Genomic DNA, 56,960 nt, shown 5'->3' with positions numbered 1-56,960 from the left:
GAGCGGAAGATGATCGGCATATTTGGAGACCAGCACATGAGCGATGGTGGCCTCCGTCGGCAGCCCAGCCTGGATCAACCGTGCCGGAGCTGGGGCTTGGACGACGCCGTCGGTGCAGGCCCGGCAGGCATACTTGGGGCGACGAGTGACGATCACGCGGAACTGGGCCGGGGCCACGTCCAGCCGCTCGGAGACATCCTCGCCAATGCAATGGAGGCAACCGCCACAGCCGCAGATCAGGCTTTCTGGCTCAATCACCTCCTCGATACGCGGGAGATGCTTCGGAAGGGACCCACGATTGGTCGCGCGTGGCTTGGCAATCCTGCTTCCTGCAGGAGCGTCCGCCTCGTCCTTAGCATGGATCACGGCCATGGCCGTTTCCAGGTCTTCCAGTGCCAGGTCGAATTGGTCAGGATCGGTCTTCTCGGATTTGCGTCCGAAGGCTGCCTGCTTGAATGCCGCGACCAGCGTCTCAAGCCTTTCGATCCGCTCATCTTTACGGGCGATATGCTCGTCTTTGCTGGCTATCTCGACGTCCTTGGCCGCCTCGCTGAGCCGCGCCGCGATCAGCATCGCCTTCAGGGCGGCAACATCATCGGGAAGGTCTGCGGCATCAAGCATGGCCGGAAGGTACCAAATCGAAAGCGGCTTTGCCTTCGGAATTTGCCGTGCTGAGTCATCGTGCCGCAGCTATTCGACGGTCTCCGGCGTCCTCGTCCGGACGGCATGAACCCGCCGCCAATCGAGGCCTGCAAACAGGGCTTCGAACTGGGCATGGGTGAGTGTCATCAGCCCATCCTTTATGGTGGGCCAAGTATACGTGTGCTCTTCCAGCCTTTTGTAGGCCATGACGATTCCGGAGCCATCCCAGTAAACCAGCTTCAACCGATCCGCCTTGCGGGACCGGAACACGAAGACCGTTCCAGTGAACGGGTCCTTGTGCAGCTCGTTCTTCACCAAGGCCGCCAATCCGTCATGACCCTTGCGGAAGTCGACGGGTTTGGTCGCCACCATGATCCGTACGCGGTTTGACGGAAAGATCATGTCTCCGCCATCAGTGCCCGAGTGATGGCCGCGATCCGGGCAGCAGATGCGTCTTCCTCAAGACGGATCGTGACCGGGCCCACGATGATCTCGGGGCGATCGAGCATTTTAGGCGGATGTTCAGAAACAGGCGGATCAACGATCACCGCTGCGAACTCTACCGCATCCTCCGGTGCTGGGAGCATCAGCTTGCCCTGCCGCGCCATCGTCCGCCAGGTGGAAAGACTGTTCGCTCGCAATCCATAGCGCTGCGCAACTTCATTGACTGTCGTGCCAGGTCTCAAACTTTCCGAGACAATCTTCGCCTTGACCTCGTCCGGCCAGTGTCGATGAACCTCACGTCCAGGCTTTCTGGTTGTGAGAAACTCCATTGTAGTCTCCATGGAGAAACTCCCGTTCTTCATCCACGGAAACCTCGATCACAGATCAGGCGGCAACGAGCAACGTGGGAGTGGGACAGCGGTTACGCTTAACTCAGGTATATTTCTACTGGCTAGAATTCACACGGACCCTGAAGTAAGAGACTAAACGCGCTCAATACACGACTGCCGTATTAATTTAATGTAGAGCGGAATTGCCGTCACCCGAGGTGGCGCCTCCAAATGCATCTTGCATCGGGCCTTCCCTCCGCTCGGAAATCAGCTGCGGCTTCATCGTGGCCGACGATGTGCCCACCGTCTCCTCGGCGCCGATCACGCCCCGCCTTGGATGCGCTTGGAAGCCTAGAGGGTTAGTCAGGTTTCGAATATGGCGAACAAGCAATTGCAGTGAAAAAACGCTCTCATCCGAAATCTACTGTATCATTACCCGCCAGCGTTGAATTAGTCTGATCCCTCAAGGAGGAAAAAATGGCTGACCGAAGGATCGGACGATACAGACTTACGCGTAAAATAATCTCGGGTGATCCGACGAAAGGAATCCCTGACCTTTGGCAAGCGGAAGATGCCGCTGATATCTATTATCTAAAAATTTGGACTAGACAGGCAGGAGATGGCGCCACAATCCAGGCTCTCTGGAATCGCGAAGTACGCGGATTGATGCGCTTGCAGGGTTATCCAGGCGCTTCGGAACTGTTTGTTCGCCTAAGAGATCTGGACGCGAATGATGCTCACTTCTATGCGGTTATGGATGGCGGGCGATCAATGCTGTTGTCCGATGTTTTGTCGCATCGGAACCGCCATCACTGGCTTCTAAATCTTTCAGAGGTCGGCCGGCGGCGGCCACTTTGGGAAGGGATCCTGCGGGTTGCGGAGGCACTCTCAATACTCCATGCAGAAGGCACCATTCACAGGTCGCTCTCTCCATCTTCCGTGTTCGTTGGTCCGGACGGACAAGGCGACTTCAGACTGAGTGGGTTTGAGTGGTCGCTGCGTGTCGCGGGATCAGAGGGCGTCGCAGCGAAAGTCGGTCGTAGCGCGAAATTCATTGCTCCCGAGCTGGAGAAGCCCGAGGGGGAATACTCCACCGCTACAGATTGGTACGACTTCGGATTGATGGTATCTGAGCTCTTCGGTGTACCCCTAAAATCGATAAAAAACCGCTCCGCTCTTCAGAAAGTCGTGGGCGATTTCAGCTCTCTCAGGGAAAGTGAGCGAGAACTCATAATACGCCTTCTGGAAGAGAAACAAGAACGGCGGCTGTGCGATGCGGAAGAGATAACTCAGAAAGTACGCGCAATCATCAGGGATTTATCAAGCGTCACGGCAAGCTACGGACGCGATCTCGTCTTAGCTCTACGCTTGCGTCCCGATCTTGAGATCGCAAAAATCATTGAGGCAGTTTCCGAGGGCAAAGCAAAAGCTTCTGATCCGATAGCTCAGAAAGAATGGGTGATGAACGACATCAGAGGAGATGTCCGCATCACAGCGAGAGCCTCCTCTCCCGCACCCTACTACATCATCAAGGGCGAACGGCTGGAATATGAGGTCCGCGCCTGGTCTTCGGATGGACTATCAACCTGGGATGTTGCGTTTTGCGAGTCGGTTCAGTCAACACCTCGAATCGGCGTCGATGATCAATTTTTCAGCCTCGGTTCCCGAAGAATCGATATCCAACTTTATGTGCACGCTCGTCGGAACTTGCGGACGATCCGTGACCGAAGCGCTGCTTGGGATCAGGTCTTCCAGTTCCGAAAGCAGAAGGCACAGCTGCCCTCCTTTTTGAGAAACATTCATGACTTTTTCCGTATTACACAGCAGCTCGATACCGTCGTCACCGCAGCCCAAATTTGTCCCGTTAGAATTCTGGTCACTGACAGGTCCGCGAACGACACGACGATTGAGGTCACTCCTTTTGATGAGCCCGAGCGTTCAGATCTCGCAAGGTATTTGAACTTGCCGTCTCCTGCCGAACAGCTCGGCGACTGGTTCAATCTGGGTGCTGAAGCGCTCACCGCTGATGACGACGAGGACCCGATCCGTGACCGATACTCGTTCCTCGAAAGACGGACTATCGGAAGCGAGATGACAACAGCGCAATGGCGATTCACGGGCGCAATTCCGCACCGCGAAGGGCCGCGCTACATTTTTCGCGCTCAAGGTCCAGTTCCTGTTAGAGAAGGCAAGGCGTATCTTGCCCGAAATCACGGGGGTACGATTACCCAACTTCGGCGAAGGCACAAGGCGATCGATGACCTTCGCCTGTATGAGACCTTGTTAAGAACGTTGAATTCGCCGATAGAAACAACCCACAAGAGCTCCGATCCTCTTCCCGACGCCAGGAAAAAGATCCCACTCGATCCATCGAAGTTGGACGCCCTGGAAGCTCTCTGGAAGACCCAGCCTTCCTTCGCCATTCAGGGTCCCCCCGGAACGGGTAAAACAACACTCATCACCGCTTTTGCCGATCGCCTCTTCCAGCAAGACCACAGCGCGCAAGTACTTTTAACCGCCCACTCGCACCATACGGTAGATGATGTCCGGAAAAAGCTGAATGAGCTGTTTAGCGAATATCCCCATGGGGAGCGCCCTATAATTTTGCGGCTGGGAGGAAAAGCACCGCAAGACGATGTACACGACGTGGCAAATGTCACGCGGGACCTCCTGACCCGACTGCGCAACAGTGAGTTGCATAAAAGATCGCCTGATTATCTGCAGGAGCGAGTCGATGAAGCGATGTCACAAAGTACTTCTGCCGACCTGACCGCCGGCACCGACATGAGGACAATGCAGGTCCTGGTTCAAGACGCGGCAAATTTGACCTTCTCGACTTCGAATTCATCTGAACTGGCTGAACTGGCCGATCGAGGACGTAAATTTGATTGGTCCATAATTGAGGAGGCGGGGAAAGCCCACGGTTTTGATATGGCTGTCGCTCTTCAAGAAAGTCACCGCCTTCTCCTGATCGGGGATCATCATCAGTTACCGCCCTTCAACGTGCGACTTTTCACAGATCTTCTAGGCGAACCGCTAAGGGTGAGGCGCGCTATACAAGTTGGCGCCCAGTTCGCTCCGGGGCTGGTCGACCCATCCATTGTTGATGAGGAGGAGGGGAGAGACGAATTCATCGAGCGGTGCGATCAGTGGCGCAGAATGGTGCGACTTTTTGAATCTATTTTCGAAAAAAGCCGATCAGCCGGCGCGTTAACAGGGCCGGCTGCCACGTTGACAGACCAACATCGAATGCATCCGGACATCGCTGAACTTGTTGGTAAAGTGTTTTACCCAGACGGCAACGGCGGAACAATCTTGAATTCTCCTGAGGAGACCCATCGTAAATTCGAGGGTGACCCCCCATTCCTGTCAAAGGCCGGTTCGTGGTTACCGCCTGAGCGAATTGTTTGGTGTGACGTTCCATGGGTTCAAAAGCAGCAGTTCGCGTACGGCGAGACCGACGGACTTTTCGTTTCAGACTCTGAGGTCCGCCTAGTTGTGAAGATTCTTGAAGAATTGAGGCCCCGATCCAACGAACCATGCGAAATTCAAATTCTTTCCCCTTACAATGATCAGATTGAGGCGATCAAAAATGCAATCGATCGCGAGTTCTCAAATGGCAAGCTTGCACATGTGTTTGAAAAACCGTTCGACCTTAAGTCTGGCAAGCGGATGGGCGCCACGGTCGACGAGTTCCAAGGATCTGAAGCCGATATCGTGATTGTCAGCCTCGTCCGAAACAATGCCCTCGTTCCTTGGAAAAGCGTGGGGTTCTTAAAGGAAAAAAATCGGATGAATGTTTTGCTCAGCCGAGCGAGGCAAAAGCTGATCATAGTTGGAAGCTGGGATTTCTTTGCAGGCCGATGTGACCAGTTTACCAACCCCGATGAGGAATACGCGTACTTAGGCCAAATGATGGATGTGATCGAGACGGCTCGGTTAAAGGGAAAATTGGCGCGATTGGAATTGTTTAAATGAAGTTCGTTTATTTGCCAGTCTATCGCCTCGCCGTGAACTATTTCGTAAACTTCGGCCGCAGGTGGAGTGTGCTGGAGCACATGCTCCTTGTGGAAACGACCGCATCACGCCGAACGGTAAAAGAACTGTCTGCACTTGCAGATCTACCTCAACGATTGATAATTGAAGCATTGATCAACCTGCTGCGGTCAAATTGGATTGAAGTACGCAGCAGTGAGCATGGCAGCTACTTTACCGCAACTCCGGCAGGCATACGGCGAGCGCTCGAAAAAGAGCTTCCTGAGACATTGCACAAGGATGTAAAGTGGGATTCTGTTTGTGTCGACCGTGTAACCGGGCACTGGATGCGTGCTGACGAATTGGATCTAGTCTACGAACGTGACTTACCGGACGAATTCGTTGCGCTCGAGCCTTTGCTCTACACGTTTGAACAAAATGATCCCGCTCTAAGGGACCTGTTCAGGCTAAACCTTAACGAAAGTCTCGAGCCTACGCCCCCGCAGTTTCGAACCCCGTCGAAACCCTTCGCACGGATTGGCGTCGCGTTTGACCAAGTTGAAATGGGCCTGCCGCCGAGCGCGCCTTTCACACTCAGGGATTCGATCGTCGCCCTTGCTAAAACTGTGCCGGAGACGGGCGAGCCATCGACCGCCCCAGGGGCACGCGGTCCGACGGCTATCGCATTAGACGACATCACACCGGACGACATAATAGTAGGAGGGCCGGAACATTGGGATCTCCTCGCGCATATTTTCGAGGTCGCGCACACCACTATCATAATCCACTCCTGTTTTTTGGGACCCGACACTCTGAGACGGTTAAAGCCCTTCTTCGAAAAGGCTGCTAGGCGGCAGGTAAAGGTTGAGCTGCTTTGGGGGCTGCATAACGATCCAGAAACGCGAAAGCCGAAAGCCAAGTTTGCGGATTGTGAAGTGGCATTGAAGGAAATGTCTGCCCTGGTGCGCGAACGGGTCCGGTTGTCCCCTACATCGTCCGGGTCGCACTCAAAGGTAATCTTGTACGACGATAAGGAGACCGGCCTTTGGACGAGCGTAGTGGGAAGCTGTAATTTTCTCTCGAGCGAATTTGATTGGATCGAAGCGTCAGTTCGCCTTCAGAGCCAAGCGTTTGCGTCAAAGTTGTTGAACAGGCTCCTTAGCTCTCAGCTTCCAGCAGTTGGGAACTGGTCCCCCGTGGCACGACGGCTTAATGGCATTTGGTCAAAAATTAAGCATCAGAGTTATCAACGCGGTGAACGAGGCAACGTCGCCCTTACTTTGATTACGGACAAGGAACATTACGCCTGTGTCACAAAGGCTAGGGACGAGGCAGCGTCTAGAATTAAGATTGGCTGCGACATTTTTGGGCTTGCCGCGGAAACCTCCGTCCTCGCTCCAATGGAAACCGCCGCAAAACTCGGTCGCCAAGTCGACTTGGAATATTCACGAGTTAGTGAGTTCTTAATCGAAGAAGGGCGTGTGCCTGATCCAAACTCGATCAGGGAGCGCCAAATTGCTTTGTCTCAAACCCACAATTTCCATGCGAAATATCTCCTGTGGGACAACGATAACATCGTAATCTCGAGCTTCAATTGGTTGTCGACAGTCGTCGCCGGCTTCCGCAGCAATGGTGCGGAGATCGGCGTCATGTTACAAGGGCCGAATATCGCGAACATTTTTGATGAGAAGCGCAGGTCAGTCCTGGCCGCGCGCGAAAGTTCTATTGTTGATCAAGCTTGAGTTGCTTCGACAACTGACGCCACTGGCTTGATACGCTCGGGTTGATCTTTTCGAAAATGGCACTTGAAAGTGCGATTTTCGCCTGCCCTTTTGCGCTCTCATACCTGATGCAGGCTTCCATCACTCTGGCGCGAGATTCTCTTGTGTTAATCGCCGGCGCAGACTGAATGGTGGAGTAAAGGCCGTCATGGATGTTTTCGACCTGACTCCTAAGCCATTCCATTCGCAACCAGCGGGCAATGACCTGTTCACTAAAAATTACTTGAGCGACCGCAGTTATAATTTGGAAATCGGTGGCCCGATTAAGCATCGCGATAAGCCAGACAATGGTATATGCGGCCACTTTTATTCGTTCCCAACGTAACATTTTTATAAGTATGGTTTTTGTGAAAAGCGTATTTTCCAAAACGTTTGCGGCCAATCTCACCACGGGATCGGTGGCGTTGTTATTGTAGTACCCCTTAGACGGCTCAGCGATTAGGGGTACCTGAAAGGCGTGGGATAAAAGATCCGCTATGCGTTTGTCTTGGGCACGTGATGACCAGTAAATTTGTATAGCAATTCCCGAAACAAACACGCCTAAGACAGCTAGACAAAAGGCTGTTTGACTGGCGGCGAATGCTTTTGGATTTTTCTGAGGTTCGACAAAAAGAACTATTAACGACAACAATGCAGATACCCAAAACATCGTGTCAGAAACTAACTCCGCTTTCTTGAGGGGGCTGTAATATTCCTGACCTACCGTGTCCTTTTTTTGCATGTCTGTCGCCCCAAACCTCTAACCATCTAATCCCGTTGAACGTAGTTGTCCGACCTCTGGGCGTTTTTCCCAGCCGCGGTTATGCGAGATCAAGTGCCGTTCCAGTTGTCGCAATTGATCCGAGACTCCCATCCATCATCTGACGAACCATTCTTGTATAGAGGGGCACCCGCACCAACCTTAGTAATAACTTCCCAGAAATCACAACCCCGACAACAGCACGCAGTCGCACCTCGGAAGGTAACAGAAATTTATGCGCTCCGCCGACGCAATCGTTGAATTTTTTTAAGCGCTCAAACTACCCCCCATGCTCGAAACCTCCCCCTCCCGGTCATCTCCCTCAGGCCGAGCTCCGCAACTATCCGCCGCGCCGCCTGCGGCGTCACCGAGAGCGTTTTCGCCGCCATCCCGGCCGATACCAACGGTTTTGCCATCACCAGTTCAACCAGCTTCGGCAATCTTGAGGAGGTTCGCCGCCCCTCCAATTTTCGATCCATCATCGTCTTGGCCAGCGTCAGCCGGTCATGCTCTTTCATGCCGATCTCGGCGGCCGCCAAAAAACCGTGAGCGATGGTGAGCAGCCGGGTTTCGCGATCGCGATGGCGGCGCCGATCCACGGGAAGGGTTTTGAGGCCGACATTGATGGCCGCGAGATGGGCGCCGGTGGTGATGCCGGCCTGGCGCAGGATCGAGGCGGCAAACAGTCGGCCGAGCCAGGGTGCGTGCTGAAGGACCGAAAGCTCGTTCCAGGCATCGAGGGCGATGATCGCCTGCAGCACCGTCGGCAAGTTTTCGGCTTGGCGCAGCACGCCGCGCCATTCGTCGAGTCGGGCATCCTCGTCCCAGTCGAGATCATAAACGAGCGGGTCTTTTTCGGCCGCAGCGCTGGCACGGCCGGGCCTTGTGGCGCTCTCGATCGCCGCCTCCGATCGGGCGAGCACTGCATCGATGGCCGCTAGGTCGACGCCAGGTAGGTCTTTGGCTTCGTCACCATCATCCCCCTCCCCTTCCGCGTCGACGGCGACCGCGGTCCTGATGACGCCGGCGGGCGCCACAGCTTCAGTGCCGATTGGATTGATGTCCGACGTTTGTCGTAAGTTTCGCATACCGTCTGCGGACAGAGCCCAGTCGGGCGACTGCCCAGATATCCGCCGGCGGGTGCGCAGCACGTCGCGAGCGATGGTGAGTTCGTGGGTTGGGGTGCGGGTATCGCGAAACGCGTCGTGAAGGACGAGGTCTTCGAGGTGAACAAGTTCGCCGTCGATCCACAGCGACGCGCAGGCATCGACGAAATTTTGCCGCTCAAGAAAACCGGCGCCGACCGAAGAACGGGCGATGCGCTCGTCGAGACGGGTGAGCGCGATGCCGGCGTCGAAAGCCGGCCGCATCAGGGCTGCCATGCTGATTTTCGAAAGATCGTAAGCCATTGATTTTATGGTAAACGATTTGCTAAGCGAACGCTATCTTAGATTTAATATCCATCACTGGGTGGCGTCTCCAACGCGACCAATCGCCCCCGATAAGTAACCCTTATCGATGGTTAGCCATCACCAGTCGTTTTCTTGCTATCTTGCGCGGAAGGCACTATGTTGAAGCTACCATTTGAAGAGGCACACCATGTCCGAACCCCAACTTTCCATCCGCAGCAGCAAGGCCCGTGATCTGGCCCATGCACTCTCCCGCCGGACCGGCCAGCCGATCAACCGCCTCGTTGAACTTGCGCTGGAGCGTTATGATGTCGAATTGAGGCAGCAGGATAAAAAGCACCCGTTGGATGCCGTATGGGAGCTTGCAGCAGAAGGCCGCCACAATGTTCCGGCTGGCACCACCTCTGCGCATGATGATCTTTATGATGAAAATGGTCTGCCTATATGATTGTGATCGATACCTCGGTTCTTGTCGCAATCGTCCTTGAGGAGCCGGAAGCAGAAGCATTCAAGTCGGTCCTACGGCAAGAAGAGATTGTGATCGGCTGGCCTACTCTGTTCGAAACCAGAACGGTTCTGACAGCTAAACGTTTTTCCAATGCAGCTGACATTGTTTCCCGGTTCGTTGACGCGCCAAATATCATGCCGATCGCCTTCAGCGAGAAGCACTATCGTGAGGCTGAATCCGCGCTAGACCGATACGGTAAAGGCCGCCATTCGGCTAACCTCAACATGGGCGATTGTTTCTCCTACGCAGTCGCCGCCGTGGCCAAAGCACCGCTGCTTTTCAAGGGCCGCGACTTTTCCCAAACCGACCTGAAACTGCACCCGGCATCTTCCATCACATGACGGAGGCTCACGACAGGGCTCTTGATCGCCGCGTCCAGCACCTCGACACAATCGCCGCTGTTCTGCCCATGGAACGTCGCGACGAACTTGCCGAGCTTCTGACCGATCAGGATGTCGAGACGCTGCGCCATCTGGTCAATGAGGGCATGGGTGCCAACACGCTGCGGGCGCTGACTTCCGATCTCGCCTATCTGCAGGCATGGTCGCTTGCTTCAACGGGGCTCTCTCTGCCGTGGCCTGCATCAGAAGCACTGCTTCTGAAGTTTGTCGCCCATCACCTATGGGATCCGGAAAAGCGTCTTCTAGATCCGGCCCACGGCATGCCGTCGGATGTCGAGGAAAAGCTGCGCATCCAGGGGTTCCTGCGAACAGTAGGCCCCCACGCATCCGATACCGTTCGCCGGCGACTGGCGACCTGGTCTACCCTGACCAAGTGGCGGGGGTTACAGGGTGCCTTCGCCTCCCCTGCCCTGAAGTCCGCAATCCGGCTCTCCGTGCGCGCGACGCCGCGACCGAGGAAGCGCAAAAGTGCAAAGGCCGTGACCGGAGACATTTTGTCAAAACTCATCGCGACCTGTCGCACCGACAGCCTGCGCGATGTGAGAGACAAGGCGATCCTGATGGTCGCTTTCGCCTCCGGCGGTCGTCGTCGCAGCGAAGTGGCGGGGCTGCGCAAGGAACAGCTCACTCCGGAAGATCCGATCCCTTTCGAAGGCTCATCTCCCCTGCCCTCGCTGTCCATCCATCTGGGACGCACCAAGACGAGTGGTGCCGACAGCGACGAGGTCGTCTACCTCACCGGTCGTCCCGTCGATGCGCTGAATGCCTGGCTAAAGGCTGGCAGGATAGACAAAGGCAGCGTGTTTCGAGCCATCGATCGCTGGGGCAATCTGTCCCGGCGCCCGCTCGATCCCAAGGCCGTCACCGACATCGTCAAGCAGCGCGCCGCCATGGCTGGTCTCGATCCACGAGAGTTCTCCGCCCATGGCCTTCGCTCCGGCTATCTCACCGAAGCCGCCAATCGCGGCATTCCCCTACCGGAAGCGATGGAGCAGTCGCGTCATCGCTCCGTCCAGCAGGCCTCGGAATATTACAACAGCGCAACCCGACGCAGTGGCAGGGCGTCGAGGATGCTCGATTGATCTGCCTTGTCTCGTGAGGGTGTTGCGGAAGCTATAGACAATGCGCAATTGAAGCGGTTGACCATCAGACTTTATAGATCGGCTGGTTGAAGGGTTAGGTGTCCCAAGCGATGTTCACACTGCGATGTAAAGTTCGCGATCGCTTCCGTCATTAAAGTAATGGACAGTGAGCAGTTTTCCATCTCGCCGCCAAACTCTCGCTACTCAAGCCAACAGGGGCAGCTCGCAAGGCTCACAGGACTGAGCCGCCTCTGCCCGATCTGTTTTGAAATGAGATCCGATCGGAGCCGAGTTCTAGCCCCTTAGCTGAGGACAATGCCGCCATCGACATTGAGCGTCTGGCCGGTGATGAAGGCCGCATCATCCGAGGCCAGAAAGGCAACCGCACCCACCACATCCTCGGGGTCACCAATACGCCGGAGCGCTGTCTTGTCCTGCCAGGATTTGCGGATTTCTGGATCATCAAGGTTTACACGGCCCATATCGGTCAGGATAATGCCGGGGCACACGCAGTTGGCAGTGATGCCATCCACGCCCACTTCCTGCGCCAGCACGCGGGTAAAGCCCATGACGGCTGCCTTGGAGGCGGAATAATGCGCCTGCTCCGGTGCCCCATGTTTTCCACCGATGGAGGCGATGTTGACGATGCGGCCATAGCCGCGCGCCTTCATGCCGGGGAGTGCCGCCTGAATGACAAGGAAAGTGCCCTTGGCGTTTACATCGAGAACGCTATCCCAATATTCTTCCTTCAGCCCCTCGACGCTGCCGGAAATCAGGATGCCCGCATTGTTGACAATGGCATCGATATGGCCGAGGGCGGCTTCGACCTTGGCGACCATGGCTTGTACCTCCGCCTTGCGGCTGACATCGGCCAGCGCGATGACGGCACGCTGGTCAAGCGCTTCGATCTCTCTGGCGACATCCCCTAGAGCTTCGGTTTGGCGCTCGATATCGTTCAGCGCAACGTCATAGCCGCGCTTGGCAAACCCAAGGGCGATGGCACGCCCGATGCCACGGCTTGCGCCTGTCACCAGAACGGTTCTGCTGGTTGCTGTCATCGTCGTGATCCTTTTCTAGAGTGCGGTATAGCCACCATCCACCGCCAACACAGTGCCGGTGATGAAGCTTGAAGCAGGTGAGCCAAGAAAAAGAACGGCATTGGCGATCTCGCGCGGCTCGCCCAGCCGCCCCATCGGCGTGCCCGCCATCCAGGCGGCGAACCATTCCGGATTGCTGCGGCCACGCAGGGTCAGCTCTGTCGCGGTATAACCGGGGGCCACGGCATTGACGCGCACGCCCGATTTTGCCCATTCCACCGCCAGCGATTTCGTCAGAAGGTTGGCACCCGCCTTCGCCGCATTGTAGGAAATCTGCGGCTGCGGCTGCACGACGATTTCGCCGCACATCGACGTGATGTTGATGATCGATCCTCTGCCTGCCTGAACCATGCGGCGGCCAAACACCTGCGCGCAATGGAACACGCCGGTGAGATCGATATCGATCACCTGCTGCCAATCCTCGACGCTCATGTCTGAGGCGGGCGCATTGCGAACGATGCCTGCATTGTTGACCAGAACATCAAGGGCAATGCCCTCACTTTCCAGCTGGCCTGCCACCGCCTCGACATTTGCGCGCCGTATAACATCGAGGGTCATGAAGCGGGCGGTAAAACCCAGTTCGCGAAGCTCGCCCGCTGCGCTTTCGCCTTCATGCTGATCCCTATCGGCCAGAATGACCGCAGCTCCCGCCTCGGCAAGTCGCCGGGCAATGGCAAGGCCGATGCCTCTCGCTGCGCCCGTTATCAGCGCCGTCTTGCCATCCAGCCGGAAATCTGCGTCGCTCATGCTTGAACCCCAGCGTTTGCGACGCTCTTCAGTGCGGGATAAAGTGCCAGATAGCGCTGGTAGATGTCGTTATAGAGCGCCATCTCGCGGGTACGTGGCTCGATGCGTTTTCCCGGACGAACCATCGCGGCAATACCATCATCGATGGAGCGGAAATGCCCCGCTCCATGGGCGGCAAGAACCGCCGCCCCGACGGAGGGCGCATCCCGCGAGGCGGGAACGCAGACGGGCAGACCCGCCGTATCCGCGTGGATTTGCAGCCAGAGATCCGATGCGCCTGCACCGCCGCCGACCGTGATTTCCGTGCCGCGATACCCGGCAGTTGCCATGGCATCCAGAATGGCGCGGGTGCCGAAGCCGATGCCCTCCATGATGGCACGAAAAATGTGGTGCGGCTCATGGGCAAGGGTGAGGCCGACAATCGCACCGCGTGACAGCGGATCGGTATAGGGTGTGCGATTGCCCTGAAAGTGATCCTGCACGATCAGGCCATCGCATCCCGGCTCCAGTTCGGCGGCCTTGCGGTTGAGTTCCGCCAGATCCATGGTGCCGTTCATCAAACGACCGAGCCAGGCAATGATTGAACCGGTCGAGGTCTGCCCACCCTCCACAATATAGCGGCCCGGATAGACGCAGTCGCGATAGGTGCCCCAGATGCCGGGCGCATGCACCGCCTGTTCGGTGACGCCGAACTGAAGATGAGACGAGCCGGTGATCAAGGCAAGCTGCCCCGGCTTTGCCACGCCAAGCCCGATCATGCCGATCAATGCATCGGCCCCGCCCTGCACCACTTTGACGGAGGGGGAAAGACCGAGTTCCTGCGCGGCCTTATGGCTCAAGGTAGCAATCACGCCGCCGGGCGGCACCACGCGCTGCGGCCATTTTTCCAGCAGCGCCGAAAGACCAAGGCTTTCCACCAGCGACTTCGCCCAGCCGCCGTGTTCAACCTGATAATGCCAGCGCAGCGTCACATTGTTCAGGCTGGCGGCCCGCTCTCCCGTCAGCCTGAGGGTCATGAAGTCCTGATACTCACAGATCGTATGAGCCTTTTCGAAGATTTTGGGCTCGTTTCGGGCGATCCACAACGCCTTGGGGATCATCCATTCCGCAGAAACGGGACCACGCCCGCCACCATTGAGGATCAGCGCCGGATCGCCGGTTGCCAGAACCGCATCGGCTTCGCGATTGGCGCGCACATCCATCCAGATGATCGCGGGGCGTAGCGCCTTTCCGTTTTCATCCAGCGCCACGACAGTGCAGCTGGTTGTCGCAAGCGTAATGGCCTCGATGTCGGAAGGCGAAACACGCGCTTGCGCAATCGCACCCTTGGATGCCTGCACGAAAGCCTTCCACCAGTCTTCCGGGTCCTGTTCGGCCCGGGCTCCCGCCGAAAAGCGCGTTTCATAGGGCACGGCGACGCTACCAAGGCAGCTGCCTGTCAAATCATAGACACGCGCCCGCAGGCTCTCGGTGCCGCCGTCAGCAGTCAGAAAGTAACCCATTATCTCCTCCCGCACCCTTGTTCCTCCCGGGTGCCAAGTCTCAAAATTTACTCTGCGCCTTGGCGCCTACCGCGTCACAATCCACCTCCCGCCCTTGTGGACGAAAGCAGGATGTCCTGAACGTCACGCGGCTGATCCCACTGTGGCATATGGCCTGAACGCGAGAGAAGATGGATGGCGACACGCGGCGGTAGCGCCTTGACCTGGCTCCACGGGATGATGCGATCCTCAAGGCCGAAAATGACTTTGACGGGTATCGAGGTCACCAGCTTTTGCAGCGCGGCGATGATATCCACACGCTGGCCGGAAGCGCCGTTGATAGCCTCTGCGAGAGCCTTGAGACGTCCTTGACCGAGTTGCTGGCTCAAGGTTTTCAAGGCAGCATCCGACAGCGCAACATCATTGACCGAGAGCCTGCGCAGAAGATGCGACAGCTCCCCCTTGGAAGAAACAGCCGCCATGCCCCGGATGAATTCGCTATCGATCTCACTGCCCAGACCCGCAGGCGCAATGAGGCTCAGGGAAGCAATGCTTTCCGGCCCTGACAGCGCCAGATCAACCGCAGCCACCGCCCCCAGAGAATGCGCAACAAGATGAAGCCGCTTGAGGTGTAGAGCCTGCATGAACTCAGGCAAATCGCGAGAAAGGTCTTCGCCAGACTTCGCCTCGATTTCCGTCAGGCCATGACCGGGCAAATCCACCGCAATCACGCGCTTGCCCGCCCGTTGCAATGCGGAAATGGTGGTCGCCAAGGTGGTTCTGTCGCCCGAAAAGCCGTGCAGCAGAAGATAGGTTTCGCCTCCACCGCCGCTATCGGAATAGGCAAGCCGCCCGGATTTCAGCGAAAGAAACTGCACGCCATCCCTGGCTGACGCTGCGATTGGGGTCACCTGCGCATTCCGCTCCAGCCCCAGCACATCCTCCTTTTCGATGCGCCCGCGCCTGCCCGTGCCGGTGATGCCGTGCAGATCAATGCCGTGCTGGCGGGCAAGACGACGCGCAAGCGGCGTTGCCCTGCGTTTCTCAGAGCCAGATGCGGTGCGCTGTGGGGCAGGTGTGGGTGTGGCGGCCTGCGACGAAGCAGCTTGCGGTGCGGGTTTGGCCTGCGCTGTTTCGCCCTGCGCATCCGCCTGGTGAACGAGAATGCGGGCAATGGGTTCGCCCACCGTCACCATCTCGTCTTCGTGGCGCAGAAGTGCCACCAGAACGCCATCGCTCAAGGCCGGAAATTCGGCAAGCGTCTTGTCCGTTTCGATTTCAACAATGGCCTCGCCACGCGTGAAGTGCTCTCCCGGCTGCTTCAACCATCTGGAAAGACGCCCCTCCTCCATGGTTTCGCCAAGGCGCGGCATGGGCAGATCCACTTCCACGCCAGCAGCTGCGGCAGGCTCGGGTGCGGGCTCTTCGCCCTCTTCGCGTGTCCAGTCCGGCCCCTCGCCCAGCTCTACGCGGGCAATCGGTGTTCCCACTTCGATGGTCTGATCCAGATCGACCAGAATTTCCGTCAGCTTTCCATTTCCCAATGCGGGAAATTCCGCCACGGTCTTGTCTGTCTCGATCTCGATGATCGGATCGCCACGGCTGAAACTGTCTCCCGGCTTGATCAACCAGCCGACGATCTTGCCCTCGTCCATGGTTTCCCCGAGACGCGGCATCTTGAGAAGTCGCTCGTTCATGACAGCATCTTCTCCGCAACCTCTGCAATCAGCGATGTGGAAGGCACGCTGCCGGATTCCAGCTCCTGCGAAACGGAAATCGGAATGTCCTCACCTGCCACCCGCACCACCGGCTGCTCCAGAAAATCGAAGCATTCTTCGGAAATGCGCGCCGCAAGCTCTGCCGCCACGCCTGAGGTCATGACCCCTTCACTGACCACCATGGCCTTTCCGACGCGTTCCACATGCTGGCGAACCGTATCGAAATCGAGCGGATTGAGCGTGCGAAGGTCGATAACGGTTGCTTCGATGCCCTTGGCCGCCAGCTTTTCTGCCGCCTCCAGCGCATAGATCACTTGCCGGGAATAGGTCACGATGACCAGATCCCCACCCTCGCGGCGCACGGCGGCCTTGCCCCAGGGCAGCGGTTCGGCAGTCAGATCCACCTCTTCCTTGCGGGTATAAAGCGCCTTGTGCTCGATAAAGACCACCGGGTCCGGCTTGGTCAGGCTCTGGCGCAGAAGGTGATAGGCGTCCTGCACGGTGGCCGGCATGGCAAGGCGAAGTCCCGGCGTGTGCATGACCCAGCCTTCAAGGCTTTGCGAATGCTGCGCACCGGCTGAGCGTCCGGTTCCACCTTGCGTCCTCAGCACCATGGGCACGCCAATCTGCCCGCCGAACATGTAGCGGATCTTGGCCGCCTGATTGGCCAGCTGGTCCATGGTCATGCCGAGAAAGTCGATATACATGAGTTCGGCAACCGGCCTCAAACCCGTCATGGCAGCACCCACCGCAGCGCCGATAATGGCCGGTTCGGAAATCGGCGTATCGATCAGCCGCTCCGGCCCGTGGGTTTTGATCAGGTCTTTGGTAACGCCATAGGCCCCGCCATAGCGGCCCACTTCCTCACCCATGACAACGATGCTCTGATCTTCGTTCATGGCGTCATCCAGCGCCTGACGCAGGGCGTCTCTGTAGGTCATCGCGGCCATTATATGTCTTCCCTGGCTAGAACGCGGTCAATACGGGTGCGAACGGGCTCCGGCTCCGGTTCCCCCACGGCATAGACATCGCGGAACATGGTGTTGAGCTGCGGTGCCTTGGACTCGACCGTGAAATCGATGGTCGCGTCCATTTCGGCAGCGATCGTACGGTCTGTCTCGTCCAGCGCCGGTTCCGTTTCCAGCCCCGTCTCGATCAGCTTGTTCCGTGCAAAGAGGACGGGGTCCTTCTTGCGGCCCTCGATCTCCTCCGCCTCATCGCGATAGGGGCTCTTGTCCATGCGTGCATGACCGAAGAAGCGATAGACTTCGACCGACAGGAAGCCGGGTTTGCCATTGCGCGCCTCATCCATCAGCCAGCGGGCGGCGGCCTGCACTTCCTCTACGTCCAGACCGTTGACGACGGTTCCGTTGAGGCCAAACGCCTTGGCACGTTGATCAAACGCGGTATTGCGCGTGGCCTGATCGATGCGCGTGCCCATGCCGTACTGGTTGTTGATGCAGACAAAGAGAACCGGCAGATCCCACAGCGCTGCCATATTCATGCTTTCATAGAGAATACCCTGCTGCATTGCGCCATCACCAAAGAAGGCGACGGACACGGAATCCTGCTTCAGACGCTTGCTCGATAGCCCCGCACCGACCACTGCCGGGATACCGCCCCCGACAATGGCATTGGCGCCCAGATGGCCAAGCGCCATATCGGCAATGTGCATGGAGCCGCCTTTGCCGTGGCAGTATCCGGTTTCCTTGCCGCCGATTTCCGCCATCATCCGCTTTGGGTCCGCACCACGTGCCAGGAAAATCCCGTGGCCTCGATGGTGCGTGGTAAAAGTATCCTGCGGCTTCATGACCGCGCAGACGCCCGCGGCACTTGATTCTTCGCCGATGGAAAGATGCAGCATGGAGCCAGCTGACTGGCCACGAACGAACAGTTCTCCCACACGCTCCTCAAAGGTGCGGATGCGCCGCATGGTGCGATAAAGACTGCTGAGATTGGTATTGGGTTTGAGGTTCATGGAGGTACTCCGAATTGAACTGGGCCGCGTCGCAATCACAGAAGCCGAAGCTTGGTGGTTCTGGAGACGATGGCGACAGCCACAAGGATGATCAGGCCCTTCACGATGCTCTGGATGTAGGTATCCATACCGATGAGGTTGAGGCCATTGTTGATGACACCGATGAACAGTGCGCCGAAGAAAGTGCCGATGACGGTAGCGGTTCCGGGCCGGATCATGGTCATACCGATGAAAACGGTGGCCAGGCCATCAAGCAGGTAGCGCTCGCCCGCATTTGGCTGGCCGGAGCCGAGGCGTGCTGCGAGCAGCATGCCTGCCACGGCGGCAAACAGGCTGCACACCACAAGCGCTGCCGAGCGATAAAAGCGCCCGTTGACCCCGGAAAGTTCAGCCGCCTTCAGGTTACCGCCGACCGCATATATGTAGCGACCAAAAATGGTGCGCTCCATCAGGAACCAGGCTAGGAACACGAAGAGCACCATGGCATAGGCAAGAACTGGAATACTGAGAAGCTGCCCCTGACCAAGCCAGAGATAGGTGTCCGGCAGACCGCCATAGATCGCACGGCCACCCGTTGTCATGAAGTTCAGGCCGTAAAGGATGGAGCCAGTGGCAAGCGTTGCGATAAGCGACGGAATGCCGATGAGCGTTACCAGCATTGAATTCACAGCGCCGACGGCGAAGCCAGCGGCAATGCCACCCAGAAGCGCCAGCGGCAGCGGCACACCGGAAATCAGCATCAGCGGTACCAGAATGCCGGTCAAACCCACGGTATAGCCGACCGAAAGATCCATCTCCTTCGCGCCGAAGCCGAAGGTCAAGCCCGCACCGACAATGGTCAGCATGGATATCTGCTGCACGATATTCAGCAGGTTGGAGGTGGTGAGGAACCGGTCTACCGTCAGGGAAAAGCCAAGGAACAGGATAACCAGAGCAATCAGCGTGCTGTATTTCAGCAGCCACTGGCTCTTGCCCTTATCTGTTGCGTGCGGACGAATTTCTGCCGCTGGGCGTGCCTGCGCGCTCATGATGTCACTCCTGCCATGGCTGCGATGAAACGGGTTTCGGAGAAGGCGGCTCTGTCGATTTCGGAGCCTGCCCTGCCGGAAACGAAAGGGATGACGCGATCGGAAATCTCGGCAATTTCCATGAGGTCCGAAGAAGCAACGATGATGGCCGCCCCTTCTGACGCCATTCGCTTCAGATGACGGTGGATTTCGCGCTTTGCGCCGATATCCACGCCTTCGGTTGGCTCGACGAAGATCATCAGGTTATAACGATCCGGCGTGCCGTATAGCCACTTGCCGATTGACACCTTCTGCTTATTGCCACCGCTCAGATCCTTGATCTTCTGGGCGGAGGAATGTGCCTTCACATTGAAGAGCGACATGGCATTGCGGGCATGCGTCTCTTCGCGGGCAGGAGACAGTATGCCGGTTTTAGCGAGCGCTCCGCGGGCCGGATGCACCATGGCAAGGTTTTCCCGCACATCCCAATCGCCGATCAGCGAGTTTTCCATCCGCTGGTCGGGAATGAAGGCCACGCCATTGGCCTTCATGATCCGTGCACTGAGATTGGAAACGGATTTGCCTCTAAAGAGCGTTGTACCGGAAATGAAACCTTCGCCCGTGTAGAGCGAGCGTGCAAACCCGAAATGCCCTGCCCCCGTCAGCCCAATCAGACCCAGGATTTCGCCTTCGCGGAGGCTTAAACCATCAACCTCGATACCACCAACTTTCCAGTTGGAAATCTGCAGGACCACAGGGCCGAAAGAGCGCTCTTCATCGGTGGCCTGCTGGCTCACCGTCTGGCCGCTTCGCTGCAGCATCAGGTCGACCAGCTGTGCCTCGGTCACCTCGGAGCCTGGAAGCGTGGTAATGTGCCGCCCGTCGCGCAGCACGGTAATGCGGTCGCTCAGCGCTTTGACTTCCGACAGGAAATGGCTGATCAGCACGACGCCGACGCCGCGCTTGGGTAGCGAGCGGATGATGCGCCAGAGGTTTTCCTTTTCGCGGGCCGGCAGTGTTGCCGTTGGCTCATCAAGGATCAAAAGCTTGATATCGCCGCGCAGCGCACGAACGATCTCGATCACCTTCTGATCGGCCATGGGCAGATACTCCACCGGCTCGGACAGATCGATGGATACGTCAGGAAACCAGTGGGCCATGAGGTCCGCCGCCCGCTTTTCCAGGCGGCGCTTGTCGATGATGCCGAGCCGGTTGCGAGGCTCGTCGCCCAGCAGAATATTCTGTGCACCGGAAAGGCTGGCGACGAGGCTGCCTTCCTGGGAAACATGCGCAATGCCCTTGCGAAGTGCATCGCCCGCGCTTGTCAGTTCGGCCTTCGCGTCGTTGATATAGAGCGCGCCTTCCGTCGGCTGCCTGCTGCCGCCGAGAATGCTGACAAGGGTGGTTTTACCCGCACCGTTTTCGCCGATCAGGCCGTGCACCTCATGAAAGGTGAAATCGGCATCCACATGATCCAGCGCCCGCGTACCGGGATATTGCATGGTAATTCCGGAGAGCCTGACCGACATCCCATCTTCTCCGTTTCAACGGTGCCACGCGGCATGAAGCACACGAGGCGAAAGGGGTGCGACCGGCCGGGCCAGCCGGTCGCCTGGTTACGACGTGAGAGTCACTTGGGCAGGAAGTCTTTGCAGTTCTGCTTGGTAACCAACGGCGCATCCAGATAAACAGTCTTGGACGGTATCACTTTGGCTGCGTCCTGCTTCTTGACGACGATATCCTCGATCCACTGACCGGCCTGTGCGCCCATCTTCTCGAAGGGCTGTGAAACGGTGGCAATCATCATGCCGTCCGGCTTGCAAACTTCGGCAACAGCATTTGGGTGTCCGTCGATACCGATGACCTTCACCTTGGTGAGGCCAGCGGCCTTGAGCGCATTGATCGAAGCCTGCGCAGGCTCATCCCATGGTGCCCACACGGCATCGATCTTGTCACCAAAGCGCGATGCATAGTCCTGCATGGTCGTCGTCGTATCTTCAAAGAAGGCAGTGTACTTGATGTTGTGCTCGGCCAGCACCTTCACATCGGGGTACTCTTTCAGGATCGTCGCCATCACATCACCGCGCTTGCGGGTGCCGTGGTGTTCGGCCATGCGCAGGAAGATGATGTTGCCCTTGCCGCCAAGTTCGTTCAGCAGATAGGGCGATACATCGGCGGACATGGCCCAGTTGTTGGTGGTGATGTCGGCCAGAACGCCCGTCACGTAACCGCTGTCGACGGTGATGATCGGGATCTTCGCCTTGACGGCCGCATCGATCGCCGCCCGCGAGGCGCGCAGATCCGCCATGGTGATGATGATGGCATCGACGCCGCGCGACGCTGCGTCCTGCAGGTTGGATGCTGTGCGCTCGCCAGAGCCGCCGCTATCCAGAACACTGACCTTCCAGTCCTTGGCGCTGGATTTGAGCCAGGCGTCAAAGCCAGCCTTTACCCGCTGTTCGGATTGGGCGGCAGCATTGGAATGAACCCAGGCGATGTTGGTGGCCTGAGCATTTACAAAACTCAACAGAAGGCCTGCGGCGGCGGCGAATGCCGTCCTCCGGAAAAACATAGACATTGCTGATCCTCCTCGCGGGTATGAGATTGACCCGCCCAATTTTTCGCGCTCCCTACGCGAATGGCATTAGTGATATTCACATCGTTACATTTGTCAACTACAATTACATTTGTCACAGGGAGGAAGGATTTTGAGCGAGAATGACGACGACCTGATGGTGCGCGTGGCCTGGTACTACTATGTCGGCGGCCTCAACCAGGAGATGACGGCCTCGCGGCTGGGGCTGACGCGCGCCCGTGTGAACAAGATGCTGTCCGAGGCGCGGGAGACGGGCTTGGTCAGCATCTCGATCGATCACCAGCGCGCAGGCACCATGCCGCTAGAGACAGAGCTGGAGCGACGCTTTGGCCTGGATTTCTGCATTACAACACCGGCTTTTGGTTTCACTGGATCAGACACTGGTTCCGAAGTTCGACAGCAGATCGCGTTCCGGGCCGTTGGCGTGGCTGCTGCCAATTATCTCAAGAAGCTGTTGATCGAGCAGGATCAGATAACCGTGGGAACAGGTTGGGGACGTACAATCGAACAGATGACGCTTCAACTTGCAGGTGTGAGAGCCCCGCACGCCCGTTTCATCTCCATGATGGGTTCACTGACGGCGAACAATGCCTACAACCCGTTCGAAGTGGTTCATAGCCTTGCACGGCGCACCGGCGGGGAAGGTTTTTTTCTACCCGTTCCCTTCATTGCAGACAGTATTGAAGACCGAAAGGTACTCATGTCGCAGCGCTCGGTGATGAAGGCTATGGAAATCGCTCATTCTGCTTCGGTCTGCTTCATCAGTGCTGGAGAGTTGACCGAACGGTCACTGCTGAGGCTGCAAGGCATGATCAGCAAGGCAGAGCTTGAGAGCCTGCGGGAGGCCGGAGCGATTGGAGATACCAACGGGATTTTCTTCGATGCGAATGGCCAGGAAGTCAGTCACAGGTTGAGTGAGCGAACGATTGCAGTCGGAATGGCCGAACTTAGAAAGATAAAAGTCGTGCTTCTTATAGCCGGTGAAGAAAAGGCAATCGCAGCTCGAGCCTTGTTACGCAGCGGGATAGTCAACGGCTTGATCATCGATGGAGATGCTGCGCAGGGGTTGGATACTATCGGAAAATGACTGTGTGTCCTACCGCGGCAAGTAGGTATGTGTTCAAGCACTGACAGTCTACCGTCTGTATTGCCCAGGCAGTCCTTGTGTCTGCTGTTCCACCGATTATACGCAAGAGCATTTGCTCTCGCGGGTCCACCAACCAACAGAATGGGTAGAAAGAATGGTTCTGTCGTGCTGAGGCAACACTACAGAACCCAACCTGTCACGTCCGGCAAGAGGCGGGACGCAATTCTGGACTGATGATGAAGACCGATGATCAGCGTTTGATGAAGGCACCGTCTTTCATAATCATCGGCATGTGCATGCCCTGACGTGTAAGAAGCGTCAGATCCTCTAGAGGATTGCCGTCGATCACGATCAGGTCGGCGAAAGCACCGGCGGTGATCGTGCCGATCTTGCCTTCCATCCTAAGCAGGCGCGCCGCGACGTAGGTTGCGGAAGCGATTACCTCCATGGCTGGTAGAACCCGGCCGCGGATAACGAATTCTTCCGACTGGTGCACATGCATGCCGCCCAAGAGGTCACTACCATACGCCATCTGCAGGCCGGCTTCTCGCATGATCGATAGCGATTCCATGCCCGCAAGGCGCACATCATCAACCTTGGCAACCGATGCGGCGGGCAGCCCCATGGCCTCCCCTTCGCTCGAAAGCTTGTCATAGGTGACCAGCGTTGGAACGGCGAAAGCTCCCCTCGCTGCGGCAAGCTTCGCGGTGTCGGGGCCGATCAGGTTGCAATGCTCGAGCGAATGCACACCGCATTCGACCGCGCGGCGAATGGCCTGGTCAGTGTAGAGATGCGCGGAGACATAGGTGCCGGCATTTTCCGCTTCCTCGACAACGGCCAGCAGTTCCTCTCGGGAAAAGCCGAGAAAATGGATCGGGTCGGTCGGCGAGGATACGCCGCCGTTCGCCATGATCTTGATAAAGTTGGCACCGCTTTTGATCTCCTCACGGGCGGCGCGGCGAACATCCGGAACACCATCGACGATACGGCCCAGAGCGCCGAGCGGGAAGTTGCGGAGCCGCACCGGATCGTCGTTGTAGGGACCGCGATAATCACAATGGCCGCCTGTCTGAGCCAAAGCCTTGCCGGAAATGTTGAGACGCGGCGTCGGCCAGGAGGCTTCCAGTGCAGCGGCAACCAGTCCGGAAGTTGCACCGCCGACATCGCGAACCGTGGTGAAGCCGCGATGGAGCATCTCCCCCATCAGCTTGAAGGCGCGCACCGTGACGAGCGGATCCGGAAGCTGGCCGTTGCGGCCAAGATCGGCCGTCGAGGCGACCACATGGACATGGGCGTCAATCAGGCCCGGCATCAGGATCTTGCCGGAGAGATCGATGCGCTCGGCGGAGACGCAGGAGAGCGAGGCGCCGACATCACGGATAGTGTTGCCCTCGATCAGCACGTTGACTGGATCACTCGGGCGATCGGCGGTGCCGTCAACGATACGGGCGTTCTCGAAGAGAATGTTTGTCATAAAATGTGTCCTGGGAATGTGTTCAGGCGCGGCGCGCCTCAAGATAGGCAGGGATGAGCAAAGGCGCGTAGGCGGCCGCCTTGGCAAGATGCACCTCGGTATAGGCGCCGCTTTTGTCGAGCAGGTTCATCGTGCCGATGGTCTCGCCATCATAGACGACGGGAATGTTGATGACGGCCCCGAGTCCGAGGCTGAAAATCAGCTCGTGATCGTAGAAGGCCCAGACAATGGCTGCCGGGTCCGGCCCGAGAAAGGCTTCCTGCCGGTCAATGACCCTCTCGCCCCACGGGGTCGGCCCCATTCGTTTACGGCCGAACACCGGGTAGGCGGTCTCGTTGCTGGAATAGACGCGGGCCACCTCATCCCCATCGCGATAAAGCAGGGTGAAGAGGCCAAAGCCAATGTCCTTCGACAGGGCCTGTTCGAGTGCCTTATAGAGCGTCGCGGGCTGGCCGGTCGCGCTCAGCGTCGACAGAAGTTCCTTCACACTGAGGTCTCCGGTTTCGGTGCGGGGGCGATACGTTCGGGCAGGATGCCCTGCGGGCGCAGATGCAGAACACAGAGCAGCGCGAGACCGACGAGAATTTCGCGGATTGCGGCCACCTGCCCCGGCTCGAGCACGGTGAAGAGCTCACCCAGAAAACGGGTCGCCTCCAGGAAGAACACGACGAGATAGGCACCGGCAAGTGCCCCGACGGGCCGGCCCACGCCGCCCGCGGTCACCGCGAGGAAGATATAGATGGTGATCAGCGGCTGGAAATGATCCGGCGAAATATACGTCTGGAAATGACCGTAAAGAGCGCCCGCCAGACCGGCAATCGCGGCCGACAGCGCAAAGGTCTGCATCTTGAAGCGGGTTACCGACTTGCCGGCGAAGGTGGCGAGCTCCTGGTCTTCGCGGATCGCCTTCAGCACGCGCCCGAATGGCGACAGATCGAGACGGCGCAACGTCAGGAACACGCCGAGGACTATGACGCTGACCAGCGCAAGGTAGAGCAGGTTGAAACCGTCCACGCCAAGCTCGGCACGAAAAGGCGCGGGTATCCCCGATACGCCATCCGAACCGCGGGTAAGCCATCGCTCATTGAGCGCCACCATGCGCACCACCTCGGCAAAGCCGAGGGTGACGATGGCGAGATAGTCACCGCGCAGGCGAATGGTCGCAAACGTGGCCAGGAGACCTGCAGCGGCACCGATCAGGCAGGCGAGCAGCATGGCAATCGGCAACGGAACGCCGGCCAGCGCCACCAGCGCCGAGGCATAGGCACCGACGGCAAAGAAACCGGCAAGGCCGAGATTGACCATTCCGACGCCGCCCCAGATCAGATTAAGGCTGAGCGCCAAGAGCGCGTAGATGCCCCCGAGTGTCAGGGTGAAGATAAGATAGGACAGCATCAGGTATTCCTTTCACCCAGAATGCCCGCGGGACGCAGTGACAGGATGAGGAGAATAGTGGCAAAACCAACCGCCGAGCGGTAGGTGGCCGGTAGAACCAGCACCGCCAGTTCCTCGCCGACGCCGATCATCACCGCGCCAAGCACGGCGCCGGGGATGGAACCGAGCCCACCCAGCACCGCTGCTGCAAAAATCGACAGCAACAGGCGTGAGCCGGTCATCGGGTCGATGGCGGTATCGAGTCCGAGCAGCACGCCGCCAACCCCCGCAAGACCCGCCCCGAGCACCACGGTGATCATCGCGATACGGGCCGGATCCATGCCGAAAAGCCTGCCGAGATCGGGATTGTCGGCAACGGCCCGCATGGCCTTGCCAAACCGGGTAAAGCGGAGGAACAGAAAGACCACCGCCATGATGACGATAGCAAGCGTTGCCGTCTGCAGTTGTTGCGGCCCGAACCGGAGGCCTGCAAACCGCCAGTCCCGGGCGATCGGCAAATCGAAACCCTGAAGATCATTCCCGAAGATAAACCGTATCACATTCTCGAGAATGAGATTCACGGCGATCGAGGCGATCGCGACGGCAAGCGCGCCGGATGGACGCAGACGGGCAAGCGCCGTCTGCTCCGCAATCAGCCCGACCACGCCGCCGGCAACAAACGCGACCAGCGCGGCCGGAAATACCCCAAGCCCGAACCTCGTATTGACATACCAGGCTGCGAAAGCGCCGACCGTGGCATAGGCCCCTATGGCAAAATTGACATAGCGCAGCACGGCGAAGATCGCCGTGAGGCCAAGGGCGGGAATGGCGATCAGCATTCCCGTCATGATTCCGTTCAGTATTGCCTGCGCCACGATCGTCATCAATGCCTCACGCGATCTTCAGGAGCTTGAGCTTGCCGCCGTTGACCTGTTCGTACCGGAACTGACTGTCGGAGATGTCGCCGGAGGCCGTGAAATCGCATGGACCGGACGCGCCCTGATAGTTGACCGGCTTGCCCGCGGCGATCAGCTTCAGACCCTCGACGGCATTGTCGACAACAGCACCGCCCTCGGCTTGAGAGACCGAACGGATCGCGTCGCGGATCGACTTGCCGTCGGCGGCACCGGCCTTGGCAATGGCCATGATCACAAGATTGACCTGATCGTAGACCTGTGTGGTGTAGGGGTCGGGGTTCTGGACGTCGATGAGCGAAACCAGGCGCTTGTAGGCGCTGGAGGATTCGGCGGGCGACGGCGCAATCGTGAAGATGCCTTCGACGATCTCCGCGGGAACGCTGTCGATGAGCTTCTGATTGACGGAATAGGCAAAGGCGATCTTTTTGCCTTCGTATCCTGAACGGAAGATATCCTTGAGCAGGACCGCGGTATCCGTCGCATAGCCGCCCAGCACGATGACATCCGGACCATAGGCGAGCATCTCATCGACTTCGCTGCGATAGGACGGCTTTTTGTCGTCGTAAATCAGCGATTTCGTTTCGCCGCCGGCAGCCTTCACCGCCTTCGTGATATTGGAGAACTGGCTTTCTGCAAACGGAGTCTGCGGCGAGAAGAAAAACAGCTTCTTGACGCCCTGCTCGACCGCGAATTCGCCGAACTTGCGGCCCTGAAGGATGGTCGTCGGCTGGGTCCGGATGATGTAGCCCTGATGCGGCAGCGCCGTGATGGCATCGGCACCGGAAACGGTGGCCAGCAGTGTCCCGGATTCCCAGCAGATCGGTGCGACCGCAGTCGTGACAGACGAGGCCCAGGTGCCGAGAATGGCGGATACGCGGTCGACATCAACCAGCTTGCGAGCGGCGCGGACGCCGGCTTCCGGGTTCGTCTGGTCGTCTTCAGAGATGATCTCGATCTGGCGTCCCAGAACACCGCCGGCCTTGTTGACCTCGCCGGCAACCGCTTTGATGGCCTTGACCATCACGGGCCCATAGGGGCCGCCAGAACCGGTCAGCGGCGTCAAGGCGCCGATCTTTATGGGGCTGTCCTGCGCCATGACGGTGTGCGGAACCAGACCAGTTGCGGCGAGGCCGGCCACGCCGCCCATGAAACCGCGGCGACTGAATGTGAAGCTGCTCATGCGTTGTTCCCTCTTCTTTGATTGATTGCTGACCTTATTCTCAACCACCCAGAAACAGGCGGCGAACCTCAGGGTCGGCGGCCAGTTCCTTGCCGCCGCCGGTGGCCGCGTTGCGACCGGTGACGATGACGTAGCCGCGGGTGGAAATTTCCAGCGCCTCGAGCGCGTGCTGTTCGACCATGAGGACAGGCAGACCCGACTGATTGAGTTCTATGATCGCCATGAAAAGCTCCTCGGCCGCCTTCGGCGACAGACCCGCCGTCGGCTCATCGAGCAGCAACAGCTTCGGTTCCGTCATCAGGCCCATCCCCATGGCGAGAAGTTGTCGCTGGCCGCCGGAGAGCGTGCGCGCCATCGCCTTGCGTTTCTCGGCCAGAACGGGGTAGCGGGCATAGATCGCCTCACGCCGGGCCGCCATGCCCGAAGAATTTCCGAAGCTGGCGATGTCGAGGTTTTCGGCCACCGACATCGTGCCGAACACGTTCTTTTCCTGCATGACGAAAGCCAGACCGGCCTTGGAACGGCCCAGCGCATCCTGGCGGGTTACATCGGCGCCATTCATTCTGACCGTTCCGCCCTTCAGCGGCACCAGACCGGCAATCGCCTTGAGGAGGGTCGATTTGCCTGCACCATTCGGGCCGATGATCGTGACGATCTCACCGGCTTCCACGTCGATCCAAGCGCCTTTCAGGATTTCCTCGGCGGCGCCATAACCGGCCACAAGACCTTCAGCCTTCAACATGATCAGTGCCTTCCTCCGAGATAGGCTTCCTGCACCCGTCCGTCGGCGACGACCTCGGCGAAGCTGCCTTGGGTGAGCTTGCGGCCCTCGGCCATGACGATGACCGGATCGCAGAGGCTGCCGATCAGTTTCATGTCGTGCTCGATCAGGCAGATCGTCACACCGTCTGCGTTGAGCGATTTCAGATGCTCGGCGATTTCCGCGGTCAGGGTCGGGTTGACACCGGCCATGGGTTCGTCGAGCAGGATCAGCCGCGGCTTGGCCATCAACGCACGGCCGATCTCGACAAGTTTCTTCTGGCCACCAGACAATGCGGTCACCGGATTGTCGATCACATAGGTGAGCCGCAACCGCCGAGCGATCGCCAGGGCCTCCTCTGCCAGCTGTTCCTCGTGGCGTCGTCCGGCCTCACTGCCGGTCAGGCTGGCCAACAGGCCCTCACCCGGATGGTTTTGGCCATACAGCATGAAATGCTGGAACACGGTCAGCTTGGGGAAGCCGCGCGCGAGCTGGAACGTCCGGACAAGACCGGCCGCGACGCGATCCTGCGTTCTGGCGCGGGTGACGTCGGCACCATCAAACATCACCGAACCGCTATCCGGCATGTAGAGCCCGGAAATGCAGTTGAACAAGGTCGACTTGCCGGCCCCGTTCGGACCGATAAGTCCCGTGATGGTACCGTCGACGACATCGAGGTCGACGCCGGTTAGAACCTTTACGCCGTAGAAGCTGCGCCGCAGGTCCCTTACCTGAAGGAGTGGCTTCATGACTGCGGCTCCGAATTCCTGGAAATTGTCGCGAAATAGGCCCTGACCTGCTGTTTCCAGAATGTCAGCAACGTTTCGTAGTAGGTCGAATCCGCCGGTCGCAGCACGGTCTGGGCAATCATTCCGCGGATCAGGCACATGGTCGCGTTCATCACGATACGCACGCTGACGGGATCGGCCTGCCGATGGTCGGCAAGCGCCGTCCAGATCGCATCGAGACGATCATGAAATTCGTGAACGACCGGGATCAATCCGTCACGGAAGCCCTTGTTGTGGCGCGCCTCGGGCAGGTATTCGAGGGTGACGTAGAACAGCCGGTCGAACATGATCTGCCAGAGATAGTCGACGATCTCGTCGGTCGAGCCACCCCGGCGACCGTAGGTATCGGCAAAGGCTGCAAGCTTGGTGTTGACCTGTGTCAGATGATCGGCAACGGCGCTGATCACCAGATCTTCCTTGGCGGCAAAGTGATGGGTCAGCGCGCCCCGGGAGACCCGGGCCTTGCGTGCAATTTCCGGCGTGGACGTCTTGTTGAAACCCTGCTCGTACAGGAGATTGATGGTCGCATCGAACAATGCCTGACGCGTTTCGCCTGAACGTTCACTTTGCGTGCGCTTGCGTTGCGTCCCGACGGGTCGCTTCTTGTCTGAATTCACGATATCCCCTCGGCTTTTGATGCCATTTTTTTAGTCAGCACCCCCCGATGCCGCTTTGATTGCCACAATGGTTTGCATGCACAAAACAAACAGTCAAGTTTGTTTTTATAAATTGCTATCGCGTAAAACTGCGCTTCTGGTAACGCAGATCCGATGGTGGTGGGTCTTTGGCCGGAGGAGACGGGATCTCCCGCTCTCAAGAGCGATTTAGGATTCCGTTTACAGTTAATATAAACTGCCTATGTAAGGTGCGTCATCTGATATAGCGGTAGCGTTTGAACGGGCTTGATGCCGGCCTCTTGTAAGGCTGAGACTACCCAGCACACGGTTGCATTGTCACGCTCTTCCGCAGCCACGGCATTGCTTCTAACCGGGCGATTGTTGGACGCGCGGCTTTGAAGGATTGGAATGCGCCTATTTTCGACAAATTCTTCTTGACTTGGAAATGGTCGCTCTCGATCCGTTGCTTCAGATGCTTGTTAACATAGTGAACCGGCTCCGGATGCAATTGCCCATCATCGACTGACATCATGACTACCGACGGAAAGGTGTTGGCGCCGTCTGTGGCGATCTTTACTGGTGCCAACAGGGGCTCGTCCTCGAGGATCTTTCGGAGAGAACGCTCTAAAGTATCGAGATCGCACTTTGCGATGAGCAGGAAGTAAATGGGGTTTCCGTGCTTACCCATGGCGCGGTACAGATATCGCCACTTGTCGCAAATTTTGACGTTGATCTCGTCAACCCTGGCTGAGCCACGACGGGTCTGCGAAACTGGCGCAACCTTTTCGCGATGACAGGCGCATGAGACAAGAAATCGGCTAAGCGTACTGTGGTCCACCTAGAGGCAAGGCTCGCCGAAATTTCCTCAAGGTCGCGACAGCTCAGTGGATAGCGCAGGTGCCAGGTCACCGCCTGTAGGATCAGTCATGGCTCGAGATGTCGCGCTTTGGAATCATCTTTCGGCTGGCGCTTCAGCTTTTCGGCACTTGTGATCAAAAACTTAGCTATCCTCAACTACGTCGGAAGCGGTATTCCCGAAGCCCTGTGAATATCCCGTTAAACCCAAAAAATTGCGACAGCCCCCCTTTTAACCGTTCCGACGAACCGAGCCAGCCCTGATCGATAAAAGGTAGCCATTGCAGGCGTCCGTGCCTTACGAACGTAAAACCGCATTTAAGTAGATTCTTTCCAAATCCGCTGGGAGTTAGAAATCATTCAATCGAATCAGGTCTTTGGCTGAATTTTCGAACCTGCGAATGCCAATCCCAAAGTCAGACCCTTGTATCAATACATATAATAGGCAATATATCCGATTGGTTTGGATTGGTAATTATAAATGCCTGCCTTGGCAGTAAAACAAGCTGAATTCACAAATGTATCTATTCGAAGCTCTATTCATGAATGCAACTTCGAATAGTTCCTCGTAAGCAGTAGATGTAACTGGAGTCGCGTAATTGGAAATTCTATCTTTCCTCTTCCTTGAGAAGCCGCTCTGGATGTGGCTCGTCTTCATGGGCCTGGTTGTGGCTCTCCTCGCATTTGATCTCGGTGTTCTGCATAAGGATGACCACGAGATCGGTGTTGCCGAGAGCCTGAAGCTTTCAGTCATGTACCTGTCTCTCGGTTTTTTGTTTGCCGGCTTCATCTACTGGCAGATGGATTCTGAAGCGACTGCTCAGTACCTGACCGCCTTCGTGGTGGAAAAGACGTTGGCGATGGATAACATCTTCCTCATCGCCATGATTTTCGCGTTCTTTTCCATTCCGCGCGAGTATCAGCACCGCGTCCTGTTCTGGGGCATCCTTGGCGTCATCATTCTTCGCGGCATCATGATCGGCCTAGGTGCAACGATCGTGGAGCAGTACAATTGGGTGCTCTACATCTTTGCAGTATTCCTGATCCTGACCGGCATCAAAATGTTGTTCATGGCCGACAAGGAACAAAAAATCGAAGAGAACGGTCTAATCCGTTTTCTGAAGCGCCACTTGAACGTCACGAATGAGCTTCACGGCAACCGGTTCGTGATCAGGAAACAGGATCCCTCAACCGGGAAATTGAGGCGCTACGCCACTCCGCTTCTGCTTGCATTGATCATGATCGAGATTGCTGATCTGGTCTTCGCTGTCGATTCGGTACCGGCGGTCTTCACCATCACGACCGACCCGTATATCGTCTATACCTCGAACATATTTGCCATTCTCGGCCTGCGAGCACTTTACTTTGCACTCGACGCAATTCTGCATCGTTTCGCCTATTTGAAATATGCTTTGTCCGTTCTTCTGGTGTTCATTGGCTCGAAGATTTTCATCGCCTGGGCCATGGGCTGGGAAAAGTTTCCGCCAGAGTGGTCGCTGAGTATTACCTTCGTCATTCTGGGAGCGGGCGTTGTCTATTCGCTCTGGAGAACTGGTTCGAAACAGCAGACCTGACCCCCGGTCGGCCTGTGTGTTTTCGTTTTGAGGAACGTCGATGACTGATGGGAGTATAGCAATGAAGGGATCGGACTATCTCCTGGAATTGCTTGAGACCGCAAAGCGCAACGACGGTCTGCATATAAGAACGATCTTGTTGCGGGAGGGACGTCTTGGCGTGGCGATTGCCTTGCTGATGCTTGCAATTCCCGCTGTTGTACCGATACCCAACCCATTAGGGCCGGTTTTTGGCACCTGTCTGGCTTTCGTCGCAGTGCAAATGCTGTTCGGTCGTCAGAACCTCTGGCTTCCCGAATTCGTCGGACGACGAATGTTGCCGATAAAGGTGGTCGCGGCGGCGGTCAACGGTACGAGACCGACGATCCTCAGAATCGAAGCCATGCTTCAGCCAGGAAGGCTCGCACGCTTGACGGGGCGAGGCGCGCGGGTTCTTCTGGCGATCCCCGTCCTGCTTCTCGCCTTGCTGATCGCACTGCCGATACCGTTTGGGAACACCCTCCCCGCAATCTCGATTGTCCTCATCGCCATTTCGCTGGCTGAACAGGACGGACTTATGATCCTGCTGGCGATGGTGGTCCTGGTGGCTGCCTGTTTTGCCTGCTACTATCTGGCAATCACGGCCGGATCACTCGTGTTTACGGCTCTTTTTTAGTCTAAGCATTGAAAGGCTGTAACGTCATTTAATTGAAGAGGCGCTGACCAAGTCCGGAGACCCTCAAATGGTTTCCTAAGGGTCTTGGGTCTTCTGAGCTGAGGATTAATTTCATCAGGCGGTATCAGAGAGCCGGCGGTCCCAAACTACATTAGATATTTTAGAAAATTGGCCCGAGTCATGTCGGGCCATTTCAATCAGCTCCTAGGCTTAATCCTCAGAACTCCTGCCAGTCATCGGCCTTATGTGCCACATTGCCTTGCGTTTGAGGGAGTGCGCGGGCGACGCGCGGCCGTGCTGGGGCGGACGCCGGCGCAGGCTGGGCCATTGTCTGTGCGACCTGTCGCAAGGCAGAGGAATGCGAAACCGCAGAGGCCTCCAGTTGGAACATGGAAACCAGTTCCCGCAGTTTGCCTGCTTCCTGCGAAAGTGAAGCGGCTGCAGCTGTTGATTGCTCGACCATTGCTGCGTTCTGCTGCGTCGTTTGATCCATCTGGTTGACCGCAACGTTGACCTCGGTCAGTCCTGTGGATTGTTCACGCGAAGAGGTCGCAATCGACTCCATGAAGCTGTTGATCCGGGTGATGTGATCACCGATCGTCTTGAGCGCTTCGCCAGTCTGACGGACAAGCTTTACGCCGCCTTCAACTTCGCCGGTCGAATTCTGGATGAGGCCCTTGATCTCCTTGGCGGCCTGAGCTGAGCGTTGGGCAAGTTCACGAACTTCCTGCGCGACAACCGCGAAACCTTTTCCGGCCTCCCCGGCGCGTGCTGCCTCGACACCTGCGTTGAGTGCCAGCAGGTTCGTCTGGAACGCAATCTCGTCAATGACCCCGATGATGTTGGAGATCTGCTGTGAGCTGCTTTCGATACGCTGCATCGCTTCTTCGGCATGAGCCACGACATTTGCTGACTGCGTGGCACTGTGCGTTGCAGCCTGGGCCACCGACCTTGCTTCCTCAGTCATTTTGGAGGAACTGGAAACGTTTGCCGTGATCTGATCGAGCGCAGCAGCTGTTTCCTCAAGGGCTGCTGCCTGCTGCTCAGTGCGTTTGGATAGATCATTCGCACCGGAGGCAATCTCGCGTGTCCCGGAATCCATGTTGCCAACCGCAGTAATAACCGCGCTGACCGTCTGGCTGAGTTGTTCGACAGTCGCATTGAAATCCTGGCGAAGAGGCTCGTATTCCGGCGCAAATTGCGTCTGGATCCGACAGGCAAGGTCGCCACCGGCAAGCCGCTTCAGACCCGCACCGAGTGCCGAGCTTGCAATACGCAGCTGCTCAGCCTCACGGGCAGTTCGCTGTTGTTCGGCCTCGCGCTGCTTCTCGGCCTCCGAGCGATTGGCCAGAGCCTCCTGTTCGAGACGCTTGTTGGACAGCGAATTCTGCCGGAAGACTTCAACAGCAGAAGCCATGGCTCCGACCTCGTCCGAGCGGCCCTCGAAGGGAATTCTGCTCTGGTCATCACCGCCGGCCAGACGGCGCATGGCCTCGGTTATCGCATTGATGGGCCGCGCGATGCCGACAACAGCGAAATACATGCCGGCGGAGCAGATCGTCAAAGTTGCGATCGAAAGTGAGATGACGGTCCCGAATGAATTGCCTGCAGCGCTTTCGGCATCGGTAACGACACTTTTGGAATTTGCAATGATCGCATCGACCAGTTCGTTGATCTTTGCGTTTACCGCGTCGGCGCGTGGCTTCATTTCGACCTTGAAATACTCGATCGCGTTCGGAATATTTCCTGCCGCGACTTGATCGACATACCACTTTGCTGCGTTATCGTATCCCGCAACAAGTGGCTTGAGATCATTGATAAGCTTGCGACCCGTTTCTGTCCGGACCTTCGCCTCATAGCGTGCCATTGCATCACGGAGTGCTGCCTCAAAGCCTCTCAAAGTTTGCTGCTCTGCATCTAGCCCGGCCTTGTCAGTCACCATGGCGTGTCGAGCCAGAGCGAGCCGGATATTCGCAAACTCACCCTTGATGTCGCGAGCGGTGAGCAAACGCTCCATCCAGTAATCGCCAATATCAGCGGTTTCAGACCGCATGAAAGAGATGCTTGAAACACTCGTAATAGAAAGAGCTGCGACAGCCAGGGCGATAAAGCCAAGCATTCCGATCAGAGCCATGCGAAGTGAAGGTCGTTTCATGCTCGGTTCCAGCGTTAGATTTCTTCAAAGCCAAATTTAGCATTAATTATTTAATTAATTATTACATCAAAGTCTATGCATTTTATAGAATGTAACTATATACAAAATGTGAGAAAATATCATTAATTCGAATATATATTTTAATCATAATCATGAAATGTAAATTACAATTCATGACACGATTTAGAATCTTTTCTTATATAAATTTTTGATCTGAATTTTAATTTTGCATAAAATCATTACAATCGCGGCAGAACGGCCTTCAATTCTTCTTGATGTTTCATCTACCCCTATTCTACCTGCTCACAGAGAAGCCCAACGAGCTTCCGCAAGGAACGACAGTAGGCCTGCAGCGCCTCATGTGCCTCTGCCGTCTCTTCGCCTGTCCCTTTGGTGGAAACAGAAGGATCGGATGCGTTTGGAAAGCGAACGACAGTCATGGATGACCTCATCTCGGAGCGAATCATATCTGCACAATGAAAGAGTGCGCTCGTGGGAGATGAGTGCCATGCACCAGATCACACAATCAGAATTCTTCCAAGCTCTCGGCTTTGCGAGCTGCATTGCCTTGTAAGACGTGAGGCGGATGCGCCTTGGCCTGCCGAGGTGAAGGCGCGATCGATTGAACATTCGAATTGCGATTCGTCTTCGGGAATCGGTTGCTTGGGGAGATTTTTGTGTTCTCCATCGCGATCCAGACTATGTATCAGCGGCCCGCCCCTTAATCCGGCAAAGCATCGTTAGGGTATACCTCCTGAGACAATCTCCGTGAGACATAAATCAGTGTATCATTTGGGTTGATTTTGTAGTTATGAGACGCTACCCATTGAAGGTCTAGAACCTATTGAGACGTTTCATGGCAATTTACGGGTATGCGCGGGTCAGCACCATCGATCAGGATCTGGCGATTCAAGAGGCAGCTCTGAAGGCGGCCGGTTGCACGGTCATCCGGGCGGAAAAGAAATCCGGATCGACCAAGCTGGATCGGAAGGAGCTTAACACGCTTCTGGAATTCATGCGCGAAGGCGATAGCCTGGTCGTGACGCGTGTCGATCGGCTGGCCCGGTCAGTTGGGGATCTGCAGGACATCGTACGGCTGCTCAAGCAAAAAGGGGTGACGCTGAAGGCGACGGAACAGCCGATCGACACCAGCTCCGCGGCCGGCAAAGCTTTCCTTGATATGCTCGGCGTGTTTGCTGAGTTCGAGACGAACCTTCGTAGAGAACGACAGATGGAAGGCATCGCCGCAGCGAAAAGCAGAGGGGTGTACAAAGGCAGAAAACCCCATGTTGATGTTTCTGAGATCCGCCGACTGAAGTCCGACGGGATGGGACCAACAGACATAGCCAAGGCGCTGAACATAGGTCGGGCGAGCGTTTATCGTGCACTTAGAGACACCGCATCTTTCTAAGAAAAGATGTAACTATGCCCGAATAGGTTCATTGCTGTTAGCGACCCACTGGCAAATACGAGGCTCTAAGGAAGATAATAGCTCCAATATTACAACCCAAATTTCCTAGAATTCTCCGGTACTAGCGACAATAGCAGATTGTTTCTCACACTCGCCTACCAAGAATTGATTTCACCTTGTGTGACCTTGCCCCGTTGAACTAATCCATTTTGAAGTAAGCTCTGGCCCATTTGCAACGATGAGCTGCAAACATTTTGCGAAGTATTTTTAGGAGCAATGCTATGTTCGGCTCAATCAACTGACGGACTTCTCGTGACTTGGGCGTCAATTGTCGCCCGCCCGCGAAAAGTTCGGCCGCGTCACGATTACCTTGAACAAATTACCAGCCCGATCATCGATGAGTTCGATCTGAGGCCACGCCCGCAAAGAACGCAAAAGACCACTTCCCAAGCCGCGGTACGGCAAAAGCTTAGCGGCGAACGACGCTAATATCGGATTACGCATATTAGAGTTGCCTGCTTTAACGTTTTCAACGGTCAGATTGTTGGGTAAGTGTCCGGGGCTGACGATCTCAACCCGATCTGCAAACACGAGCACACGAACCGGGGCGCTGATGAAGTAATCACGGTGGATAAGGGCATTCGCAACCAGCTCCTCCCAAACAATGCGTGGAATCTCGGCCTCGCCTTGGGAATTAAACCCTTGCTCGCCCTGCAGTGCACGAGTGTTTGAGACGATAAATCCCAGCGTTTGCTGGAACACATCGGCGAGTCTGCCGTTGATATCCCTGCTATCAATGTAGCGATCGTCCTCAATCTGGTTTCCGACAAAGGCTACGGCTTTGACGATAAACGCTGGCAACGCGTACTGCGGCGCTCTGGCGAACAACAAGCCGCCCGCGACATTAAGCTGACCTTTGTTCATGAGATTCATGTTTGTGAGCACGACCGGCAGCGGCTGGTTGTGTTGGGAGAGCGCTTCCCCGAATTGCTGTTCGAAGAAGGCTTCAAAATAGGATAAGTCCACATCGCCCGCACCCAAGCCAGCGACGGGCGTTTCATCAGCGTGTACCAAACCAGCCTGCTGAAACAAACGCTGAAGCTCTTCACGGGAAGTCGCGCGGCGCTTGTCCGAACCGTTTTTCACCCATATCGCACCATTTCTGTCCATGTAAGGCTTACTGAAGCCTTCGGGAATGGATATTACCATTACCGTACCATTTGGATGCGGTACATTCTCTGTAATCGGATTCACTGCGGGGCGAACGTTTTGCGACGCCGCATTAGCAACCAGTTGGTTAAGACGCGCCAAGTCTGCGCCCGATAGTCCACGCACGGAGCCATCGTCATTGACGCCAATAAAAATTCGGCCTCCAGCGGTGTTGCAAAAAGCCACTATCTCACTTGCCAGAGAATCCGCATTGGTCATGTCTGCCTTGAATTGCTGCCTACTATCCTCGCCCCTGCTGACGAGGTCGATCAGCTCTGTAGTTTCCATAGATTATAAACCTCTTTGCGTCGGTTGAAGGCTTCCTGGCCCCCCTCCATTATGTTGATGATCGCGTCTTGCACCGGACGAGCATCAACGCTGCCGCTTTGAACGACCACCTTTTCCTCTTGGTACTTGCAGGCATGTACTTGCTCTGCATCACCCAGCACCGGAAAATTGGCATTATGGGTGACGAAGATGAATTGGGCATATGACTTCATCGCACGGATCAGCTTGATTACATCGTCGTAGATGGTTTGGTTGTCCAAGTCGTCTTCCGGCTGATCGATAATGATCACATCGTTCTGGCGCTGGCTCAGGACGTATAGTAGCAATGCTGAAGCCCGTTGCCCGAGCGAATGGTGCTTAAGTTCCTTGCCTCGATAGCGGATCACAAAACGGTTGGGCACTTGCCAAGTCACTAATTCCATTAGATTCTGAATGAAGGTCCTTTCAAACACATCCGGGTTACTGCCCGCTTTAGTCAAGGCAGTCGGCAACCCTCGCAGTAGTCCACCAAAATCAGCATAACCTTCCATGATTGACCGTAGGGTGGCTTCGCGTATGTTGCTGCCCTTAAAGAGTTGCTGCATAAAGCTGATAGCAGCTTCCTTGTCGCCTTTGAACTCAGCTTCGATTTGAAGAGCGGTATGATTCGCGTTTACGCGATCCAGCTCAACTTTGATGGTATTGAACTCTTGCAGCCAAAGCTCGTTGAGCTTGTCGATTTCGGCAAACATGGCATCGCGGATGCTGGTCTGCTGCGACTGCTGCTTTGCCAATGCATCAAGCATCTGCTCCGCCTTAGTCTTGCGCTGCTGTTGCGCCAGAAAGTCGTCCGGCTGAATGGCAGTCATGCCCGTTTGCTTCAGTTCTTGGGCCAACTGCCGCTCGACTTGAGCGAACTCTTCTTGAAGGCTTCTTCTAGCGCCTTCGAATTCATCTTGCTTATTCCCGAGACGAACCGCGATAGCGCGCGCATCCTCTTCTATCTTCTTGAGTTGCCCGATCAAACCAACAAGCTTAGAGAACTCAGTGTAGTAAGCGGCAAAAAAGTTCGGATTCTGCTTTGAAACGTAGCTTGTTGCATTGCGTAACTCGTCTTCATGTTCGGCGATCAGTTGGCTAAGCGCGAGTAATAAGTTACCTGCTCGCTCGTTCATTCGGTTGAGTGCGGTAGCGTCCTGCTGGAATCCGAGACGCTTTTGGAGCTTATCAGCAACACCATGCTCTGCAAATTTCGCCAAACGGAAGTTTGCATCGCTGAGCTGAGTTTCGTATTCGCGCTTTTGTTCAGCAGTATTACTGAGTTTCAGCCAACGCTGAACAGTTTCACGCACGCGTTGACGCTGAGTTTCAATATCATCGCGCAAAACACGTAGTTGCTCACCAACGAGCTTTTCAACCAAATCCGTTTCGAAGCCTTCTCCAGTGCTAGAGAGGTCCTTCTGCCCAAAATAGATCGGGCTCCGCAGAATTGTTTCTCGGATCGACACGCCCGGCTGCAACTTTCCGCCCAAGTAGACATTCGGCGCTTCTCGGAAAATACGGGAAATAGTGAACTCCTGCCCATAGACATCGACAGCCGTCAGCGTCACTTTCCCGCCACTTCCCAGGGTGTGGCGGATCAGCTCGTCCTTGTATTTGGTGTCCTGCGACTTATCGCCACGAGGTATATCGAGGGCATAGCGCACTGCCTCCAAGATGGACGACTTGCCGCTACCCCGGATGCCGATCAGCGTGTTCAGTTCGGAGGAGAAATGAAGCGTCTGCCCATCGAGTATGCCACCATCAAAGCGAATGCTTCGTATGTGCGATGCCTGATGCTTGGGCGGCTCCGTGACAACCCGTGAAGCGGGATCACTTAAGGCGTACTTTACTGCTTCAAAGGTCAGCTCGCCCAATTTGAGGTAACAGGACTTACCTTGACCGATCTCCTCTATGCATTTGGCATCACAACCTTCGAGCTCAGCGGGATACCAGTCACCAAGATGCTGCTGTGCTTTTGTTCGGCAGGGTTTGTTTTTCTCTTGCAGTTTATTGTAGGTTCGAACCTTCTGAAAACCCAGCGTGCGGCGGCGGAATAGTTCGTTCTGCCCCAGCTCTGCAAGACGTCCCCCATCTAGCTCGGCCCAAAGACCGCTCGGTGCTTCGACATGAGCAAATACGAGGAAGAAATCGCGGTGATAGCTTTCTAGCTTCTTAATGGTTTCCAGCAACGACAATGAGGAACGCCCATTCTCTTGCTCGTACTGAGCAGGAACCTTTCCTTCGAACGCGACTCCTAGGAACGGATTTATATGGTCATGACCATCAGCCAACCAGTCGTCGGAAAAGACAACGAGGGTATGAATGCCATTGGCACCATCATTGACCGACAGCTCGACGCCGGGCAGCAACGCGATACCCTTTTTCACGGCCGTTTTGCGTAGTGCCTTGAACTCATCGACATTAAACTTGTTGTGATTAGTAACTACACCCAGTTTAATTCCAGCGTTCTCAAGCGCGTCCACATAGTTACTGTTGTAAAAGCTGTCATCACCAGTGAACTTGAACTCGCGGTCTGCTCGGGTATGCAAATGGAAGTCTGCGCGAATCCACTGCGCCCCATGTTCAAAAACGATAGCCATTATCACCTGTCCTTGGAAATCGTGAGGCTCTTTGGAATTCGCCAACTGCGGTGAGCCTATATCTTCTGAGGCCCATTAAGCTGCGTATGTTCTCATTTCCAACGCGCGCGGGTAACACTGTAGTCATGGGTTCCTCGGGACGATAACGCCAACATGCTTATAAAGGGTTGTACGCGACACCCCGTAGCGCCGCGCCACATCCGCCACCTGAATGTCTGGGTCGCGCAGCAGGGCTTTTATTTCTTTCAATTGCTCTTCCCCCAGCTTGGGCTTGCGGCCACCTGAGCGCCCCCTAGCGCGCGCTGCGGCAAGACCGGCATGGGTACGCTCACGGATCAAACTCCGCTCGAACTCCTGAAGGGTTACGAAGACGTTGAAGACAAGCTTTCCATCGGCACTGCATGTCTCAATTTTCTCGGTTAGGCTCTCGAAATTGATGCCCCTGAGTGCGAGATCGGCTACAATCTTCACCAAGTCGGACAGGCTGCGGCCGAGCCGATCTAGCCGCCAAACAACCAACGTGTCACCGCTACGCAGCGCCTTGAGGCACTGCTCAAGCTCTGGGCGTACGGCTCTCCTACTGCTGGCGACCTCCTCAAAAATGACACAGCACCCAGCCAGCTGAAGTGAGTCACGCTGCAGGTCCAAATGCTCGTCCTTCGAGGAAACCCGCGCATATCCTACACGCTGATTCATTTACAACACCGGACTTTGAAAACTTAACGGCAATGTTAACCGGTCAAGCGGCATTCGACTAGTCCAAGAAACGATTTCAACTTGTCAGAAAAAGGCCGATTTCCGAACAAGGGGGCAAGGGAATGCACTCCAGGGCGGTGTCAAGAATCTAAATGCTCTGACGGTTGGTCCATATTGAAGTCGTCCCAGTATTTGGAGGTTAGGGAAGTAGGCTCACAAGCGAGCGTCATCCTAATCAACGAGGTCGGCAAGGTCAGAAGGCGAAACACTTGTCGAAGAAAAGCATCCTTTGTGACCGGTTGACCCGACAATAAAAGTCGCCAGCTACACTCATTCATCGCAGTGGCCATGATTCAACGCACTGAGAGGGGAGAAAGGCGCTCTGCCCTCTCTCCCCCACAAGCACTAAACCGGTCTCCCCATGCTTCGGCCTACGGCCTGCAGCACCGGCCGCATTTCCATTAAATCCGTCTCGGCCCTCCGGGTGGGTGATCCCCCTCCGGTTTAGCGCTTGTCCCCCTCTCTCCAGCTGTTCCGCACGAGCTCGGGAGCAGGAGCGGGCTCCTGCCCTCCCTTCGATTTCGGGAGGTCAAGGAGTGATCGCTTGCGCTTGTGGAGAGGGAAAGATGTCAGAAATGCTTGAGCTGCAACCCAACGAGCCATTGTCCGTGAAGGTCGAACGTCACCGGGCCGTCTACCTGGCGGCCGTCAACGGCGAGGGCGGCGCTGACGTGGATCAAGAAGCGAAGGCACGTATGGAAATCATCGGGCACGCGCCGTCAGATCAGGATGAGAGAGAGCAGAAGCTGCTTTACGTAGCAGGGTATCTAATTGCCTCCAAGGGGAGCCTAAACCCTGAGGAAATGGAGCTTCTTCTTTCAGGCTCCATCTCACTGCCGAGGCATAGATGATCAACAGGCATCTGGCCTTAAAATCAGTAGTTGGTGGCAACCCACTCGCCGGATGCAGACTTGGCAAATCCAATGACACGATCGAGAGGAGCTGCGTTTGGATTCCTTTTGATGGCTGCAACGCATGATACGCCTGGACCGCTGGCGTTCTCGTCACACTCTCCCAAGGCAAGAGTTACATCGGCATCACCGCGGCCGGTCCTCAGAGGGTTGCGGGCATATGCCTTGCGGTATGCGGCTAGGGCTTCCTCTTCTGTCGGTATCTCGAGCACAGGGGCCGGAGGTTCGGGAATTAGGGAGGGATTGGCTGCGATAAGGGCCGCGATCTCCGCATCAGTAGGGGCCCGAACAACCGGCTCTGGCTCCGGCATGATGAGATAAGTACCTCCAGCACCGGCGAGAATGCCGAGACCTGCGGCTGCTACGATGAGAATGTTGCTGTTCATGTCATCCACTCAGTCATTCAGGTTGAACCAAGCGCGCTGCTTGACGCCCTTATCGTTTGGAATGTCGAAATAATAAGGATCTGCGCGGCGAGGGCGGGGCTGAGTGATCTGCACCATGCACCCATTGTCTCGGTTGAAAACATCATTGTCGTTGTTCTGGTTGATCTGCCGGATCGTGACACCCTTGCGCTCGTTTTCTTGGCTGTCACCAAATTGGGTACGGAAGGCGGCACGGTTGCTGCACTGGTTGACGGTCTTCGTGCACTGATCCTTGTCGTCTCGGCCCAAGAACGGCCGATCCCCATCGGTGCGGGAGGAAACGGCGGTCATGCCGGCAGGGCATTCCTCGTAAGGTTCATAGCCCGGTTTTCCTGCTTTTGCTTCATGGCAGATCGGCCAGGAGAAGCCGGGCTTCGCCATAGCTGATATGAGCCTTTTCATCGGGGGAACGCAGTAGGGGACGCCATGCCATGACGGGCTTTGTGAGGCTGCGCACAAGAGGATCTGGCAACCCCATGAGGCATCCTCGGCCTGGGCAGATGCTGGAGAGATGGCAAGAGCCGCGAGACCGGCTGCGGCAAAAAACACTGGTTTCATATCAGGTGTCCCTCTTGATCAATGCTGCTGAAATTGCCGGCTCGGAAAAAGGTCTTTCGAGCGGAGTCCTGTGCTGGATGCGTTCGCCTGCGGCGTAGATGACGGCCGAGATCAGCGCGAAGCACGCAAACCAGGAAATGCCGATGCGATAGAGCAGTGGCTGATTGGGAATGTCCCGAGAAACCGCGGCGAAGGCTAGGAGCCCGACCAGATAGCTGTCGAAGGACAAGTGACGCTTGTCGTGGAAAGCCAGCGACAGGATGAGAAGGAAGGCCGCTAGTAGCGCGTGGATCCACCAGAGTCTCTGCGCCGGGATTATGAGGGCGATCGAGAGGGAGATGGCAAGCAGCAAGCCAGCCAAGGGATCCGTTGCGAGAGAGGTCGCAATATGTGCGAGGTCTGGCAACTATCGGTCTGTCCTCTTCGGCTTGTTTCGCGCATCAGCAAAAGGAGGAGAGATCTCGCTTTTCCTCTCGGCCAATAGATTGAAGTCGGCGATCGGATGCCGATCTAGCGTCTTGTCGACGGCTTTCCGGCGCCATTCGTTCATGTCCAACACGTAGGTTCCCCACATCCCATACCGGGCGGCCATCGCGTTGGTCTGATAAGCGTAATATTGGGCGTTGATGTAAGGGGAATCGAGACGAGCCCAACCGACGCGCAGCATTTCGGCGGCGAGATCCACACCGTTAGTCGTGCATTGTGCGACGGGTATCCCATCGTTCGCGTAGGCCAGACCGACGCAAATCGTGGGTCTGTTTCCGACAGTCCTTTTCAGCCAGGCCTTGGCGAAGGGACCGCATGGAACGGGGGTAGGGGCCTGTTGCTTGTCCCGGTTGGTCCACTTTGCGTTCAAAGCCCATTGAGGAAGCTCACAGGTGTCGATGCCGGCCAACCTCACTTTATAGCCATTGCCAAGCGTGCCGAACCATAGCGTGCGGCCGTCAACAACGGTTACCGGGCCTTTGAACGTCGGCAACCGAACAGCAGCAGCAACTGGAGGCGCAGCCTGACCGCGTAGGGCGTGCCAGTTCTGATAGATCGGATCGGCGGCAAACGCCGGCTGGGCCAAAGAACTTGCGGCGATAAAAAGGAAAAGGCGGCTTCTCATGGCTGGGCGCTCCTCGATCGCTGGTTCGCCTCACGACTAAGCAGGATGGAAGGATGCTGAACGTCGGAGAATTGCCAAAGGCCGGCCTTCTTTTGCTGAGCAAGCTGCTCGGCTATGGCGTAGGGGGCATGATAAGGGAGACCATCGGTCTTCAAGGCAGCGAATGCATAGCCGCTTGTCACCATGATCTGCGCGAGGTCGAGCCTTTGACTGCCAACCGTGGCGTAACAAACGACATATGAGATGCCGTTAAGCTTCGCCACGGGGGCACAGATCGGTTTGGTGTCCTTGATGTAGGCAGCCAACATCGCAAGCGATGCCTCGCCGCAATCTTGTCTGTTGCCCTGACCATCCGTGTAGGCAGTGCCGCGCAAGCAGGACTGGATGCCATAGAGACGAAACCGTTCTAGGTTCGAGATCCAGGTGTCCCCCGTTTCCAGGGTGATGCCGGGAGCAAGATCGAAGTACCCTTCAGGTGCGGCATTGGCTGCAAAGGGCAGTAGAGTCGCGACGAGTGCAGCAGCAAGCTTCATTGCGCCTTCACCCGAGGATCTGCCCACATGCCGTAGGAACCCTTCTGGCCGATTTCCTGAGCCTCCGTGAGATCAGGACGTTCGAATGAACCATCAGCTTTCTTAGTCAGGCGAACCGCTCCTAACGACAGAAGCTGCTCCTCAAGATTATCAACCGTGTCCATTGCTCCAGGATAGTTATAGTAGCCGTAGCAAGTGACATCCTGAACGGGGGCAGTCTGCTCGCTGATGAAGGCCCTGCAGAACAGAACCTTGGGGCTCTGCAGCATCGTTTGCAGCTGCTGCGTACCAAACTCCTCGCAAGTCCCGGAATAGTCCTCTGCGCGATTGACCAGATCGCCGCTGCAGGGCTGAACGCCATACAGATGCAACGTTGTCGCTTCATCGACGCGAAACTCAGTCGCCGAGATAGCCTTGAAGCCATTGGCAGTGGCGTACCCTTTGCGATCAGCGACTTTGCCGGTCCCGTCGTAATACTCGACGACAAGAACCGTCTTGCCCGGCGCCGCCAGTGACCTGATGTAGTCCTTGTTCACCGCAGGAGCGGCAAGCGCTTGTGTTGCCAATGCGCAACTTAGAAGCGCGGGAATGATGGCCTGTTTCATATTCTAGCCCTAACCATCTGTAGTGCGATTGTTGACCCTGCAAAATAGGGTTTAACACCGATCAGAAAACTTGTAAGAGTGCATCAAATCGGTATCATATGTGCATTAACTCTAGTCGGTTTTCGTGGCGATCACAACACCGTTTGACGGGCGGGTGCGATGGATAAAAACACTGTCTATGCAGGGTATCTAGGCCCGCGAACCCTGACTAGCGCAGCATTATCCGTGCTGCTCGCGGCCAATACTGCTGCGTCACAAGACCTAGCCACAACAGGGCGTATTTCCAGCGATTACAACGATTCTGTGACAATCAATGAGGAATCTCTTGTCACGAACTTCGAAGATCGCTGGAGCGGTGTCGAGACATCGGAGAAGGAATTTGTCCTTGGTGCAAACGGTGTTGTCACGAAGGGCGGAGCTGAAGTATTGGGCGCAACGGCGTCGAAAGACGCGGGCGCCAAAGGGCATCACATTGATGCGTCTGTCAGCGCATATTTTGATGTCTCGGAGCGCGCCACCGGCCGCATTGAGCCTGTCCAAACTCCCACTCTAGATACTACATCTAGTGATACCCCCGAAAATCTAGGGGCAGGAACTCCCGTTGAAGAGTGCGGGCCGTCGCCCCTGTCACCTGACGAGATTAAAGCGTTAGTTGCATCCACTGCGCGCCGATACAGCGTCGATGAGGGCTTCGCGGTTGCGATTGCCTGGGCCGAAAGCCGCTTCGATGAGATCCGCAATTCACCGAAAGGCGCACGCGGACCTATGCAGCTTATCCCCGAAACGGCGGCTCGCTTCGGTGTTCAGGACATTTGCGATCCCGCTCAAAACATCGAGGGCGGGATGAAGTACCTCCGCTTCCTGCTCGATGAGTTTCAGAACCCGCTTCTGGTCGCGGCCGCTTACAACAGCGGGGAGGGGCGCATCTACGAATATGGCGGCGTTCCGCCATTCCAAGAAACCGTCGGCTATGTCGCAAAGGTCGTGAATTTCCAGCTTGGCCTACCGATGCCAACCGGCAAACGGAAGGCGAGCGGGATCGTCCGAGACATGGCGGCAAAGAACACCAGCGATGCCGGAGTCATCGCTGTGGAGAAGACCGGCAAGTTCGTCGGCGGCGTGATGCATTTTTAAGGAGAGAACTATGAAGAACGTCGTTTCCCGGCATTCCGGGGCATTGAAGGCAGTAGCCGTCATTGGCTTGGTGGCAGCCCTGCAGGTTGCAGGCGCTGATCAAGCGCTTGCACAGGCTGGCGGTGGCGGCGGCGGTGCATTCGCCCCCCTTCAGACAGCCGTACAGATGATCGTTGACTTCATCACCGGCCCCTTCGGACGTCTGATGGCAATCATCGCCGTGATTGGCCTCGGCTTCCTTGCCTTTGCCGGCAGGCTTTCGTGGTTCACGGCCGGAGCCGTCGTCATTGGCATCGGTCTCGTGTTCGGCGCCCCTGCCATCGTTGACCAGATGATTTCGTCGGTAGGCGGCGGCTGATGAGCGATTTTCAGGACGAGAAGCCAGCTTTGACGCCGTTGGTGATCGGCTTGACCCGTTCTCCGACGCTATGGGGCGTGCCCTACATGGCGGTCGTCCTGATCATCGGCGTGACAATCATTGGGTGGCTGGTGACGAACCATCTGGCGGCACTGCTGATCGCGCCAGCCACCTACCTTGTCCTTTTCTCGCTTTGTGCCTGGGACAGCAAGATTCTCGACGTCCTGCAGGTCACGTCCCGCAAGACGCCAAGGACCCCCAACAAGCGCTTTTGGGGCACCAACTCATACGGACCATAGTAGATGCTGAAAGTCGTCAAGGAAGAGCTTGGGTTTGGGAAGGTCGCCGGCAACGAGCGGCCTATGTCCGTTCACATCCCCTATATGCGGCATGTGTCTGACACGGTCATCGGGCTCGAGAATGGAACCCTGATCAGCGTCATCAAGCTTGATGGACTGTTCTTCCAGACGGAGGACCAGGCCGAATTGAACATGCGTTCTGTTGTGCAGAACACCATGATCCGAGCACTAGGTTCGAGCCGCTATTCTCTTTGGTCGACTGTAATCCGTCGTGAGGTCGAGACCGAAATCGGCGGTTCGTTCGATTCCTCCTTCTGCGAGATCCTGAACGATCGCTATATGGACCAACTTCGCAAGAAGCGGATGTTCACGAACGAAATCTTCCTGACGATCGTGCGTTCGGGCATGAAAGGGGCGCTTGGCCTCGGCGACTCGCTGAAGCGGATCTTTGAACACTCGAACAAGGAGGCCAGGGCCCAAGCGACCCGTGAAGACGTGACCGACCTCGAAGAGCTGGTTGGGAACATCGTGAAAGAGTTGCACAAGTACGGCGCAAAGCCGCTTGGCATCACGTATCGCAAGAAATCAGACGATACCGCGAAAAAGGACATCGATGGAGAAGACGCTAAGGGCGATCCGTATTCGGAGCCCTGCGAGTTCTTCAACACGATCTTGACCTGCGGTGTGCCGCGAAAGATGCGGCTTCCGCGCATGGGAATTCGCAACTACGTCGGCACTTCACGGCTTCACTTTTCAAAGCGGACGATGCAGGCACAAGCGGCGGTGGAAGAAGACAGCCGCTATGCCGCTCTACTCTCGATCAAAGAATATCCCCCATTCACTGGTCCCGGGATGTTGGACGGGTTGCTGCAGGTGAACCACGAGTTCATCCTGACGCAGTCCTTCACCCTTGCAGACAAGCCGATTGCACAAGAGCGGATCAGTCGCCTTCAACGCCAAATCAAGGCCTCCGACGAAGCAGGTAGCTCGGTCGAATCCGACATCGACTATGCTTTGAACAGCCTCCTCAATCAGGAGGCTGTATTCGGCTTCCATCATTTTTCGCTTCTGTGCATTTCGCGGGACCTCGACGGATTGAGCCGTTGCGTGTCGGAACTTGGCGCTTGCCTCACCGACATGAACATCAACTGGCTCCGGGAGGATCTCAATCTTGAAGCGGCGTTCTGGGCGCAGCTGCCGGGAAACCGCTCCTACATCTCCCGCATCGCCATGCTGTCGAGCGCCAACTTCTCCGGCCTTTCCTCGATGCATAATTTCGCGACCGGACAAGCGGATCGCACCCATTGGGGCCTGCCGATCACCATTCTGGAAACGACCTCACAAACCCCCTACTGGTTCAACTTCCACCGTCGCGATATCGGGCACTTCACGGTGACTGGTCCGACAGGATCCGGCAAAACCGTAGGTTTGACCTTCCTGCTGGCTCAGGCGATGCGGGTTTCACCCACGCCTCGCGCCGTGTTCTTCGACAAGGACCGGGGGGCTGAGATCTTCGTCAGGGCGATTGGCGGAGCCTACGAGGTTCTGTCTCCAGGAACACCCACAGGCTTTAACCCGCTGCAACTGGAAAACACCGGCGAGAACCGGGAATTTCTGGTCCGTCTGCTCAAGGCCATGCTGCGCGGCGACCGTCGCACCGACTTCACGCAAGAGGACGAGAACACGCTGGAAAAGGCAATCGTCCGGATCATGCAGGAGCCGGCAGCTCAGCGGAACCTCCCGAATCTTGCCGGCCTCTTGATGGGGCGGTCCAAGGCCGATGCCAACGATCTATACTCGCGGCTTCGCCCTTGGATCGAAGGCGAAAAAGCCTGGCTGTTCAACGCGCCCCATGACGTCCTGTCCTTCTCGGGTCACAGCGTCTTTGGCTTTGATATGACCAACATCCTCGGAAACGAGGAGCTAAGAACCCCAGCGCTGATGTATCTTTACCATCGGCTGGATGAGCTGCTGGACGGTAACCCCGTCATGTTCTTCATGGATGAAGGCTGGCAGCTGCTAATGGATGACACTTTCAGCGCCTTTATCGTCGACAAGATGAAGACGATTCGAAAGCTCAACGGCATCGTGGGCTTTGGTACGCAGTCGGCCGCTGACATTACCAAATCCAAAGCCTCGCACACGCTCATTGAGCAATCGGCGACCAACATCCACTTCCCAAACCCACGGGCTGACGAAGAGAGCTACATCAAGCGCTTCGGCCTGACGGTGAAGGAGTTCAAGTTCATCAAGAACACGCCTCCTGAAAAGAGAACCTTCCTGATTAAGCATGGCAACGACTCTGTCATTGCGCGTCTCGATCTGTCGACAATGCCGGATCTTGTGAAGGTGCTTTCAGGACGCAAGGAGACGATCGAGGAGTGCGCGGCACTTCGCGAGCAGTACGGAGACGAATCCGAAAACTGGTTGGCGAAATTCTGCGGATGGGAGAAGGCCGAATGAGGGACAGTCGGACTCTAACGCTGCTGGTTGCAGCCTTGGCTTGGGGAACAGCGCCCCCCGCCTCCTCTCAGGTTCCTGTTACTGATGGCGCCCTCACTTCAACAGATGCAGCGCGCAATGAAACGACGAAGCAGATCGAGGAAACGGACAGTCGCCGGCACTCCGTGAGCAAGAGCGTCACCTGCTCGATGTACCGGCCGGGACGGGGAGGTGACGCCCCCTCGGCAGCACAAGCCAATCCGGAGATTGCCGGGCTCGTGAAGCGAGTGGCGCGTGAGGAAGGGGTAGACGAAACCCTCTTCATGTCTCTCGTCTACCAGGAGAGCCGGTTCAATCCCTGCGCAAAGTCGCCTGTCGGCGCTATGGGCTTGTCGCAGCTGATGCCGGGCACAGCCAAGGATCTTGGCGTGAATCCTCACGATATCGAGGATAACCTTCGTGGCGGCGCACGCTACCTGAAGCAGCAGCTCCGGACCTTCAACGGCAATACCAACCTTGCGCTCGCCGCGTACAACGCGGGGCCAGGCAACGTTCGGAAGTATGGCGGTATACCTCCGTTCAAGGAGACGCAGGGATATGTAGCCGCGATCAAGGGCAAGTGGATGCCTCAGTTTGGAGGCTCTGATGTGTCGAACATCCCCGAAAACTTCGGCGGAGGCACGTCGGGCTTTTCAGGTGCGAGAGACGCAACGATCAACTCAATGGCAACCAGCCAGTCGATTTCCGAAAACAGCGGGAACGTCGCGTCATGGCTTCAGCAACTCGGCCAGGTGGAAAGCGGCACGATCCAAGACAGCTGGGACCACAATTCTGGCGCACGCAATGCGAACCTCGAGATGATGAACCAGGTCATCCGCCTCGGAGCAACGATGGCGGAGCTTATGAATTCTCAGAATGCACTCGATCTGGGCGGGCTCTCGGGGTCTTCGCGGTCCAGCGACTACAAGCGAGACGAGAGGCAAGACGATCGCGAGGTAGCTGACCTCTGCGACAAGGAACTGCAGCTTGAGTGGAATCCGGAGGAAAAGGCCTGCGTTCGAAAACTCGAACCAGAGGCTGACATGAAGCTGATGTTGAGCACCGAATGACAAGGAGAACGGCCATGAAAAGAGCATTCCTGACTGCGTTTTCGCTAGCGATGGCGTCTACCGCGCATGCACAGGTTCCCGTGATCGACAGCGCCAACCTGAAGATTGCAACGGAAACCTCTCAGACGACCGATCAGATCCTGGATACGAACAAGGAGGTTCTGAAGACGGTAGAAGAGACGCTTAAAGCCGTCACGGGGGATCGCGGGAGCGTTTCAAATCCCATGCAGAACCTCGCCGTTGGTCAAGGGTTCAGCGTTTCTCAGATGCCGTCACTCGATAGCCTGATGCAGGGCGGAGTCCCGAACTTCGGCAGCATGGGCGGTGACATCGGGCAGATTGCCACCACCTTCATCAACGGTCTTCAGCTAGTAAAGAACTTGTCTGGCAAGGCGGACAGCACGTTCTCCGGCGACAAGTCCTACGAAGAGATGATGAAGACCGTCCTTGGAGTTGCTGCCCTAGTCACCGGCTCGCAACAGGCCGTTCAGTCCCGAACACAGGCATTCCAGCAGGCAGGTCAGCAGATCGGCCAGGCCCAAGACATCAAGGGGTCCATCGATCAGAACACGCAGCTGCAGGTTCAAACCGGCCTGACGATCAACGAAATGATTGGCGTGATGAACGGAGCGGTCGGCTCCCTGCAGGCCCAAAACCAGCGCCGCCTTGTCGACATCTCCAATACCAAGAAGGCGCTGACCTACGGTGACTAAGACATTTCGAGTGAAAGGCTTTGTGCTCCTCTCCGTTCTGGTTGCTGTCGGCGTAACTGGCTGCGCCGGTGCTCCGAAAGAGAAGACTGCACCATGCAAGAGGCCGGCAAACCTCACATCCTACGCCGAGGATCCGCGACAGGAATGTGGACCAATGACCAGCGTGAATGGCAACCCATCGGAGGCGCTGGCGGCGATCGACGCTTTCGCTGCAAGCGGAGAGCAGTGACCCCATGAACTTTCTAGGCGGCCTGCTTGAGGCTCTTGAAGATGCAGGGCGGAATTTCTCCCAACGGGCTTACGAGGTCGTTGGCGACGAGATCATGCCCTTGTTGACGATCATGCTTATTGCCTACGTCGCCTATTACGGACTTCAACTCGTCATGGGGACCGCGCGAGTGAGCGTCGGCGAGATCGTCGGCCGGGTCGTGCGGATGATACTTATCGTCGCCTTTATTGATCAGTGGGGCAACTTCCAACTCTTCTTTTACGACTGGCTGAACAACACGCCTGAAGACGTGGGGCGGGCGCTCCTGACGGCTAGCAGTACCGGGATAACTGAGCCGACAGACGGCCTCTCCATGATCTGGGAGACGGCGAATGAGGCAGCAGCAGCATTCGCGGAGCAGTCAGGCTACTTCGCCATTCTACCGGGCCTCGTAGGGTTCCTGATCATGCTGGCGGTTGGGCTGTTCATTGCCGTTGCGCTTGCCATCCTCGTGCTTGCGAAGGTGATGATGTGGGTGCTGCTTGGCACTGCACCGATTTTTATCGCCTGCCTATTGTTTGATTCCACACGCCAGTACGGAATGGCTTGGTTCCAGCAGGTTTTGACGTACGCGATCATTCCGCTCTTCGTGTACGTCGTCGCCGCCTTTCTCATCACGACCATGGACGCTGAACTGCAGAAGGTGGCAGCGGCAGCATCCGCGAACGAGATCCAGCTAGACGATATCTCGGCTTTCGTCCTGATCTGTGCGGCTGGTGCTTTTGTCCTCTTCAACATCCAAACTCTCGCCCAGGGAATTACCGGGGGCGTGGCAACGGGCGTTGGGCAGATCGCTCGATCGGTTGGCTACGCGACCGGGGTTGCACTGCCGGCAAGAGCTTTGACCGCGACACGTTCTGTAGCCGGCAGGGCTGGAGAATTAGGAATGGCCGCACGCGCCAGAACCCATGCCGGCATGAGGGAAAACATCCAAAACGCCGGTGCAGCAGAAGCGATGCAAAACAGAATTACCAACAACAGTCTGCCCAACTAGGCAACTGGTGGCGGGAATTAAGGGCTAGGATACATGGCAGAGAATAACGATGCTCTCCGGAGCTATTTTCAGGATGGGGACCGTTGGGAACAAGAGATCGTCAAAAAGGCCAAACGGTCCAAGGCGTTCGCTTGGCTGATTACGCTGATCTTCGGCGGCATCACGATCCTGTCGCTCTCCGCATTGGTGATGCTCGTGCCCCTCAAGAGCTTCGAGCCGTACATTGTCGAGGTCGACAAGAACACTGGCTACATTGAGGTCAAGACAGGGCTGACCCGAACATCGAACATCACCGATCAGCAGGCGGTCACTCAGGCGAATGTCGTCCGTTACATTCGATCCCGCGAGGGCTATGATCCTTTTGCCATCGAGCAGAACTTTGGAATTGCAGCTTTGCTCTCCACCGGCGACGCAGCACGCGACCTCCAGGCCCAATGGAGTGCCGCGAACCCTGATAATCCAGCTCGCCGGCTCGGCAAAAACAAGTCGATCACCGTCGACATAAAGTCTGTCACCTTCCCCAACACGACAACGGCGCTCGTCCGGTTCTCGACGCATGAGCGCTCTGATTCAGACGTCATCACGCGCCACTTCATCTCTATTGTTCGCTATCGCTACACGGATACGCCAGAGCGCAACGAATGGCGCTTCGAAAACCCGTTGGGCTTCCAGGTGTATGACTACCGCCGTGATCAGGAAACGGTGACCTCGGGAGGCCAGCAGTGAAATATGGCTTGCCTCTGGCGGCGTCGATCGCCGCTCTCACGATGGTCCAAGCCTATGCGGCGCAACAGCCCCGCCCTGGCAGTCTGGATGCGCGTGTGACCAGTGTCGTCTATCAGCCGAACAACGTCGTGAAGGTATCTGCGACCTACGGCATCTCAACGATGATCATCTTTGACGAAGATGAGAAGTTTGAGACGATCTCGCTTGGTGACACCGACAGTTGGCAGGTTGCCCCGTCCGAAAAGGGCAACATCCTTTTCGTCAAGCCGATAGCCAAGGACGTTTCCACAAACATGAACGTGGTGACCTCAAAGAGGATCTACTTCCTTGAGCTCAATGACTATGCACCGGAAGCAGGGAAAAAGGTCTTCGGCATTCGCTTCGTTTATCCGGAGAAGAACCTGAATGAGTCTCTGCGGAAGGAGGCTGAGTTTCGGGCAGCTAACCCGAACATTTCGAGCATCGACAAAGCGAACGTCAATATTGACTACTCTTTCTCGGGCGACGCGGCGCTGAAGCCGACAATGGTCTTCGATGACGGAAAGAAGACCTTTTTCAAGTTCGGCCGAGGGACCGTGCCGGCCATTTTTGCCGTTCAATCCGACTTCTCCGAGACCCTGCGAAACTTCCGCAAGGAAGGCGAATACATCGTCGTTGACGGCGTAGCCACGCAATACACGCTCCGGGACGGAAACCAGTGGACGTGCATTTTCAACCTCCGCAAGCCGGACTTTGCAGCACCTGATCCTGACATCATGGCTCCGAAACCGGATCCTGATGCCAGCAAACGCAGGAGGAGCGGCAACTAATGAAGCGCAGCCCTGAACTCGACGCAATGGCGGCGGCCGACGAGGCCGAAATCAGCAATCGAAACGTGAAGCGCAATCAAACGGTCGGCATGGCCGCCCTTTTGCTGGCTGGCGTCTTCGCCGCATACCTGGTGCTCGCCACGTCCGGAGAAAGCCCGCCTGCAAGCCCGCAAAGTGAGGAGGAATTCCGTACCACGACCTTCCGGCCGCCCGGTTTCGTGCGCGATGGAGAACCCACTCCCCCACCACCCGAACAGCCTGTCTTGGAACTTCCACCTCCGCCTCCTCCGCCGCCAGCTCCGCCGGTGGACGTCACTGAATTCAACGTGCCTCCCCCGCCCGAAGTAGCTCAACCGGCGAGCGCCTCCCCGCCCGCCGAAGAGGTGTTTCCGGAGCGATTTCGGTCAAAGCTAATCACGCTTGACCAGAACCTGGGAGGATCCGCGAATGGTTCGCTCGATGGCTCGAACAGCGGCACGCCTTTGACCGTCGCTGGCGAGGATCGCAACAGCCAGTACCTGTCCTCAGCGAGTGCGATCGGTGACCGTTCCGCCAAGGCCCGGCATATTGAGCGCATCGACGCCATGATCCCAGAGGGCACGCTGATCCCCGGCATCTTGGAAACGGCGATCGTCAGCGACCTTCCGGGCCAGGTCCGGGCCATTACATCCAAGGATGTCTACTCCTTCGATGGGCGGCGTGTCCTGATCCCAACAGGAACACGCCTGATCGGGGAATATCAGTCCGAAGTTACGCGGGGGCAGAAGCGGGTCTTTGTCGTGTGGACAAGGCTGATCCGGGATGACGGCGTGTCGGTGCGCTTGAACTCCATCGGCACGGACAGCCTCGGGCGATCGGGCCTGACGGGTCATGTCGACAACAAGTTCCGTGAGCGCTTTGGCGCATCAATCTTGCTGTCGATCGTCGGAGGCGGTGCAAGCTATCTAACCGGATACGGTAGCGACTCCAGCTCCGGAAACGATGACGCCGAAAGAGGTGCTGAATTGGCGCGAGAAACGATCGCGCAGACCTTCAGCGACATGGCGAACACGGTCCTTGCCGAAAACCTGAGGATCCCGCCAACGATCAGCGTACCGCAGGGCGAGCGGATCTTTGTCTATGTTCGCCAGGACCTCGATTTCAGCGCGATGTACGACGATCCTGTCACGGAAGCGATGAAGGAGATCAAACGTGAACGTTATGGTAGGTAACACGACCGCTCATGATCCTCATTATTTCCTGAACCGGTCTCTGGAGCCCATCAGGCAATTTCTCGATGACCCGAAGGTGGTTGAGATTGCGGTGAACCGCCCAGGCCAAGTCTATGTTGAGCGCTTCGGCGCTGATCACATGGAGCATCATGAAATCGATGCTCTGACGGCACGGGAGATCGAGAACATTGGCGAGCGGGTTGCCGCAGCGACAAAGCAGTTCCTCAACGCCGCTAATCCGATCCTTAGCGCAGCACTGCCGACCGGCGAACGTATCCAGGTCGTCTTGCCGCCCGCGGCACCCGACGGTGGGTCGATCACGATCCGTAAGCAGGTTGTGCAGAATTTCTCTCTGCAGGACTATCGAGACAACGGTTCTCTCGACAAAGTCTCGGTTGCTGTCGGGGGCCTAAGCGACGTGGATCGGGAGCTGGTCGCCTATCTGCGCGCAGAGAAGATCTACGACTTCATCCATACGGCCATCACGAAGCGAGTTTCGATCCTGATCAGTGGCGGCACGTCGTCGGGAAAAACCACGTTTCTGAACGCTTGCCTCAACTCTGTAGACGTGAATGAGCGGATCCTGACGCTTGAAGACACTCGTGAGCTATTCCCACCACAGAAGAACGCGGTCCACCTGATCGCATCCAAGGGTGGGCAAGGTACCGCAAACGTGACAATTCAGAACCTCCTTGAATCGGCGCTTCGAATGCGGCCGGATCGCCTCTTTGTTGGCGAAATTCGTGGAGCTGAGGCCTTTTCATTCCTTCGCGCCATCAACACAGGCCACCCGGGCAGTATGTCGACAGTACACGCCGATACGCCGCTCGGCGCCTATGAACAGCTCGCCATGATGATGCAGCAGTCCGGCATGTCCGCCGGCTACTCCAAGCAGGATCTGATGTCCTACATCCAAATGGTCATTCCGATCGTGATCCAGCTCAGGCGCGAAGGCGGCAAGCGCGGGGTTTCCGAAATCTACTTCGCACGGGTTGCATCATGAGTAAGGGGCTACAGGCCTTCTATCTGTTCTTCTGCCTGTTGATCGCATTTGCAGTCTGGATGCTGGCGTACGGGGCGGGGCTTCAGCTCTTCTACG

General features: G+C 56.7%; 54 protein-coding genes and 2 pseudogenes (2 of these 56 cut by a window edge). 23 read left to right on the top strand and 33 right to left on the bottom strand.

Annotation, left to right across the window (positions count from 1 at the left end):
* The 3 genes and pseudogenes from tnpC to tnpA all read right to left on the bottom strand — a co-directional run.
* Positions 1–621: pseudogene (gene tnpC / locus QO005_RS20430) on the bottom strand (IS66 family transposase) (its annotated part extends 890 nt beyond the left edge of the window); the annotation flags it as partial.
* Positions 622–690: 69 nt separating this feature from the next.
* Positions 691–1,044, bottom strand: a complete 354-nt coding sequence (gene tnpB, locus QO005_RS20425; RefSeq protein ID WP_307159851.1) for an IS66 family insertion sequence element accessory protein TnpB — start codon at positions 1,042–1,044, stop codon at positions 691–693.
* Positions 1,041–1,415, bottom strand: a complete 375-nt coding sequence (gene tnpA, locus QO005_RS20420; protein WP_307159850.1) for an IS66-like element accessory protein TnpA — start codon at positions 1,413–1,415, stop codon at positions 1,041–1,043. Before tnpA ends, tnpB begins: the two co-directional genes overlap by 4 nt.
* Positions 1,416–1,892: 477 nt before the next feature.
* Here tnpA and QO005_RS20415 point away from each other — a divergent pair, with 477 nt between their 5' ends.
* Both QO005_RS20415 and QO005_RS20410 read left to right on the top strand, forming a co-directional pair.
* Complete coding sequence (locus QO005_RS20415; protein WP_307159849.1) at positions 1,893–5,393, top strand: AAA domain-containing protein; 3,501 nt, start codon at positions 1,893–1,895, stop codon at positions 5,391–5,393.
* Complete coding sequence (locus QO005_RS20410; protein WP_307159848.1) at positions 5,390–7,132, top strand: phospholipase D-like domain-containing protein; 1,743 nt, start codon at positions 5,390–5,392, stop codon at positions 7,130–7,132. Before QO005_RS20415 ends, QO005_RS20410 begins: the two co-directional genes overlap by 4 nt.
* Here QO005_RS20410 and QO005_RS20405 read toward each other — a convergent pair.
* The gene (locus QO005_RS20405) at positions 7,113–7,892 is read right to left on the bottom strand and encodes a hypothetical protein (protein ID WP_307159847.1); all 780 of its coding nucleotides are present in this window, start codon (positions 7,890–7,892) and stop codon (positions 7,113–7,115) included. The two genes, QO005_RS20410 and QO005_RS20405, sit on opposite strands and share 20 nt — an antisense overlap.
* Before the next feature lie 293 nt (positions 7,893–8,185).
* Positions 8,186–9,319, bottom strand: coding sequence for an RHE_PE00001 family protein (locus QO005_RS20400; protein WP_307159846.1), 1,134 nt, complete (start codon positions 9,317–9,319; stop codon positions 8,186–8,188).
* A 190-nt stretch (positions 9,320–9,509) separates the two neighbouring features.
* Between QO005_RS20400 and QO005_RS20395 the strand changes: the two genes are divergently transcribed.
* Genes QO005_RS20395 through QO005_RS20385 form a run of 3 tightly spaced genes read left to right on the top strand, consistent with a single transcriptional unit; the run spans position 9,510 to position 11,310 of the window.
* Entirely contained in the window at positions 9,510–9,767 is a 258-nt protein-coding gene (locus tag QO005_RS20395; RefSeq protein ID WP_307159845.1) for a type II toxin-antitoxin system VapB family antitoxin, read from the top strand.
* On the top strand, positions 9,764–10,168 hold the full coding sequence (locus tag QO005_RS20390) for a type II toxin-antitoxin system VapC family toxin (RefSeq protein WP_307159844.1): 405 nt from the start codon (positions 9,764–9,766) through the stop codon (positions 10,166–10,168). Before QO005_RS20395 ends, QO005_RS20390 begins: the two co-directional genes overlap by 4 nt.
* A complete protein-coding gene (locus tag QO005_RS20385) occupies positions 10,165–11,310 on the top strand; it encodes a site-specific integrase (RefSeq protein WP_307159843.1) in 1,146 nt (381 codons plus the stop codon). Before QO005_RS20390 ends, QO005_RS20385 begins: the two co-directional genes overlap by 4 nt.
* A 302-nt stretch (positions 11,311–11,612) precedes the next feature.
* On the opposite strand, the gene QO005_RS20380 is transcribed toward QO005_RS20385, so the two are convergent.
* From QO005_RS20380 to QO005_RS20340, 9 genes are all read right to left on the bottom strand, one after another.
* Positions 11,613–12,368: an SDR family NAD(P)-dependent oxidoreductase gene (locus QO005_RS20380; protein WP_307159842.1), complete on the bottom strand. Its 756-nt coding sequence runs from the start codon at positions 12,366–12,368 to the stop codon at positions 11,613–11,615.
* 15 nt (positions 12,369–12,383) lie between these two features.
* A complete protein-coding gene (locus QO005_RS20375; RefSeq protein WP_307159841.1) occupies positions 12,384–13,154 on the bottom strand; it encodes an SDR family NAD(P)-dependent oxidoreductase in 771 nt (256 codons plus the stop codon).
* Entirely contained in the window at positions 13,151–14,656 is a 1,506-nt protein-coding gene (locus tag QO005_RS20370) for an FGGY-family carbohydrate kinase (RefSeq protein ID WP_307159840.1), read from the bottom strand. Before QO005_RS20370 ends, QO005_RS20375 begins: the two co-directional genes overlap by 4 nt.
* Before the next feature lie 74 nt (positions 14,657–14,730).
* Positions 14,731–16,332, bottom strand: a complete 1,602-nt coding sequence (locus QO005_RS20365) for an acetoin dehydrogenase dihydrolipoyllysine-residue acetyltransferase subunit (protein ID WP_307159839.1) — start codon at positions 16,330–16,332, stop codon at positions 14,731–14,733.
* Positions 16,329–17,303 carry an alpha-ketoacid dehydrogenase subunit beta gene (locus tag QO005_RS20360; RefSeq protein WP_307159838.1) on the bottom strand — a complete coding sequence of 325 codons (975 nt, stop codon included), beginning with the start codon at positions 17,301–17,303 and terminating at the stop codon, positions 16,329–16,331. Before QO005_RS20360 ends, QO005_RS20365 begins: the two co-directional genes overlap by 4 nt.
* Positions 17,303–18,331 (bottom strand): thiamine pyrophosphate-dependent dehydrogenase E1 component subunit alpha, encoded by a 1,029-nt coding sequence (locus QO005_RS20355; RefSeq protein ID WP_307159837.1) that lies wholly within the window; start codon positions 18,329–18,331, stop codon positions 17,303–17,305. Before QO005_RS20355 ends, QO005_RS20360 begins: the two co-directional genes overlap by 1 nt.
* A 35-nt stretch (positions 18,332–18,366) precedes the next feature.
* Positions 18,367–19,359 (bottom strand): ABC transporter permease, encoded by a 993-nt coding sequence (locus tag QO005_RS20350; RefSeq protein ID WP_307159836.1) that lies wholly within the window; start codon positions 19,357–19,359, stop codon positions 18,367–18,369.
* Positions 19,356–20,867, bottom strand: a complete 1,512-nt coding sequence (locus QO005_RS20345) for a sugar ABC transporter ATP-binding protein (protein WP_307159835.1) — start codon at positions 20,865–20,867, stop codon at positions 19,356–19,358. Before QO005_RS20345 ends, QO005_RS20350 begins: the two co-directional genes overlap by 4 nt.
* 101 nt (positions 20,868–20,968) lie before the next feature.
* Positions 20,969–21,916: a sugar ABC transporter substrate-binding protein gene (locus QO005_RS20340; RefSeq protein WP_307159834.1), complete on the bottom strand. Its 948-nt coding sequence runs from the start codon at positions 21,914–21,916 to the stop codon at positions 20,969–20,971.
* Between the two features lie 130 nt (positions 21,917–22,046).
* Here QO005_RS20340 and QO005_RS20335 point away from each other — a divergent pair, with 130 nt between their 5' ends.
* Positions 22,047–23,021 (top strand): sugar-binding transcriptional regulator, encoded by a 975-nt coding sequence (locus QO005_RS20335; RefSeq protein ID WP_307159833.1) that lies wholly within the window; start codon positions 22,047–22,049, stop codon positions 23,019–23,021.
* 250 nt (positions 23,022–23,271) lie between these two features.
* Here QO005_RS20335 and QO005_RS20330 read toward each other — a convergent pair whose 3' ends face one another.
* From QO005_RS20330 to QO005_RS20290, 9 genes and pseudogenes are all read right to left on the bottom strand, one after another.
* On the bottom strand, positions 23,272–24,495 hold the full coding sequence (locus QO005_RS20330) for a metal-dependent hydrolase family protein (protein ID WP_307159832.1): 1,224 nt from the start codon (positions 24,493–24,495) through the stop codon (positions 23,272–23,274).
* A gap of 22 nt (positions 24,496–24,517) precedes the next feature.
* Positions 24,518–24,982 (bottom strand): GAF domain-containing protein, encoded by a 465-nt coding sequence (locus tag QO005_RS20325; RefSeq protein ID WP_143124823.1) that lies wholly within the window; start codon positions 24,980–24,982, stop codon positions 24,518–24,520.
* A complete protein-coding gene (locus QO005_RS20320; protein WP_307159831.1) occupies positions 24,979–25,890 on the bottom strand; it encodes a branched-chain amino acid ABC transporter permease in 912 nt (303 codons plus the stop codon). Before QO005_RS20320 ends, QO005_RS20325 begins: the two co-directional genes overlap by 4 nt.
* Positions 25,890–26,753: a branched-chain amino acid ABC transporter permease gene (locus tag QO005_RS20315; protein WP_143124825.1), complete on the bottom strand. Its 864-nt coding sequence runs from the start codon at positions 26,751–26,753 to the stop codon at positions 25,890–25,892. Before QO005_RS20315 ends, QO005_RS20320 begins: the two co-directional genes overlap by 1 nt.
* Positions 26,754–26,760: 7 nt before the next feature.
* Positions 26,761–27,966 carry an ABC transporter substrate-binding protein gene (locus tag QO005_RS20310; protein WP_143124826.1) on the bottom strand — a complete coding sequence of 402 codons (1,206 nt, stop codon included), beginning with the start codon at positions 27,964–27,966 and terminating at the stop codon, positions 26,761–26,763.
* 40 nt (positions 27,967–28,006) lie between these two features.
* Positions 28,007–28,708: an ABC transporter ATP-binding protein gene (locus tag QO005_RS20305; RefSeq protein ID WP_307159830.1), complete on the bottom strand. Its 702-nt coding sequence runs from the start codon at positions 28,706–28,708 to the stop codon at positions 28,007–28,009.
* A gap of 2 nt (positions 28,709–28,710) precedes the next feature.
* Complete coding sequence (locus QO005_RS20300) at positions 28,711–29,475, bottom strand: ABC transporter ATP-binding protein (RefSeq protein ID WP_307159829.1); 765 nt, start codon at positions 29,473–29,475, stop codon at positions 28,711–28,713.
* Entirely contained in the window at positions 29,472–30,131 is a 660-nt protein-coding gene (locus tag QO005_RS20295) for a TetR/AcrR family transcriptional regulator (RefSeq protein ID WP_143124829.1), read from the bottom strand. Before QO005_RS20295 ends, QO005_RS20300 begins: the two co-directional genes overlap by 4 nt.
* A gap of 343 nt (positions 30,132–30,474) precedes the next feature.
* Positions 30,475–31,139, bottom strand: a pseudogene (locus QO005_RS20290) (IS6 family transposase); the annotation flags it as partial.
* Between the two features lie 488 nt (positions 31,140–31,627).
* Between QO005_RS20290 and QO005_RS20285 the strand changes: the two are divergent.
* Both QO005_RS20285 and QO005_RS20280 read left to right on the top strand, forming a co-directional pair.
* On the top strand, positions 31,628–32,560 hold the full coding sequence (locus QO005_RS20285; RefSeq protein ID WP_307159858.1) for a TerC family protein: 933 nt from the start codon (positions 31,628–31,630) through the stop codon (positions 32,558–32,560).
* A gap of 61 nt (positions 32,561–32,621) precedes the next feature.
* Positions 32,622–33,215, top strand: a complete 594-nt coding sequence (locus QO005_RS20280) for an exopolysaccharide biosynthesis protein (RefSeq protein ID WP_185969780.1) — start codon at positions 32,622–32,624, stop codon at positions 33,213–33,215.
* Between the two features lie 217 nt (positions 33,216–33,432).
* Here the strand turns inward: QO005_RS20280 and QO005_RS20275 are convergent, their stop codons facing one another.
* The gene (locus QO005_RS20275) at positions 33,433–35,370 is read right to left on the bottom strand and encodes a methyl-accepting chemotaxis protein (RefSeq protein ID WP_307159828.1); all 1,938 of its coding nucleotides are present in this window, start codon (positions 35,368–35,370) and stop codon (positions 33,433–33,435) included.
* An 856-nt stretch (positions 35,371–36,226) separates the two neighbouring features.
* Between QO005_RS20275 and QO005_RS20270 the strand changes: the two genes are divergently transcribed.
* Positions 36,227–36,781, top strand: coding sequence for a recombinase family protein (locus QO005_RS20270; protein WP_307159827.1), 555 nt, complete (start codon positions 36,227–36,229; stop codon positions 36,779–36,781).
* A gap of 324 nt (positions 36,782–37,105) precedes the next feature.
* On the opposite strand, the gene QO005_RS20265 is transcribed toward QO005_RS20270, so the two are convergent.
* The 3 genes from QO005_RS20265 to QO005_RS20255 form a co-directional block, all read right to left on the bottom strand.
* Positions 37,106–38,278 carry an RNA/DNA-binding domain-containing protein gene (locus tag QO005_RS20265; RefSeq protein ID WP_307159826.1) on the bottom strand — a complete coding sequence of 391 codons (1,173 nt, stop codon included), beginning with the start codon at positions 38,276–38,278 and terminating at the stop codon, positions 37,106–37,108.
* Complete coding sequence (locus tag QO005_RS20260; protein WP_307159825.1) at positions 38,260–40,899, bottom strand: TrlF family AAA-like ATPase; 2,640 nt, start codon at positions 40,897–40,899, stop codon at positions 38,260–38,262. Before QO005_RS20260 ends, QO005_RS20265 begins: the two co-directional genes overlap by 19 nt.
* Positions 40,900–41,022: 123 nt before the next feature.
* Entirely contained in the window at positions 41,023–41,595 is a 573-nt protein-coding gene (locus QO005_RS20255; protein WP_307159824.1) for a recombinase family protein, read from the bottom strand.
* Positions 41,596–42,221: 626 nt separating this feature from the next.
* Between QO005_RS20255 and QO005_RS20250 the strand changes: the two genes are divergently transcribed.
* Positions 42,222–42,506, top strand: a complete 285-nt coding sequence (locus QO005_RS20250) for a hypothetical protein (protein WP_307159823.1) — start codon at positions 42,222–42,224, stop codon at positions 42,504–42,506.
* Positions 42,507–42,529: 23 nt separating this feature from the next.
* On the opposite strand, the gene QO005_RS20245 is transcribed toward QO005_RS20250, so the two are convergent.
* From QO005_RS20245 to QO005_RS20220, 6 genes are read right to left on the bottom strand one after another with little or no spacing between them, the layout of a single operon-like run.
* Positions 42,530–42,952, bottom strand: a complete 423-nt coding sequence (locus QO005_RS20245) for a hypothetical protein (RefSeq protein WP_120279342.1) — start codon at positions 42,950–42,952, stop codon at positions 42,530–42,532.
* Between the two features lie 9 nt (positions 42,953–42,961).
* Positions 42,962–43,549, bottom strand: coding sequence for a hypothetical protein (locus QO005_RS20240; protein ID WP_307159822.1), 588 nt, complete (start codon positions 43,547–43,549; stop codon positions 42,962–42,964).
* Position 43,550: 1 nt separating this feature from the next.
* A complete protein-coding gene (locus tag QO005_RS20235; protein ID WP_235775167.1) occupies positions 43,551–43,910 on the bottom strand; it encodes a hypothetical protein in 360 nt (119 codons plus the stop codon).
* A gap of 45 nt (positions 43,911–43,955) precedes the next feature.
* Positions 43,956–44,660: a thermonuclease family protein gene (locus tag QO005_RS20230; RefSeq protein WP_307159821.1), complete on the bottom strand. Its 705-nt coding sequence runs from the start codon at positions 44,658–44,660 to the stop codon at positions 43,956–43,958.
* Entirely contained in the window at positions 44,657–45,193 is a 537-nt protein-coding gene (locus QO005_RS20225) for a thermonuclease family protein (RefSeq protein ID WP_307159820.1), read from the bottom strand. Before QO005_RS20225 ends, QO005_RS20230 begins: the two co-directional genes overlap by 4 nt.
* Positions 45,190–45,798, bottom strand: coding sequence for a hypothetical protein (locus QO005_RS20220; protein ID WP_107341978.1), 609 nt, complete (start codon positions 45,796–45,798; stop codon positions 45,190–45,192). Before QO005_RS20220 ends, QO005_RS20225 begins: the two co-directional genes overlap by 4 nt.
* Before the next feature lie 159 nt (positions 45,799–45,957).
* Here QO005_RS20220 and QO005_RS20215 point away from each other — a divergent pair, with 159 nt between their 5' ends.
* The 13 genes in view from QO005_RS20215 to QO005_RS20155 are tightly spaced (at most 33 nt apart) and all read left to right on the top strand, a layout consistent with a single transcriptional unit that may run on beyond the window.
* The gene (locus QO005_RS20215; RefSeq protein WP_307159819.1) at positions 45,958–46,932 is read left to right on the top strand and encodes a lytic transglycosylase domain-containing protein; all 975 of its coding nucleotides are present in this window, start codon (positions 45,958–45,960) and stop codon (positions 46,930–46,932) included.
* Between the two features lie 10 nt (positions 46,933–46,942).
* Entirely contained in the window at positions 46,943–47,290 is a 348-nt protein-coding gene (locus QO005_RS20210; protein WP_037093745.1) for a TrbC/VirB2 family type IV secretion system protein, read from the top strand.
* Positions 47,290–47,589 carry a VirB3 family type IV secretion system protein gene (locus QO005_RS20205; protein WP_307159818.1) on the top strand — a complete coding sequence of 100 codons (300 nt, stop codon included), beginning with the start codon at positions 47,290–47,292 and terminating at the stop codon, positions 47,587–47,589. The genes QO005_RS20210 and QO005_RS20205 overlap by 1 nt, the downstream gene beginning before the upstream one ends.
* A 3-nt stretch (positions 47,590–47,592) precedes the next feature.
* Complete coding sequence (locus tag QO005_RS20200; RefSeq protein ID WP_307159817.1) at positions 47,593–50,052, top strand: VirB4 family type IV secretion/conjugal transfer ATPase; 2,460 nt, start codon at positions 47,593–47,595, stop codon at positions 50,050–50,052.
* The gene (locus QO005_RS20195; RefSeq protein ID WP_307159816.1) at positions 50,049–51,140 is read left to right on the top strand and encodes a lytic transglycosylase domain-containing protein; all 1,092 of its coding nucleotides are present in this window, start codon (positions 50,049–50,051) and stop codon (positions 51,138–51,140) included. The genes QO005_RS20200 and QO005_RS20195 overlap by 4 nt, the downstream gene beginning before the upstream one ends.
* Before the next feature lie 14 nt (positions 51,141–51,154).
* Positions 51,155–51,853 (top strand): type IV secretion system protein, encoded by a 699-nt coding sequence (locus QO005_RS20190; protein WP_107341898.1) that lies wholly within the window; start codon positions 51,155–51,157, stop codon positions 51,851–51,853.
* Positions 51,846–52,082, top strand: a complete 237-nt coding sequence (locus tag QO005_RS20185) for a hypothetical protein (protein ID WP_307159815.1) — start codon at positions 51,846–51,848, stop codon at positions 52,080–52,082. The genes QO005_RS20190 and QO005_RS20185 overlap by 8 nt, the downstream gene beginning before the upstream one ends.
* 4 nt (positions 52,083–52,086) lie before the next feature.
* Positions 52,087–53,115, top strand: coding sequence for a TrbL/VirB6 family protein (locus tag QO005_RS20180; protein ID WP_203021032.1), 1,029 nt, complete (start codon positions 52,087–52,089; stop codon positions 53,113–53,115).
* Between the two features lie 33 nt (positions 53,116–53,148).
* Positions 53,149–53,841: a VirB8 family type IV secretion system protein gene (locus QO005_RS20175; protein WP_037093755.1), complete on the top strand. Its 693-nt coding sequence runs from the start codon at positions 53,149–53,151 to the stop codon at positions 53,839–53,841.
* The gene (gene virB9, locus QO005_RS20170; RefSeq protein ID WP_307159814.1) at positions 53,838–54,650 is read left to right on the top strand and encodes a P-type conjugative transfer protein VirB9; all 813 of its coding nucleotides are present in this window, start codon (positions 53,838–53,840) and stop codon (positions 54,648–54,650) included. The genes QO005_RS20175 and virB9 overlap by 4 nt, the downstream gene beginning before the upstream one ends.
* Positions 54,650–55,861 carry a type IV secretion system protein VirB10 gene (virB10, locus tag QO005_RS20165; protein ID WP_307159812.1) on the top strand — a complete coding sequence of 404 codons (1,212 nt, stop codon included), beginning with the start codon at positions 54,650–54,652 and terminating at the stop codon, positions 55,859–55,861. Before virB9 ends, virB10 begins: the two co-directional genes overlap by 1 nt.
* Positions 55,842–56,864 carry a P-type DNA transfer ATPase VirB11 gene (gene virB11, locus QO005_RS20160; protein ID WP_307159811.1) on the top strand — a complete coding sequence of 341 codons (1,023 nt, stop codon included), beginning with the start codon at positions 55,842–55,844 and terminating at the stop codon, positions 56,862–56,864. The genes virB10 and virB11 overlap by 20 nt, the downstream gene beginning before the upstream one ends.
* Positions 56,861–56,960: the 5' portion of a type IV secretory system conjugative DNA transfer family protein gene (locus QO005_RS20155; RefSeq protein WP_307159809.1), read on the top strand. Its footprint extends 1,988 nt past the window's final position; the window shows 100 of its 2,088 coding nt (coding positions 1–100); the start codon lies at positions 56,861–56,863; its stop codon lies off the right edge, out of view. Before virB11 ends, QO005_RS20155 begins: the two co-directional genes overlap by 4 nt.

The organism is Allorhizobium paknamense (assembly GCF_030815125.1).
Taxonomy (GTDB): domain Bacteria; phylum Pseudomonadota; class Alphaproteobacteria; order Rhizobiales; family Rhizobiaceae; genus Allorhizobium; species Allorhizobium paknamense.
This window is presented reverse-complemented; position numbering and strand designations above follow the sequence as displayed.

What these genes read in the sequence shown, in the direction of transcription:
- QO005_RS20370 (WP_307159840.1), bottom strand. Translation starts at nt 14,656, where the DNA reads ATGGGTTACTTTCTGACTGCTGACGGCGGCACCGAGAGCCTGCGGGCG.
- QO005_RS20275 (WP_307159828.1), bottom strand. Translation starts at nt 35,370, where the DNA reads ATGAAACGACCTTCACTTCGCATGGCTCTGATCGGAATGCTTGGCTTT.
- QO005_RS20175 (WP_037093755.1), top strand. Translation starts at nt 53,149, where the DNA reads ATGGCAGAGAATAACGATGCTCTCCGGAGCTATTTTCAGGATGGGGAC.
- QO005_RS20250 (WP_307159823.1), top strand. Translation starts at nt 42,222, where the DNA reads ATGTCAGAAATGCTTGAGCTGCAACCCAACGAGCCATTGTCCGTGAAG.
- QO005_RS20270 (WP_307159827.1), top strand. Translation starts at nt 36,227, where the DNA reads ATGGCAATTTACGGGTATGCGCGGGTCAGCACCATCGATCAGGATCTG.
- tnpA (WP_307159850.1), bottom strand. Translation starts at nt 1,415, where the DNA reads ATGGAGTTTCTCACAACCAGAAAGCCTGGACGTGAGGTTCATCGACAC.
- QO005_RS20405 (WP_307159847.1), bottom strand. Translation starts at nt 7,892, where the DNA reads ATGCAAAAAAAGGACACGGTAGGTCAGGAATATTACAGCCCCCTCAAG.
- QO005_RS20315 (WP_143124825.1), bottom strand. Translation starts at nt 26,753, where the DNA reads ATGACGATCGTGGCGCAGGCAATACTGAACGGAATCATGACGGGAATG.
- QO005_RS20380 (WP_307159842.1), bottom strand. Translation starts at nt 12,368, where the DNA reads ATGACAGCAACCAGCAGAACCGTTCTGGTGACAGGCGCAAGCCGTGGC.
- QO005_RS20360 (WP_307159838.1), bottom strand. Translation starts at nt 17,303, where the DNA reads ATGGCCGCGATGACCTACAGAGACGCCCTGCGTCAGGCGCTGGATGAC.
- QO005_RS20410 (WP_307159848.1), top strand. Translation starts at nt 5,390, where the DNA reads ATGAAGTTCGTTTATTTGCCAGTCTATCGCCTCGCCGTGAACTATTTC.
- tnpB (WP_307159851.1), bottom strand. Translation starts at nt 1,044, where the DNA reads ATGATCTTTCCGTCAAACCGCGTACGGATCATGGTGGCGACCAAACCC.
- QO005_RS20330 (WP_307159832.1), bottom strand. Translation starts at nt 24,495, where the DNA reads ATGACAAACATTCTCTTCGAGAACGCCCGTATCGTTGACGGCACCGCC.
- QO005_RS20195 (WP_307159816.1), top strand. Translation starts at nt 50,049, where the DNA reads ATGAGGGACAGTCGGACTCTAACGCTGCTGGTTGCAGCCTTGGCTTGG.
- QO005_RS20305 (WP_307159830.1), bottom strand. Translation starts at nt 28,708, where the DNA reads ATGTTGAAGGCTGAAGGTCTTGTGGCCGGTTATGGCGCCGCCGAGGAA.
- QO005_RS20255 (WP_307159824.1), bottom strand. Translation starts at nt 41,595, where the DNA reads ATGAATCAGCGTGTAGGATATGCGCGGGTTTCCTCGAAGGACGAGCAT.
- QO005_RS20390 (WP_307159844.1), top strand. Translation starts at nt 9,764, where the DNA reads ATGATTGTGATCGATACCTCGGTTCTTGTCGCAATCGTCCTTGAGGAG.
- QO005_RS20210 (WP_037093745.1), top strand. Translation starts at nt 46,943, where the DNA reads ATGAAGAACGTCGTTTCCCGGCATTCCGGGGCATTGAAGGCAGTAGCC.
- QO005_RS20400 (WP_307159846.1), bottom strand. Translation starts at nt 9,319, where the DNA reads ATGGCTTACGATCTTTCGAAAATCAGCATGGCAGCCCTGATGCGGCCG.
- virB10 (WP_307159812.1), top strand. Translation starts at nt 54,650, where the DNA reads ATGAAGCGCAGCCCTGAACTCGACGCAATGGCGGCGGCCGACGAGGCC.
- QO005_RS20280 (WP_185969780.1), top strand. Translation starts at nt 32,622, where the DNA reads ATGAAGGGATCGGACTATCTCCTGGAATTGCTTGAGACCGCAAAGCGC.
- QO005_RS20350 (WP_307159836.1), bottom strand. Translation starts at nt 19,359, where the DNA reads ATGAGCGCGCAGGCACGCCCAGCGGCAGAAATTCGTCCGCACGCAACA.
- QO005_RS20415 (WP_307159849.1), top strand. Translation starts at nt 1,893, where the DNA reads ATGGCTGACCGAAGGATCGGACGATACAGACTTACGCGTAAAATAATC.
- QO005_RS20345 (WP_307159835.1), bottom strand. Translation starts at nt 20,867, where the DNA reads ATGTCGGTCAGGCTCTCCGGAATTACCATGCAATATCCCGGTACGCGG.
- QO005_RS20240 (WP_307159822.1), bottom strand. Translation starts at nt 43,549, where the DNA reads ATGAAACCAGTGTTTTTTGCCGCAGCCGGTCTCGCGGCTCTTGCCATC.
- QO005_RS20215 (WP_307159819.1), top strand. Translation starts at nt 45,958, where the DNA reads ATGGATAAAAACACTGTCTATGCAGGGTATCTAGGCCCGCGAACCCTG.
- QO005_RS20320 (WP_307159831.1), bottom strand. Translation starts at nt 25,890, where the DNA reads ATGCTGTCCTATCTTATCTTCACCCTGACACTCGGGGGCATCTACGCG.
- QO005_RS20180 (WP_203021032.1), top strand. Translation starts at nt 52,087, where the DNA reads ATGAACTTTCTAGGCGGCCTGCTTGAGGCTCTTGAAGATGCAGGGCGG.
- QO005_RS20300 (WP_307159829.1), bottom strand. Translation starts at nt 29,475, where the DNA reads ATGAAGCCACTCCTTCAGGTAAGGGACCTGCGGCGCAGCTTCTACGGC.
- QO005_RS20200 (WP_307159817.1), top strand. Translation starts at nt 47,593, where the DNA reads ATGCTGAAAGTCGTCAAGGAAGAGCTTGGGTTTGGGAAGGTCGCCGGC.
- QO005_RS20340 (WP_307159834.1), bottom strand. Translation starts at nt 21,916, where the DNA reads ATGTCTATGTTTTTCCGGAGGACGGCATTCGCCGCCGCCGCAGGCCTT.
- QO005_RS20375 (WP_307159841.1), bottom strand. Translation starts at nt 13,154, where the DNA reads ATGAGCGACGCAGATTTCCGGCTGGATGGCAAGACGGCGCTGATAACG.
- QO005_RS20220 (WP_107341978.1), bottom strand. Translation starts at nt 45,798, where the DNA reads ATGAAACAGGCCATCATTCCCGCGCTTCTAAGTTGCGCATTGGCAACA.
- QO005_RS20230 (WP_307159821.1), bottom strand. Translation starts at nt 44,660, where the DNA reads ATGAGAAGCCGCCTTTTCCTTTTTATCGCCGCAAGTTCTTTGGCCCAG.
- QO005_RS20310 (WP_143124826.1), bottom strand. Translation starts at nt 27,966, where the DNA reads ATGAGCAGCTTCACATTCAGTCGCCGCGGTTTCATGGGCGGCGTGGCC.
- QO005_RS20285 (WP_307159858.1), top strand. Translation starts at nt 31,628, where the DNA reads ATGTGGCTCGTCTTCATGGGCCTGGTTGTGGCTCTCCTCGCATTTGAT.
- QO005_RS20355 (WP_307159837.1), bottom strand. Translation starts at nt 18,331, where the DNA reads ATGAACCTCAAACCCAATACCAATCTCAGCAGTCTTTATCGCACCATG.
- QO005_RS20245 (WP_120279342.1), bottom strand. Translation starts at nt 42,952, where the DNA reads ATGAACAGCAACATTCTCATCGTAGCAGCCGCAGGTCTCGGCATTCTC.
- QO005_RS20265 (WP_307159826.1), bottom strand. Translation starts at nt 38,278, where the DNA reads ATGGAAACTACAGAGCTGATCGACCTCGTCAGCAGGGGCGAGGATAGT.
- QO005_RS20365 (WP_307159839.1), bottom strand. Translation starts at nt 16,332, where the DNA reads ATGAACGAGCGACTTCTCAAGATGCCGCGTCTCGGGGAAACCATGGAC.
- QO005_RS20190 (WP_107341898.1), top strand. Translation starts at nt 51,155, where the DNA reads ATGAAAAGAGCATTCCTGACTGCGTTTTCGCTAGCGATGGCGTCTACC.
- QO005_RS20205 (WP_307159818.1), top strand. Translation starts at nt 47,290, where the DNA reads ATGAGCGATTTTCAGGACGAGAAGCCAGCTTTGACGCCGTTGGTGATC.
- QO005_RS20395 (WP_307159845.1), top strand. Translation starts at nt 9,510, where the DNA reads ATGTCCGAACCCCAACTTTCCATCCGCAGCAGCAAGGCCCGTGATCTG.
- QO005_RS20225 (WP_307159820.1), bottom strand. Translation starts at nt 45,193, where the DNA reads ATGAAGCTTGCTGCTGCACTCGTCGCGACTCTACTGCCCTTTGCAGCC.
- QO005_RS20260 (WP_307159825.1), bottom strand. Translation starts at nt 40,899, where the DNA reads ATGGCTATCGTTTTTGAACATGGGGCGCAGTGGATTCGCGCAGACTTC.
- QO005_RS20385 (WP_307159843.1), top strand. Translation starts at nt 10,165, where the DNA reads ATGACGGAGGCTCACGACAGGGCTCTTGATCGCCGCGTCCAGCACCTC.